The sequence below is a fragment of the Candidatus Omnitrophota bacterium genome (assembly GCA_041649175.1).
Lineage (GTDB): Bacteria > Omnitrophota > Gorgyraeia > Zapsychrales > JBAZNR01 > JBAZNR01.
In genome coordinates this window covers 111,581-169,251 of record JBAZNR010000003.1, presented here as the reverse complement: position 1 = coordinate 169,251, position 57,671 = coordinate 111,581, and the positions used below count along the sequence as shown (strand labels likewise).

Sequence of the window (57,671 nt, the reverse complement as noted above, 5' to 3'; positions counted from 1 at the left end):
GCTATTTCTTTAACAATGGCCGTCATGCCGTCCGTGCTTGCATCATCAATAACATAGATCTTATCAATTAACGGCGGAATATGTTCCAAGGTAGGCTTGATCAGCTTTTCTTCATTGTAGGCCGGGATCACAATGGAAATCTTTTTATTTCGGTACATATTTTATCCTCTTGGTAGGTTTATATTTTATGCTCCGAACGATTTCGCACAGGCTGTTTTTAATGCCCGCACAATGATCTGCATTTCGTTCTCGGTTAATTCCGGAAAAATAGGAAGAGACAAGATTTCGCTGGCAGCCTTTTCCACAATTGGAAAATCACCTTTTTTATAGCCCAAATAGCGATACGCCTTTTGCAAATGAAGCGCAATGGGGTAATGAATTCCCGTTGATATTCCCTGCTCGATTAAATAACCCTGAACTTTATCTCTGTTTTTTATGCGGACAACATACTGGTGATAAACAGGCTTGGCGCGAAGATCAATGTAAGGAGTTTTTATATCGGTTCCTGCAAATAATTCACTGTATCGTTGAGCAATTTTTCTGCGTTTTTCTGTCCAGCGCGGTAAATATTTTAATTTGATATTTAAAATAGCCGCCTGAATATTATCCATGCGGTAATTATAACCTTCTTTGAGATGCTCATATTTGGCAATGCGCCCATGATCAGAGAGCATTTTCATCTCTTTTGCCAGTTTTTTATCATTAGTAACAATGGCTCCGGCATCACCGTAAGCTCCCAGATTTTTACCCGGGAAAAAGCTAAAACAACCCGCCGCGCCAAAGCTTCCGGCTCTTTTTCCTTTAAACTCGCTTAGATGAGCCTGAGCCGCATCCTCAATGACTAATAAATGATGGCGCCTTGCGATGTTCATGATCGCATCCATATCACACATTTGTCCGTACAGATGGACCGGAATGACGGCTTTTGTCCGCCGTGTGATCATTTTTTTAAGTTTTTCTGGATCAATGTTCAGCGTTCGGTCATCCACATCAGCAAAAACAACTTTAGCGCCGGTTTGCGAAATAGCCTCCGTTGTCGCGATAAAAGTATTCGGCGCCGTAATAACCTCATCACCCTTTCCAATTTTTAACGCCATCAACGCTAAATAAATAGCCGTTGTGCCCGAGCTTACGGCAACCGCACAATCCGCGCCGCACATCTTTGCAAAAGATCGTTCAAAAGTATTTATTTCCGGACCTGATATAAAAGACGAACGCTCAACAATATCTAAAAGTGCTCGGTCAATCTCTTTTTTGATCGTTTGATATTGTCTTTTTAAATCAACTAAAGGGATTTTTATCATAAGAAATTTATTTCACATTGATTAATTGTCCGTTGCGCTTCATGGATTCTTGCGCCGCTTCTAAAACGCGTACAACACGCAAGCCATTTAATCCATCTGTAAGAGGAGTTTTATCATTCAAAATGCAATCAATAAAATGAGCACATTCTGTTTTCAAAGGTTCGATAAAATCAATTTTCGGGATGGTTTTATCTCCGGCAACTTTTGCCGTTTGAAATTTTGCAAAGTCATCATACTCTCCCAGAGAATCTTTGATATTCTTTTTCTTAATTCCCTTATCATAGATCTGGATCTTGGCATCACTGACATCATCGTAAACGATCATTTTCTCACTGCCCACCACCGTTAGTTTCCTGGTTTTGTTCGGGTCAAGCCAGCTGACATGGATATGAGCCATGATATCACCGGGAAAATATAAAACGACAAAAACAACATCTTCAATTCCCTTTTGGATAAAATCATCGCCCCTGGCCGAGACTGCTAAAGGCATTTTTTCTAAAAGATAGAGTAGAATCGAAATATCATGCGGCGCTAAGTTCCATAGAGCATTAATGTCGCTACGTACGATGCCAAAATTAAGCCGCTGAGCGTAAAGATAATACGGCTGGCCAATCGTCCCGTTTTGAATATATTTTTTTAAACTTCTTACTGCCGCATTGTATTCAAAGGTATGACCCACCATGATTTTGCATCGGTTTTTTTGGGCAAGTGCCATTAACTCTTTAGCCTCTTTGACCGTCATGGCCATTGGCTTTTCGATCAAAACATGCTTTTTATTTTGAATAGCTTCTTTGGCAAATTGAAAATGAGTGCGCGCCGGCGTCGCGATCACTACGGCATCGATCTTGCTTCCTAATAAATCCTTGTAATTCTTTGTTATAGAAACAGTCGGATAATTCTGTTGAATATACGCAAGACGGGCAGCATCTAATTCCGCTACTTTTTGGACACGACAATCAGAAATACTATTAAAACTGCGAAGAAGATTGGGTCCCCAATAACCACAACCGATCAAACCGATATTAACCATTATTGTTTCTTCTTTCTGTTATACGATCCGCTCTTTCCGCCGTTTTTATGCAATAATATAATATCTTTAATAACCATCGTTCTATCAGACCACTTCATCATATCGTAAATCGTTAAAACAGCTACCGTCGCTGCCGTTAACGCTTCCATTTCAACACCGGTTCGCCCCAAACAAATTACTGTTGCTTTTGCTAAAACGGAACAATCTAATCGGCTTAATTCAAATTCCACATTTACTTTCTGAATTTCTAAAGGATGGCACAGAGGAATAATGTCCGGTGTTTTCTTCGCCGCCATAATGCCGGCTATTTTTGCGGCTTCCAAAACATTACCCTTAGGAGAACGATTCTTCATAAGAGCCATAAAAGTAACTTTGCTCATTGCAATGGTTGCTGAAGCAATCGCTATCCTTTTTGTGATCGGCTTATGGCTTACATCAACCATTCCCAATTTTTGATGATTTATTTTCTTTTTCGTCATCGCTTTAATTCTTTTAACCGTGATCAAGGTAAGTAAAAAATCCTCAGCCTTGTCCCTTTCTTTAAGAATGAAACGTCTTCCGGAACTTCAAAGATCGCAGTTGCTTTTGCTAAAGACACAACGTTACCGGAGCCCTGATGGCTCGCCAATCGCACAAAAAGATCATTGTTCTTCCAAAAACTTTCTGCCCTAAAAATCTTCGAACGTCGTGCCTGCATTTTAACATCTTCCGCTAATATTGCCATGCTGCTTTTCAATAAAATATTATCTTGCCCGCCTATTTTAAGGAGCAACGGCCGAACAAATTTATAAAAAGTCATTGCGGTAGAAACCGGATTACCCGGAAGGCCAAAAACATACGTTTTGCCTTTTTGCCCAAATAAAAGAGGCTTCCCCGGCTGTACAGATACTCCGTGAAAATGTATCTTCACGCTTAGTTTTTTCAGAATCCGCGGAACAAAATCAAAATCTCCCACCGATACTCCACCGGAAATAATAAAACAATCGTACTTAAATCCCTGCAAAATCTTCTTGCGTAAAACACTTAAGCGATCCGCCGCCACGCCTAGCAATACAGGCTTGCCTCCCGCTTCTTTAATTTGCCCAAAAAGCCCAAACTCATTAGCGCTATAGATCTTTCCTGGGGTTAGCCGCCTGCCAATACTTAACAGTTCATTGCCTGTCACAAGAACAGCTACTTTTGGCTTCCGATAAATCGCAATCTTTTTGGTCCCCAATGCGGCTAAAAGCGAAACAACACCCGAAGTGACGAGGTTTCCCTTTTTCAAAACAGTTGCGCCCTTCTTTGTGTCTTCTCCCTTAAATCGAATATTTTCACCGCTCCGCACAACCCTTAAGAATTTAACTTGCCCATCCAATTCTTGAGCATATTCTTTCATAATAACCGCATCCGCTCCAGCGGGGATCATAGCCCCGGTCATAATTTTCATTGTCTCAAATTTTCTTAAACATTTTAACGGATGGCTCCCCGCTTGAATTCTGCCGACGATCTTAAACTCAGCACTTTTCTCTGCCAGAACTTTTTTCACATCAATGCTGCGAACGGCAAAACCATCCACGGAGGAACGGCTAAACGGAGGAAGATTGATCGTCGCTTTAATATCTTTAGCCAAAACACGGCCTAAAGATTCTTGAAAAGATACTCGCTCGCGAGAAACAAGCCTCAGTCTTTTCAAAATAATATTCAATGCCTTATCGACGGAAATCATATTAATTTAGATCTTGATAAGAAATAAGGTGGATGTTTTGTTCATTAAGAAATCCTTTGAACGACGTACTTGTGAGAATTTGAAATTCTTTTTGACGTTCCATTAGCTTTGAGAAATTAACCGCATCGCTTTGCGGCTTTCCCCCGGGATGACACATTAATTCACAAACATTTCCACGCAATTCGGTTACAGCCTTTTTAAAACCTTCCAGAGTCGGATAAGGCGTTAGAAGCGTTCCAGAAAAATCATCAATATAGCGAAAACGGTCTTTCCAAATCCCAAAAGCTTCCTGTGATAAAAAGTTCGCCGCCGGAACTAAGAATTCGGCATTATTATACACAGAATAAGCGTCTTCCTTAAGAGGATTTCGCGAATCCTTGCTGTGCTCAAATGGAAGCCTAACCCAACTACGCGCCGGAGCAGCCTTTAAGAATCCATCCCGAACACAAGGTAAAAGATGAACATGGTTATGCCCGTCCACATGCGAAAGCTTAAGCCCGGCCTTTTTAAAAGCATCAAGCTGTGCGTAAAATTCCCTGGCAACTTCATCCGAGTCGATCACTCCATCGACAGACCGTTGCCACAGTTCAAACTTATTAAAGAAACAGCCGTCAGGCTTAACAATAGTTTTTAATCCTTGGGCAATTGGTTTTCCGGCTGTAAGATTGAAATGCAAGCCGACGCCCACATTCGAATTTTTTCGGATTTGACTTAAAGCATCTTGCCAGCCAGCCTGCCCTACGATCAGCGAAATACTAGTAACGACTCCTTTTTGGACAGCTTCAAATATCCCCTGGTTTCTTCCAATATCGATACCGGCATCATCCGCATTAATGATCAATTGCATTTTATTCTTTAAATCGATGAAGGCTTAACGGTTGACGGTCTTTCTTCTTTTGCCCGTGAATATGTTTTCGCTTCAAGATCTCTTCTTTAGAATTTTTTGAGCGCTTGCGCTTTTGACGCCGTATTTTCTCTCGCTGATTCATTTCTTTTAAAATAAGATCAGCTTGCCGGCGTTCAATTTCATTTAAAAGCAAGCGGCGCGCTAAAAACCGGTTCAAGGCTTGCTGACGCTCTTGCTGGCACTTGACAACAATGCCTGTCGGTTGATGGCGCAAGACGACACAGGTAGCGACTTTGTTGACATTTTGACCGCCTGGCCCGGATGAACGAATAAAGGATTCTTCGAGATCACGCTCAAGGACTTTTAAGCGGGCCATTTTCTTTAATTGAGTTAAATATTTTTCTTCAGAAACGCCAAAAGGATTCATTTGTTTTTCCCTTTTCTTTGATAAAGAAGCGCGGCCCAGGCGCGGCCTTTTTTAATTTTTAAACAGCGTAATGGCAAGCCACAAAATGTCTTTTTAAGACGCGGCAGATTCTCAAGTGAGATGCCGGAAACCGCCAAAAATTTTCCGGGCTTAACTTTGGAAACGATCTTTCTTTTCATGACGATAAGGTCATCCGTCAGCAAATTTGCCGCGATAAGGTCGAATTGTTTTAAGGTTTTCATTTTTCCAAAATCAACCGCTTGGACTTTGTCGGGCAAACGCCGATTCAAACGGAAATTTCCTTTTGCAGTCTCAATGCAGTTTGCATCAATATCAATGGCTTGAACATTTTGAGCTCCGGATAAAAACGCCACTAAAGAAAGGATCCCGGTTCCGGTACCGATATCAAGAAAGCTTTCAAAACGGCCGCGGCAAGATTCAATTAAATGCGCCATGAACCTTGTTGTCTCATGCAACCCTGTCCCAAAGGACGTCGCGGTATTTATAAAAATTGGGCGGCGAGTGCTTGGTTTATAGATCTTTTTTTGCCAAGTTGGGACAATGTCAATGCGCGGCGTAAGCGCAAAAATATGAAAATCTTTCTTCCATCGGTCGCGCCACTGCACAACTTTAAGACATCGCAACCGGATTTTGATACTGTTCAGCTGAAAATTTGAAATTATTCTTCTAAGTTTTTTGGCTTCTTGATGTGATCCGGGGTAAACCCGTATTTGCCGAGATAAATTCGTGTTATATTCAATCACCTTAAAGGGGTCAACGCCGCAACGGTTAATAAGGAGATTTTTCAAGATCTTTTGAGCGGAAAGATCGTAATGACTGCAATCGATGCTGATTTCCCATGTGGTTTTCCTGGAAGGGATATTTTTTGTAACCATAATAATGGCTATAGCTTATCGCTAAATATGATTTTCGTCAAACAAAAAACCCGCCAGGAAGCGGGAGGAAAACTAAAATGAAAGGGGCTGTTTCGTTCGCTAGTAATCCGATAGCGAACAAAACAGCCCCTCAATTTTTCGTATTATAATTTTACAACATTAGTAGCCTGTTCGCCTTTGTCTCCTTTGGTAATTTCAAATTCGACATCCTGGCCTTCCGCAAGCGTTTTATACCCATCGCCTTGTATGGCGGTGTAATGAACAAAAACGTCGCTGCCGCTTTCCGGGGTAATAAAACCATAACCTTTTTGGTTGTTAAACCACTTGACCTTACCCTTTGCCATCTGTAGCTCCTCCTTTTTGTTAACTTTGACCTTGAACTACTACTAAACAATCCTATTTTGCGCTGTTAATTGCCAGGTTGGCTTGGAAAAAACGCAGCCTTAAATAAAGGACTTTCCCTGTTTAATTTAATGGCTTCCACGTTGATCCCTAGCCTTCGGCCGAGATCAATAAAATCAAAAATACTCTGGCCACCGGCAGTCGCCGCATAGGTTTTATCATGCTCTAGCCTTTCCGCGATCGCTAAATAATGTTCTTGAGACATACGGAAATCAACCTCAATGCCTAAGCGCTGAGCCACTTTAACCATACTTAAACAATCTTTGATCTTCCCATCATTCCACTTAATGCGCAAACCAGCGATCGTTTCGTTAAGCTGCTTTGTTAAAAACTGTTCTGCGTGGCTACGATTAAGTTTTAACCCCAATTCTTTAGCTAAAACGCGTATCGCATGCGCTCGATCAAAGACCTCAGAATCAGATAGGATCGATTTATTAATCAGGTCATTAAAATCCCCGGAAAGCTTTTGCTCGACGACAAAACGGCATTCATCCGGTAATGGGATTTTGGTCATCCGATAGACATCGATCATGCGGCGGTGCTTTTGCAAAAGTTCATCCGCCAAATGTTTAAACCGCTCAATGGCATCCCGAGACAGCAAGGCCAGAATTTCCTTGCGCTCCTCTTTAAAGAGATCCTTCAGAGAAAAATATTCCGTGCCAAAACGCTCATAAATGATCTTTCCCATGGAATTACGATGCCCTAAAAGAAATTCTCCAAAAAGTTCATGGCCGAATTTTAAATAATCGGAAATTTCCGAAAAAGGCCGCACGTAACAATAAAAATCATAAATTTCAGATTGCAAAAGAACATAAACAACATCGATTTCTTCAAACGTTACAATGGAACGAACTTTAACCCGCCCCAAGCACAGTGTCAAATCCCCCAAGTTCTCCTTGCGATAATCCAAATTCTCAAACTCATAACCATAGATCGTAAATTGATCATTGTAATTCTTGAATAAGGAACTGATCGCAAAATGGCTGACCACCCGCTCTAGGGTAGCAATGGAAGGCTTAACCAAATGCTCATAAACGCCTTCTCCGTCGCCAAAATATTCCATGTTGCTTTTGATTTTTCTTAAACGGCTGCTGAATTCTGTCGTTAAGTCTGCCTTGATAACACTTTCGGCGAGCTGAACAGCGCGCGCGGCATATTTGATCACCTGTACCGTTTCTTCCCCAGAAACTTCCGTAAAGAACCATCCGCAGCTTGTATACATCAGCATTGCGCTGCGCTGCATTTCCAAAAGCTTGTAGCAAATCACCACATCATCTTTGGATAAAATATATTTCGCGTGCTTACGAAAGAAATCTTCCCTGGATTTATGGCTGCGGTCCAAAACCACGTTAATATAATCATTGCGCGCTTCCCAGGCATCGTGAAAATACTTATTTCCCTCTTTCGTGAAAATAAGAGCGAGCTCGTCTCGAAGCCAATCGAACGTTTCGCGTAAGGGCCTGCGCCAATCCTGCCGCCAATGCCCCGGGCCGTCTCCCCGGCAACCGCAATGATCACTCCAGCGCTTCACGCCATGCGCACAGCTCCAGGAAGTTCCTAGGCCATTTTCGCCGGATTTAATTTTAACCTCATATTCCGGTGGAAACTTTTCCAAGAACTCACCGTAATTGGTGATCACAAATCCGTGTTTTGCGGCTTCCGTCTTCAACAAATACGCCAAGGCACGATCTCCGAAGATCTTATGATGCCCGTATGTTTCTCCGTCGGTGGCAACGTGGATGAGCTCGGTATGGCGCCGGTCCGGACGCCGGGCATTTTCCAAGCGATGCGCAAAGATCCTGGCATCATTCACGAGATCATCAAAGGCAACTGATTTTGAAACAGGGCCATCATAAAAAAAGATGTCAATATAACGACCGGAACTATCATTTAAAAAACATCGATAAGGATGCGTTGGGTCTACGTTACCACCGGAAACATCGCTCCAATGGGCATCCGAAAAACGCTTAATTTTCTCGGCTTGATGCGGCGCCAAAATAAGAAATTTCATTCCCTCTTCGATCAAGACCTGCAAAGATTCTTCGTTGCAAGCTGTTTCCGCAAGCCACATTGATTCGGGGGTCCGACCAAAACGTTTCTTAAAATCAGCAATACCCCATTTCACTTGCGTTATTTTATCCCGCCGATTCGCCAGCGGCATAATAATATGATTGTAAACCTGCGCTAAGGCATTGCCATGGCCGCCGCGTTCTTTGATGCTTTTACGGTCTGCTTCGATAATGCGCTCGTAAGTCCGCGGATCATACTTTTCCATCCAGCTTAAAAGCGTTGGGCCAAAGTTAAAGCTCAAAGACTCATAATTATTAACGATATTTTCGATTTGCTGTTCACCGTCTAAAACACGCGCGAACGCATTAGGATGGTAGCATTCAGAAGAAATACGCTCATTCCAGTCGTGATAAATTCCGCCGACATTTTCTTGAGCTTCAATTTCCTCGATCCAAGGATTTTCTCTGGGAGGTTGATAGAAATGTCCGTGAATACAAAGATGTGTCTTTTTGGATGTCATAACTTGCCTTTAATAAGCTGTTCCTGCTTTTAGAGCCTTACACACGCGTAAAGATATTTTACCTCTTAATTGCTTCAACGTAAACGGTCTCAAGTTCTCTTTTGTCCGGTTCAATAATGCTTAAATTCGGCGTTGTCCCCGTTAAACGGTCTCGTCGGACAACATCCTGGAATCCGGCCGTCTCTAGAATGTGCTTGAGCGACGCAAAATCATAAAACCACTTATGACTACCGCCGCTGTCATAGGCTTTGGCGATAAAAACCTCTCCGGGTGTTGCCGCCGCTTTGAAACAACACCATTCTCGAATAAGCTCATGATCAAAGAATTTCTGATTGTTGGCAACATAATTACGCGCGTAAATTTCCAGGTCGGGGCAACTCAAGCGGATAACTCCGCCTTTTTTAAGGACACGAAAACATTCTTTTGTAAAATTCATTCCCTGGTTTAAGTCGAAGTGCTCAATAAAATGACTTGCGGCAATATGCACAACCGAATCCTCTTCTACCGGCCAACTTTTAAGCAAATTATAGTTCAAAAAGAAAGCGCCATTATCCATTCTAATAAGGCGCCCGTATTCCCTGTCTTTTTCGAGGCTTATATTAAGCCACCCGGGAACAAGAATATGCCCGCATCCAATATGCAGTTTATCAATCGAAAAGGACTTTATCCGCGCTTTGAGGTGATTGGTCGTAAATGACGCATAGCGCAACAAAAAGAAAGAATAAACTTTCCAAAATAATGCCCTGATCTTAAATAATCGTTTTTTGATTTTCTGGCTTCCCATTATCAATCCTCGAATATGATTATCGCATATGAGTGAACATCATAGGTTTTATTTATGTTTATAAATATAGGTGCCGGATTCAGGCATCTCCTTAACTAAAACATAATCATTTTCTATAATACGCACAACGTCATTATATTTCTTAACGTTTTCTTCTTGCCCTAAATAAACAGCCTGCCAATTTGGATCGTATTTTTTTCCAAAGATAACCCAGCGTGGCTTGATAGTTTCAAGGTCAGAGATCAGTTCCCGATGCCAACGCTCATTAAACCAAGAAAACGTTGCGATAGGAAACCTGCCTAAAAACGGGCGGTCAAAAAGAAAATTATACGTCCCCAATTCCGGATACGTAAAAACGATATCTTCTCGGCTCGATTTCTCGTCGATAAAATTAACGATCGACTCCATCTCATGTGCCTGCTCGACCGGAACAACCATTCCCCTGGCCCTTTCAATCTGGATGGGCCGCAGTGCAACATCTTTCAAAGGAACCAACGATTTTGTGTCTTTTCCCGAAATAAGATTTCTAACATACTGAAACGCAAAAAAACGATGATTATATCTCGCGATCGAATAACCGAGGGATGAAAAAACAATCAGAGTTAGAAATGCTACGCTTACCTGAATTCTAGAAATTCTAATTTCCTTGTCCTTCAAGTAAAAATATGCCCGCTCTAAAAGAAAGAAAAACAATATCTTTTCCGGCTGCAGCGCCATTTCAAACTGTTGCGCCCAAATACCGCGAAAGGCCGTATTGTACATAACAAAACCATAAATCCCGATACAAACGAGCATCGCTGATTCTCGCGAAAGCTTTTTATTTCGCATTTCAACGATCAAATACCCGGCAAGCAAAAGATAAAGATAGGCCGGCGTCATATGCCGGAAATTCTTTGCTGACGGATTGGTCATGGCCGCTAATGCTTCAAAAAGATTACTGGGAATATTAGAGATTGCATGCTGGTTAATGATGGTTTCTTTCCTGATCACAACCGCATAAATCGTATCCACAAAAGGAATGAAAGAATTAGTAAAGACAAGATATAGAACATACGGCACAATGATGACCGCTGCGCCGGCAATATAAAATAAACCGGCGCGCCAAATAATATTTTTGTCTTGAAGGCGAAAGGCATAAGAAACCGAGATCGCCGCAAGAACTCCCGCAACAGAATATACGCCGATCTCAACACTCGTCAACAATCCGCAAATAGACGCGATGCCTGCAAAAAACATCCAAATCGGTTTTTCTCGCTTGAAAAATTTCACAACACAAAAAACCGCTAATAAACCAAGCGCATAACGCATTCCTCCCCAATAGGTAAAAACCACCCTGGGAAACGTCCGCGCGACTAAAACCGCGGCAAATAAATAAAGAACACATCTTGTCTTAAAGATTTCTTTGGCGATCAAAACGGCAATAATAAGAGTTAAGACCGTTCCCACATAAAAGTAAACTGACAAGACAGGTATATTCACGCCAAGAACGGACATCATTGCCGCCGGAACATACAATTCCAAAGGACCCCGCAATTGAAAGAAATCCCTATAAGGGACCAGCCCGTGCAAAACGGCATTAATTCCCGGCAAATATAGTCCAATTTCAAAAATATTAATTTTTCCGTGCAAATAATACGGATAATACGTAATGACCACAATAAATAAAGAAAGCAAAAGAACGTCAAGAAATCCTAGTCTTTTTTCGGTGTTCACATTACTCCTTTATTCAGCCAACCGATACGAATGCTTTAGGCGATAAATCGAAACGGACGGCAACGATTTTACGACATCATAACGACCCAAAACCAGCTGGGTCAGTTCTTCATATCGCTCAATATTACGCGGATTACGAAAATACCATTCCGAGGGGAAACTTACATCATCAACATTGGTCATCACAGCATATTCCGGATTGACTTCCTTAAAATCGTTAATAAGTTCTTGCCACCAATCTTCTTTTAGCCAAGATGCCGTTACAACCGCAAAGCGCCCAACAAAAGGGCGATCAAAAAGAAAATTATATGTACCAAGCTCCGGAGGCGTAAAAACAACATCTGTTGATTTGGTATTTCTGGATATAAAATCAACTACGGTTGTTATTTCATCCGCTTGCTCCTTGGGGACAACCATCCCCTTGGCTCGATCAATCGCCAGCATCTTTGATCTTCCAGCTAGCGGAGAAAGGTCAGAGATGGGCTTACCCGCAAGCAGCCTGCCGAATACCTTGGACATGACAAATCGCTTATTGTAACGTTCGATTGAATAAATCACCGATGACAGAATAAGACACGCAATAAAACAATACATTGCTACGATTTTCCAAGATCTGGATTTCTGCCCTTGTTGCGCACTGGCCGCTTTAATCAAAGAAATTCTCTCCTTAAAGAATAGAAATACTTCCTCTAGCATGAAAAACAACAAAAGTTTTTCTGGCTGCAACGCCATTTCAAAATGGTGTCCTTCAATTTTACGAAACGCAGAAATATACAAGATACTTCCATAAACCATCAAGCTAAAAAGAGCAATGATTCGTTCCTGGCTTATTTTTTTGAAACGCAACACATAGACAAAAAACACAAGAAAAACAAGATAGCAATAAATCGGCGTCATAAACTTGAAGAATCGACTGCCAGGCCACAACGCTGACAAGAATTCCACAAAGCTTTCAGGATGATTACCAGGAGCATCAGGAAAAGCAATGTAGAGATTCCTGATGACAGCATGGGTTGAGTCAAAGAAAGGAACAAGCGAGTTTGTCCATATCAAATAAATTGCAGATGGAAACAGCAGGCACAAAACGCCAAATCCATAAATTGCCATCCCTTTCAGAAGAAAACGCCGATCTTCTATTTTAAAAACTAGAGCAAAAACAAAAGCGAAGCTGACGGATACAGTGGCACAAAAACCAGCTTCAATGGTTGTCAGGAGAGCCGCAGCGGAAATAACGCCGCTGAAAAACACCCATCGAAATCTTCTTCGCTTTAGGAAAATAATAAAGAGTAAGAGCGGCAAAAGGCTCATGGCATACCGCATTCCGCCCCAATAGTTGAATGATACTCGAGGGAATGTCCTGGCAATAAGGACAGGAATTGCCAGATACAAAATAAGTCTTGTTCGGAAGATCTGCGCTGCCATAAAAACCCAAAGCAAAAGTGTTGCAATTGTCCCAAGATAATAAAATGTAGGTAAAATTGCTGCGTTTTTTCCAAACAACAGCATTCCTAGCGCCGGCACATACAGCTCTAAAGGACCTCTCAAAAAGAAAACATCCCGATAAGGAACCAAACCATGAAAAACAGCGTTGATAACCGGAAGATGTATCCCTGATTCCATCATGATAATATCATCGTGAAGATAAAAAGGCTGGAATGTAATGAGAATAGTAAAGAATCCTAGGAGAAGGACATCAATTAGCCGTGGTTTTTGTTGAAGAATCATGCAGAGTAGAAATAATTTCTTTTTTAAAACCTTTGAAGTAAAAAATAATTTCCTTTATTATTTCAAGTTCTCTTCCTATAATAACCCTATGAAAAAGTTCTACTTGCCCTTTATGTTCATTTTGATCCTTGGCTGGGGCATTGGCATGTTTTCTTCGTATTTAGGAAGTATTCACAAGGCCTTTCAATCAACCTCCGCCACGACCAGTAACGACCCGGCGCTTGAATTTGAGCAACTGCAAAAAGCAGAAGATGCGATCATCCAAAATAGCGAAATTGCCCAAAGAAAATTTACCGAAGACTCCCAGCACCAAATTCAACGCTATCACAATACCTTCAACGATCAGCCGCGTACCACAAAATTCTAATTTTATTATTTCATTGTTCTTACTGATGAGACGATATTTGATTTCGGGATTCTAATCGTCTGTATCAACGCTGTAAAATTTTTCCGCATCGGATTAAGGTTGAGTTCCGGTTTCGTTAAGCTAATAACGAGAGACCCCCCGCTTTCTTCAATGATCCAGCCTTCTATCTTTTTCCCATCGGTTAATTCCAGTAAACAATAATTGCGGTTCTTTGTTTTTACATAAGTAAAATAGGCCGTATAGTTTTTAATATCCTGGCAATAGGCCGCAACTCCCTTAAGAGAATCCGTTCCGGCATACGAGAAAAAGACAACAGCCCCAAAAAAGACAAGAACAAGAAATCCGATAAATTTGAAAATAGTGTCCTTAGTAGAGCGCGAGCGAAGGCTTTTTGACATGATGACCTTATTGCGGCCATGCCGCTTGGCATAATAGAGCGCCTCATCCGCCATAGAAAGCAAGTCTTTGGCTGTTTTCGCGTCAGTCGGATAAGTCGCAATGCCAATGGAAGAGTTCATCCTGATGTGATCACGGATTGTATAAAACTGCTCTTTGCTGAGCATCGACTTAATACGCGCGGCAATTTCCAAGCTCTCTTTGCACTCTGCATTGTCCGGCATCACAATAACAAACTCATCGCCGCCATAACGCGCCACAAAATGCTGGCCTCTTAAGGCTTTATTAATGATCGCGGAAAAATGTCGCAAGGCATCATCTCCGACGGGATGGCCATAGGTATCATTGATGTGTTTAAATTTATCTATGTCGAGAATAATAACAGACAGGCGTCCGGCTTTTTCATAAACAGAGACGATCTTAGAGTTAAGATATTCGAAAAGCCCGTCTTTGGTGTGAAATCCGGTTAAGGGGTCTTTGCGATTTATGATTTCAGAGTTAGACATATTTAAAAAGAATTATGTGTGTTCCCGTGACTGCAAAATACGCGCCGTCATTTCTTGTTCGTAAAGCGCGGCGATGACTTTCAGTTCTTTTTTCCCTAAGAAAAATGCGATCGCTTTTTCAATAGCCGCAAAACGATTTTTTAGAAATAAATATTCGCATCGAACAGCCTTACTCCCATTGCCAGAAAACTTATCAGCCTGCGCTTCCCCATGTTTTTTGGCAATATACAAACGAAAATCATTAAGAAGCTTCTTGTATTGCGACTGCGCTGATTTATCCGTCAGCTGACGCAAAATAAAATCATCTACTTTGAGCTGAGTAAACTTCCTATCAACCCGGTCAAGCTCTTCTTTAGTCGTTTTATAACACCATACTAAATAGCGTTTGACCAGCTTCTTATCATTTTTATCTAAAAGAGCCATAGAAATGTATTATTCTTCAAAATGGATATTGCGCGCCATTGAATTAACTTGATCGGGGATCGTATTGAGAATTCTTTCCACTTTCCCCCTAAATATCCCGCTAGGATTTAGAAAAACAATAAAAACAGCGACAACTGCCGCCAATAGCAGAATATATTCAAACGTATTTTGTCCAGCTTTGTCTTTCATACGGCACCTCTTAAGAGATCTTATAGGCCTTGCTTCCGGGACGTGTTTTCTTATTAACCTTTAGGCCGACCAACTGGCCTTTGTTTGCTATTTTAACATCTTTATTCTCAATTTGAAGCGAAATTACTTTTTGAATAAAATGGCCGGAACCGCCCTCAATGCGCAACTTATCTCCGACGATAATTGAGCCGTTATCGATCCTCACAACACAAACTTTTATTTTGGAGAAGAAATGCGTTATTTCGCCTACATAAAAGCCCTCAGTTTGCGCTAAGCTCTTTTCTTTGGGCTTCAATGAACGACCTTTTAAAAGCTTCTTCGAAGGCTTCTTTTTAGTAAAACGAACCTTGGCCTTAAAAGTTTTTACCTTTTTGGGCCCGACAGGTCTTCGTATGCGTTTTTTAGACTTGGATGATTTTAAAACCCGTTTTAAAGAACTCTTTGGGGGGCGAGCCGATCGTTTTTTTGTTTTTTTGGCGGGAGAGCGGCGCTTTAAACGTCGTCGTGAGGGTAAAAGACGGAATTTTTTCTTGAGTGACTCCAGGATCCGACGAAATAGCGCCATAAGATATTCTGAAAGACATTACGCCAAGAATTTCTGGCTATAATGTGATTTTATCCGCAATATCCGATACGAGCGGCAATCTTACATAATGCCCTCGCAAAGCCTCAATAATGCCCCAGAATGCCAAGGAGAAGAGCAAAAACATCGCGGGACGGAGAACCCAGGGAAAAACAATACTCAAGATAAGAACCGCAACTTGTCCGACGAATATGATCAAGCCTTGTTTTCCGTGTGATAACGCAAATGCATTTTCTCTTTTAAATATGATCGGGCTAATGCACAAAATCGAGATATAGGATAAAACGGCGTATATTTTTCCATCTAAGATCTCTTTTTCGTTGATCGGAGCATTTTCTGTCATTGTCCAACCTCAACTAAAGAGTCGATCTCACCAAAAGGATTTTTTTCGTTTTGCGGATTTTCGGGATCTTCCTGCCATTTCCCATCGACGATAAAACGATAGCGATAACGGCCCGGTTTCAATGAGGCCTTTAAGATCCACTTGTCGTTTTCTTTTTGCATGCGAAACGATTCATCAATACCCCACTCATTAAAACTGCCTACAACATAAACTGAGCGGGCAAACGGCGCATCCAGCGAGAAGACCGCTTCGGGTGCTGAAATATTTTCTATAGCAGCTTCTGTTGCGCTTTCTGCCGCGCTTTCTTCCATAAACTGCTGTATCCGTGACGAGTTTTGCATGGGCGCATCTGTTTCAATAGCTACCCGTCGAGCAATGGAGGAGGCGATCACTTCCTCCTCATTGTTGGCGCGCAAAAGCTCTCTGGCCAAGCTTGAATAATCTTTAGCCCCGCGGCAATATTTGTCATAACTTGCCACGGTTTGGCCCATAACAATGGATTCCTTCAGCTTAACGTTCACGTGAATGATCGTATCAAAGATCATCGCGTTAAACCGTTCTTTGATCTTAGCGAGCATGAGAAACGAATGCCGTAAACGCGAATCGAACATGGTCACTAAAACTTTAGCAACAACCGTGTGATTTAGCCTATCTTTGATAAGATGGACGATGTCCATGAGCCGCTCAACGCCTTGCATTGAAAACCGGCTTGTTTCAACCGGAATAATGATCTCTTGGCTGGCACGAATAGCATTGACCGTTAAAAACCCAAGGCTGGGAGGGCAATCAATAAGAACATAGTCATACTGCCCTTCTAAGCGTGAAAGGGCTTCCACCAACTTTAATTCACGGCCGATCTCATCCGCCAATTCTTGTTCCAGGGTCCCGACTAAAACATTGGACGGCAGAATATCAAAGCTGTCAGGCAAACTGATAATAATGTCTTGAATGCCCAATTTATGCGGCGTTAAGCGCGAGATGACATTGTAAATGCTATTTTGCGACTCAACATTTAATCCCAATGACGCGTGCGACTGAGGATCTAGATCTAAAAGGAGAACCTTCTTTCCTTGAGCAGCTAAAGCCGCCGCCAGATTAATGGACGTTGTCGTCTTCCCGCAACCACCTTTTTGGTTCGCTATGGATATGACGCGCATATTCTTGATCCTCCTTTTAGTAAGTCTTTCGCTTTTAATTTATCTTATAAACGGTCTTAGGGTCAGACCGTTAATTCGTAAAACAAATCTCATCGATCAGTACGGCCCCTCGTTTACGCTCAACATTCCAAGATTCTAAAACAAAGGAGATATCGCGTAAATTTGTCCAGTCCGTAATAGCGCTAAATTCTTCCAAGGGAATACTAAGCTTCTGCCATTTGAGGCCGACATTCTGGACAAAATAAAAAGAATTTTCATTTTTGCGGTTGCGCAAAACGACTTTAACGATCCCCGGAAAACCATCATCGGTACCGCGAATAGAAAAGTTTATTTTTTTATACTTGGTGGCGTCAATCTTTGGAATAGGAAGCGCAAAGTCTTCTCGCTGCGGATACGGCTGATTAAAATTATACTTAACGCGGATGGGGCTATTGTTAAGCGCGAAGATGATGCTCGTCGGTGTGTAAGTATTTTTTTTGGAAAAGAATGCGGTAAGACCGTAAAAGGATGAGCCCAAAAGAATAACTAAAACAATTCCCTGAATTAATACCTTCGGCTTTAACGAGCGCTTTCTTTTCTTGTCAATTTTCTTTTGCTTGCCGAGATACACTTGAGCTAAATGCTCATAAATCTCATCTTTGGTCATCTGCGTCGGAAATCCTTATTTCTTTAAAAATACGAATAGTTTTACTTAAGCCTTAATCTGTTCAAATACCACAAGATGTAGTATTTTTCTCTTAATTTTTATCATAGCAGAAAAATACTAAATGCAAATATTATTTGTGATTATTTTACGAGCTTTACCAGGATTTTTATTGGGAAAAAGCGAGTAAGCCCCATGTTTTATTTTGTTCCGAGAAATTGTTGAAAATAATTTCGAGGAATAAAATGATGGGGCAATTTTTACCTCGCTTTTATTAGAGGAAAATGAATAACCCCCGTGCTCTGTTTCATTGCGCAAAATTATTTTTAATAATTTTGCGCAATGAAATAACGGGGGTGATTAAAAACATTGTGGGAACAGGAAACAAGGCCAAGATACCCCGATTCGTCAGCTACAGCGAAATTCTTTTCAATAATTTCGCTGCACTCATCGGGGTTGGCTGCCTTTTAAACAAGATGGCAGATGCGGATAAAAGGCAGCCAAAAACAAAGGCGCCCCGACAAAATATCGGGGCGCCTTTAAAACAACTCCTAATTTTAAATCAATTAGAAGTTTACATTCACGTTGGCAATCAACTGTGAAGCCATTTGATGATTGTCATCAAGACCATTGTGGCCGTACGCGTTTACAAACACAGCACCAGGGAAAAACCAGCCGGCATTTAAACCAAGTTGGACATCTTCGGTGTAATCATACATCAAGGCAACATCAAACTCATTACCGAGATGACGATTGCTGGTAACGTTCAATGTTGAGAACGTTCCGTCCGGTTGACGTAATACGCTTGCCGCAGATCCATTGCCATCTCCCGTACTTATCTGATCGAGATCTTTATCTAACCAGAGGCCGGTAACCGTACCCTTGAGGGTTACGTCTTGCATAGGATTGACCTGCAAAGACCCACCCACGAGACGAACGTTTGAATAGTCAAATAAGGTGTTGTAAATTGTACCACCCGCTTGACCTTCGAACATAGGATCCCATGCGGTATATGTTTCTTTTGTTGATGGGTTGAGACTCGCTGTCATGCCATCGTTATCGCCTGATAGATAGGTAAACCATGAGCTAAGAACCGGGTTCCATTTTGCCACTGAATCATGGCTAACGGCGTAGCTAGCGATAACTTGAGCGGCCATAGCCTCTCTTTGTTGATTATCACGAACACCACCAGCAACTGTTTCAGCTTTATTACCTCTTTGCCAAGCAACTTCGCCCTGAACATTCAATCCCTTGATAGGATTGGTGCTGGCGCGAAGACCTGGGTTGTAAACGGTATCAGCCTTAGAACCAGCAGCAGCTGCTGCAGTTGAATTATCAACTCTGGTCCAAAAATACGCTTCCACTTCGGTATTCTTGCTGTCGCCAAGTTTATAATTGGCATTGGTACCGAAAAGATTAACATCATCTTTAATCTCACCGGCACCTAATGAAACATTGCTATCAACTTTGGAAGCAACAACATCGATGGTCAGAGGATCATAGTTAAGGATCAACTTAACGGCATCGAATGCGGTATTCATGGCGAGATCTTCAGCAACGCCATTAAGACCACCTTGGCCTGTAACGTTGTTAGTACCGTTACCGATAACTAAGCCATTACCATAAAAGAGCTCCTGGCGACCGATAACAACAGTCAAGGGAGAATAAAGCATTTCTCTCATGGTGGCATAGGCTAAATTGATATCGATGTCGTTGGCATCATCGGGAGAAGAAACATCCGATTCGCCCCAAACTCTTTCGTTGAGCAATTTAACGGTCGTTGAAACATTGTCGGTTAAATCGGCATCAACACGCAACGTTGATTGGGTAAGTAAAAGTGACTGTTCCCAACCAACTTGACCGGCAGTACTGCCGAAATCAAACTGATCACGATTAAGGTAGGTGGAGTTAATGGAACCACTGACCTTAACGTTTTGCACGCTGGCAAATGCCGGCATGGCCACTAAAGCGACCACTAACACGGCTAATAATAATTTCTTCATTTGTGTTTCCTCCTTAAGAGTTAACTTTCGTTATGATACTTTGTGTACTGCTTTACTGCTGTTGTGCTATATAGGTTGATCTAGTTTTATTATAATGGTCTAGTATTTATCGATTCAATTCCAGATATCTGATGACCTCCGACGGCTTTTGTCCATCCCCTCCTTTCGTGTCAGATTGAAATCATCTCTGGGTTAAGTAAGTATTGTCATTTTTCCATAGTTGCTGTGCAGAGTCAACATTTTTTTAAAGAATTTTTGTAACCATAGTGTTTTGCAGCCATTAGGCACAATTCAGGAAAAATGGTAAAATTTTGATACAGGTCTCCTGTGCTGCTAAAAAAATAAATGCGCCCAGGTGGAGTCGAACCACCAACAACGGCCTTAGGAGAGCCGCGCTCTATCCAAATTGAGCTATGGGCGCATAACGCTATCTACTTATTCACTTTTCAAATATCGATCCAAAATCTTGATTCTTCCTTCCAAAACCATCCTGCTTATGTAATCTTTTCTCTTTAGGCTTTTAATTTTCTTTTCTACCGCCCGAGCAATGAGCATATTAGAACACTTTTGCGCCAGAACCAACTTAACGGGTAAATTACGCTTCGTAAATGAAACTTCCCCTCGCTGATGCTTCCGGACTCTTGATTCAATGTCTCCGGCCGTACAGCCAATATAATATTTTCCGCTACTTTGACTCACTAAAATGTAAATGTAGGCCATACTGTTTTTCAATTGCTCTATTCCCGACGTTCCCTGTTAAAACATTTTAGGAAGTCGGGATTCCGGCCTCCGACGCTTCCTATTTATAAATCGCTTAAAAGTCGGAGCGTCGGAACCAAATTGAGCTACAGGCGCATAAAGCTATTACTAATTCCCGGTTTTTTCCTTCAAAATCCTTAAGAATTCTGCTTCCGGCTCATAGCCTAAAGCCATGGCCCGTTTACAATACTCAAGTGATCTTGCAAATTCCCCCTCTTGCGAATAAACAATAGAGAGATTGATCAAGGCGTTCAAATGCTCCGGGCTGACCTCAATGGCTTTTTCATAGTTTTTAACGGCAGTTTCGGTCATCCCTAAGTGAACATACAAGTTCCCTAAATTATAATAGGCTTCCGCATGGGCAGGATCGATCTCTGTTGTTTTCTTGTAATTTTCAATCGCATCCCGGATTTGCCCTGTTGTCTCATAGCTAAATGCCAAGTTGAAATAGGCGTTTGAATTACTCGGGTTGACCTCAATAGCTTTTTTGTAACAAGAAACGGCCTCCTGATGATTGCCGAGCGCTGTATAGGCAACTCCCAGACCCAAATAAACATCACTATTCTTGGGATCAATTTTAATGGCTCTTCGGTAAAGATTAACCGCCTCATTATACAACTCCATATCCGTATACGCATTGGCTAAATTATAAAGCGCTTTTGCATACTGAGGGTTGATCTCCAAGGCTTTTTTGTAGAAATCAATGGCTGTCTTCAAGTCTCCCTGTTCTCCATAAATATAGCCTAGATTAAAATAGGACGCCGCGGCCGGAGATTTTTTTTGGATAAGATAAATGTAAGCATTAGCCACTTTCGCTTGCGCCTCTTTGTATCGCGCATCATTTTGCCCTTTTTTAATGACTTTAAAATAAGCCCCCAGGACATCCATATAGGATTGTTCGTTCAGGGGATCTTGCGCAATAACTCTCTCAAAAGCCAAAATGGCATCAGAAACCTGCCCGATTTCCAAATAAATCCATCCTAAGTTAAAATTAGTGTCTTTGTAGCTTGAATCAAGTGCTAAAACCTTTCGATAAACCGTCACCGCCCTGGTATACTCGTGAATATCCTTGTACAAATTGCCCAAACAATAATAGGCTTGCGTATACGTTGGCGAAACAACGATAGCTTTTTCATACAGGGCAATTACTTCGCCAACATCAAACTTTGACCGGCTGCTTTTTAAACTCGCAAGATTGACTAAGGCAGCCGGCGTGTTAGGAAAATGGCGCAGCTGATAGCTCCAGAGCGTTTCGCTGTTTTTCCAGATCCGTGTTTGAAAAAATGTTTTAGCGGATAGCACGAGGAAGAAAGAGATGAGCAAAAACCAAGCCGCGCGTTTAATAATACCCCCCTTATTTCTCGCGCGCCCCATAACCTGCTCAAAATAAACACCGATCAAAATACAAAATCCCAAACTCGCCAAATACATAAAACGGTTAGAAATAATAATGTCATCCGGCGCGTATTTAATTTTTAGAGAAAACAATACCGATAAAGCATAAAATCCAAAAGAAAAAACGACCCACTTATTTTTTCGGAAAATAAAAATAACTAGAGCGAACAACAAAAAAGCCGCTATCGAAAAAGCATAGCTTAGATTAAACAGTGAAATTGGTTGCGGTGCGGGATAAACCGGAACAAAAAGATACGAAAAAAAGAAATGGCGAAGATGAGATACCAGAGCCCAAACCCAAACGAGAACGATCTCAGTTAAGTTCCCCGCTTCTGATAGGACAAAGAATTTAAAGGAACGCGTTATCCCAAAAACAAAAATAGCAAAAAGAAAATACGGAATTTTCTCAAATAGAACATCTCGCGTCATCTTTCGCCCGAACAGCCAATCGCATAAAAGCAAAATAAACGGAAAACTGAACGCCATTGGGCTCGAGAACATGCCTAAAACACAAAAAACGATCGTCCACGCGTAAAGCGATCGTTTTCTTGTTTCCAAATACCGCCAGTACGAATACAGTCCGGCTAAATAAAATAAGGAATACAAAATATCTTTGCGGCCGGTAGCCCAAGCTACCGGTTCTACATGAATAGGGTGAAGCCCAAATAGCAAAGCCGCTATCGTCGCCGCGCCGATCGGAAGCTTCAGACAACGCAAAAGAAAAAAGAATATCAAAAGAACAATCGCGCTGTGCAAAGCAAGGCTGCCCGCGTGCTGCAAGAACAGATCGTTTCCCAGGATCTTATTCTCGATGGTAGAAGTGAACGTCGTCAAATGCGCCTCATCGCCTAAGTGGACAGGTCCATTTTTTAAAACGGAGCTGTACGGCAAAAAAACAACCGCTATCAGAAAAGCGGCTGTTAATAGGACAAATAATTTTTTGTGAAACGAAAAATTAGACAACATAATAAATGGGGGAAGCCTTGATTTTTGATACTAGGGAAATTGAGCCGCAGGCATATATGCCTGCGGCTCAATTTCTATTAAAACCTTATTAGAGAATAGATGGGAAATTCTTTTAGCTTCTCTTTGCCTTTTAAAAAACCCAATTCAACAAGAAAAGCGATGCCGACAATTTGAGCGCCCTGCTCTTTTAAAAGATCCGTGACCGCTTTAACCGTTCCTCCGGTCGCCAAAAGATCATCCACAACCAAAACCTTTGATTGCGGCGTAACGGCATCTTCATGGATCTCCAAAGAATCTGTGCCGTATTCTAATTGATACGTCATGCTTTTTGTTTTAAAGGGAAGTTTTCCTTTTTTGCGCACCGGGACAAAACCAGTTTTTAGCTTATACGCTAAAGCCGCTCCAAAAATAAATCCTCTGGATTCAACCGCCACCACGCAATCAATGCTTTCATTCTTAAACTGTTTAGCCATCAGATCGATGGATTTTTTGAAGGCGTCTTTGTTTTGAAGAAGCGTGGTGATGTCTTTAAAAATAATTCCGGGCTTGGGAAAATCAGGAATATCGCGAATGCATTTTTTAAGTTCAGATTTACGCATTGGCCTCCCCTTTTTATTTTTCGCTATTTATTAAAATCTGCGTTTGGCAAAACAGCGGTCGAATCGCGCTCCATGAATTTAGTTCCCAAAGTTGTCTTTAAGGGAATTTTAACGGTCCGGGCGATGATCTGGCCTAATTGTTCAACACCCAAACGGCCCATCTCGACTAGAGGCTGTGCCACCGTTGACAGCTTGATAGGGCTATAGACGTTTAGCGGATTGTCATCAAAACCGACCACAGAAAGCTCTTCGGGGACCTTGATCTTTTGCGCCCTGGCTTCATCGATAACTTCCAGCGCCATAACATCGGAGGCGGCAAAAATAGCGGTGGGACGGTTTTTAAGCTTAAGGAGTTTTTCGGCAGATTTGCGCGCGGGAGTCCTTAAAAAATCTCCGGTGGTTAAATATTCTTCCATCAACTTTATGCCGTGAAGCGTCAAGGCTTCCTTATATCCTTCCAAACGCTGTTTTCCGGCTTGCGTCGAAAGGTCTCCGGCAATGGTCGCGATATTTTTATGTCCCATGCGGATCAAATATTCCACAACCTGAATAGCGGCTTTTTTATTATCAATGGAAATACAGTTGATCGGCTCAACGAAAGTATTATTAAGGACAACATACGGCATACCCTTGTTGATCACCCGCCGCAACATCGTGACATCATTATTGATATCCGCGAAAATAATCCCGTCCACATAATCTTCATCCATCATGGCTGAATCCATCCACTCGTGATGATCAAAACGATCGGTGATATGCATCAAGATGTCGACCTTAAGACGGCTGGCGGCCAGGCCAACGCCTTTAATGATCTCTCCGGCGTAAAATGAATGAAAGATATCTTCAAATCGGGGCACCACCAAGGCAAAGGTTTGATTTCTTTTTTTATTCTTCAATTTTCTTTACCCTTTCTTGTTGTTTAAGGATTTTGCGTAATTTTTTTAAGGCAGCGGCTTCCACCTGCCGAATGCGTTCGCGCGAAACACCCATTTTTTTGGCGATTTCGGCTAAGGTACGGCTTGTCCCGTCGGTAATGCCGAATCTCATCTCCAGGATCTCTCGCTCGCGTTCGCTCATCATCTTCAGTAAATCCGCGGCGCGCTCTTTGTTAAAAAATTCGTCCAGCTCTTCATCGGGCGCGGCCAGGCTGTCATCTTCGATCATATCTTTGACTTGGCCTTCACCGTCTTCGCCGATGGGCGCCTCCAAGCTTGACATCTTGGTGATCCAGTTATTAAGTTCGCGCACTTTATCAACGCTCACTTTAAGTTTTTTAGCGATCTCCCCGGCGCGCGGCTTGCGTTTTAATTTGTGCGTCAACGCCTCGGTCACTTTTTTGCATTTGAATATTTCTTCATTCATATAAACCGGAATGCGGATCATCTTTCCCTGATCAATAATGGAGCGGGAAATCCCCTGCTTGATCCACCAGGCCGCGTACGTGGAAAATCGAAACCCTTTTCTGGGATCAAATTTATCCACCGCGCGCATCAATCCGATATTTCCTTCTTCAATAAGATCGTTAAAAGGGATACCTAAATTCATATACCTTTTGGCAATACTAATGACGAGGCGAAGGTTCGAACGGATCATCTCGTTTCGAGCCTCCACCTCGCCTTTCTTGATCCGTTTGGCGAGTTCGATCTCACTTTTCGCCGTCAAAAGCGGAATATGCCTGATGTCTTTAAGATATGCCTTTACGGAATCGGTCATTTTTTCTTTCTATTGTTAACCACCGCTTGCGCAGATGCTAAGCGAGCGATCGGAACGCGGTAAGGCGAACAGCTGACATACGTCATGCCAACCTTATGACAGAAATCAATGGAAGCAGGATCTCCGCCGTGTTCACCGCAGATACCGACTTTGAGGTCTTTTTTCACCGAACGCCCTCTTTGGACGCCGTACTCTATGAGTTGCCCAACGCCAGCCAAATCAATGGACTGGAATGGATCTTCGGGTAAAATACGTTTTTCAAGATACTCGCCAAGAAAACCGCCTATATCATCACGCGAAAAACCAAAAGTCATCTGCGTGAGATCATTGGTCCCGAACGAAAAGAACTCGGCCGCTTCCGCCATTTTGTCGGCTAAAAGCGCCGCGCGCGGAATTTCGATCATCGTTCCGAACATATAGGAGATCTTCTTAATGTTATATTTCGCCAATGTTTCTTTGTAAACAGTTTTCACGATTTCTTGTTGATGCTTCACTTCGCTGACATCACAAGTGACGGGAATCATGATCTCCGGAATGATATTTTTACCTTCCTTGATCAATTCTGCCGCCGCCTCTAAAATCGCGCGAACTTGCATTTCGGTAACTTCCGGATAAGTAATGCCTAAACGGACACCGCGATGGCCCATCATGGGATTTGTTTCATGCAAGGCATTAGCGCGTTTTGCCAGCTCATCTAAAGAAATATTCAAGCTGGTGGCCAAACCCTGCAGTTGGTCAGGATTATGCGGAACGAATTCATGCAATGGCGGATCCAATAAACGAATGGTGACCGGAAATCCGTCCATAGCTGCCAAGGTTCCCTTAATATCCTTTTTCACATGCGGAAATAATTCATCCAGAGCCCGACGACGTTCATCAAGGCTTTTAGAAACGATCATCTTGCGAAGTTTAAAAAGAGCCTCTTCGGAACCTTTGCCGTAAAACATATGTTCGGTACGGAAAAGTCCAATGCCTTCTGCGCCAAACGCGCGCGCCTTAGCCGCATCTTCCGGGGTATCGGCATTGGTGCGAATTTTTAATGTGCGCACCGTATCGCAGATCTTAAGAAAATCGTTGAATTCCTTATTGTCTTCCGCCGCATTGATCATAGGAAGCTGGCCTTTATAGAAACGGCCTTTTGTTCCGTTAAGCGTAATGACATCGCCTTCGTTAAGAACTTCATTGCCGATTTTCATTGTCTTCGTGTGAGCATCGATGTCAAGATCAGAGCATCCGACGATACAGCATTTTCCCCAACCGCGGGCAACCAAAGCCGCGTGAGAGGTCATGCCGCCGCGGGCGGTCAGAATAGCTTCGGCCGCGCGCATACCTTCAACGTCTTCCGGATTTGTTTCAGCACGCACTAAAATAACTTTCTTTCCGTTTTTCACCCAATTGACCGCGTCATTGGCGGTAAACACAATGTGCCCTGCCGCAGCGCCCGGGCCGGCCGGAAGGCCTTTAGCTAAAGCCTTGGCTGTTTTTTCAATATTCGGATCAATGATAGGATGAAGCAATTCGTCTAACTGCGACGGAGTCACGCGCATAACGGCTTCTTCTTTGGTGATCAATTTTTCTTTCACCATGTCGATGGCCATCTTAACGGCCGCCGGGCCGTTACGTTTTCCGGAACGGCATTGCAACATGAAAAGTTCATCATTTTCGATGGTGAACTCAATATCCTGCATATCGTGATAATGCTTTTCTAGCCGTTTGCGGATATCATCCAATTGTTTATAGGCCTTGGGTTTTGTTTCTTCCAAAGTTTTGAGATTTTTATTGTGATCGCTTTTGGAATATCCGTTAATAGGCGCGGGTGTACGAATACCTGCCACAACGTCTTCGCCTTGGGCATTGACCAAATATTCTCCGTAGAAATGATTATCGCCATTTCCGGGATTACGGGTAAAAGCAACTCCGGTCGATGAACTATCGCCCATATTACCGAACACCATCGCCTGAACATTGACGGCCGTTCCCCATTCATCCGGGATGCCTTCAATACGCCGATATGAAATAGCGCGCTTGCCGTTCCATGACGCGAATACGGCGCCGATACCGCCCCAGAGTTGTTCAAAGGGGTCTTCGGGGAATTCTTTCTTTAAAACTTCCTTGATCTTCGCTTTGTACTGAACGCATAATTTCTTCAAATCATCAGCGGTCAGATCAGAATCCGTCTTAGCGCCGCGTTGTTTTTTTGTTGCTTCTAAAATATGCTCTAATTGCTGACGCACACCTTTGCCTTCGGCAGGCTCGATACCGGCGGCTTTTTCCATAACAACGTCGGAATACATGGTAATTAAGCGTCGATAGGCATCATAAACGAAACGTTCGTTTTTCGTCTTCTTCACTAAACCGACAATGGTTTTTTCGGTTAGACCTACGTTTAAAACGGTTTCCATCATACCCGGCATGGATTTGCGAGCACCAGAACGAACAGAAACTAACAGCGGATCATTGACATCGCCGAATTTCTTCTTTAAAACCTGCTCGACGCGTTTCAAGGCTGCTAAAACTTCCGCGTTAAGCGTGGTAGGGTATTTCCTTTTATTCGCGTAATAATGAGTACAGACATCCGTAGAAAGCGTAAATCCCGGCGGAACGGGTAATTTAAGATCTTTATGCCCTGCCATTTCAGCCAGGTTAGCGCCTTTACCGCCTAATAAATTCTTCATATCCGCTTTGCCCTCGGCTTTTCCGCCGCCAAAAAAATACACGTATTTCTTAGCCATTGCTTTCAAAACCATCCTTTCTACTGATTATTAAGTGAGAAACTGTTTTGCTAAATATTCTCGTAGACGATCTACGGAAATTCTTTCTTGCTTCATTGTATCTCTATCGCGAACGGTGACCTGCTTGTCTTCTAAAGATTGGACATCAACCGTAATACAATAAAAAGTGCCTACTTCGTCTTGACGGCGGTAAAGCTTTCCTATGGCCGCGCTGTCATCATACACTGTCACAAAATCTTTTTGCAAATCTTGCTTGATCTTTTTAGCCAAGGTAACAATATCGGCATTTTTCTTAAGAAGCGGTAAAACCGCAATTTTAACCGGCGCTAATTCTTTACTGAGCCTTAAAACAACGCGCGTGTTTTCTTCTTTATTGGCGCCTTGAATTTGCTCTTCATGATACGCATCAACTAAAAATGCCAATGTCGCCCGGTCTACCCCGCCGGAAGGCTCGATCACAAAGGGAAAGAATTTCTCATTAGTGATGTTGTCTTGAAAACGCAGATCTCTTCCGGAAACCTGCGAATGTTGCTTCAGATCAAAATCGGTGCGATTGGCAATGCCTTCCAATTCAGACCATCCAAAAGGAAATTCATATTCAATATCGGTGCAAGCGGTTGAATAATGCGCCAATTCATCTTTGTCGTGCGCGCGTAAACGCAGTTTATCTTTCTTAAGCCCTAATTTCAAATACCAATTAAAACGTTCTTCGATCCATTTTTTATGACAATCTTCAGCGTCTTTAGGATGAGTGAAATATTCAATTTCCATTTGTTCGAATTCACGCGTGCGGAATGTGAAATTTCCGGGAGTAATTTCATTGCGGAATGATTTTCCGGTCTGCGCCACGCCAAAAGGTAATTTGCGATGGGTCGTATCTAAAATATTCAGAAAGTTAACAAAAATACCTTGGGCTGTTTCGGGTCGAAGATAGGTTAGCCCTTCTTCATTTTCGATGGGACCTAAATAAGTTTTGAGCATCAGATTAAACGCGCGAGGCTCGGTAAAATCTGTTCCGCCGCAAGAGGGGCATTTACCCTTTAAATGATCCGGGCGAAATCTTTTTTTACATTTCTTACAATCAACAACCAGGTCATTGAAGGTATCAATATGCCCTGAGGCTTTCCAGGTCGAAGGATGCATTAAGATTCCGGTGTCAAGCCCGACCACATCATCGCGTTCGTGAATAACCGTCTTCCACCAGGCATTTTTAACGTTACGCTTAAGCTCCGCGCCAAAAGGGCCGTAATCCCAAACGCTAGACAACCCTCCGTAAATCTCTGAAGACTGAAAAATGAATCCCCGTCGTTTACAAAGAGCGACAATCTTTTCCATATCTACTATTGAGTTCGGTTTCAAGAAATATCCTTCACGTCGTGATACTGCCATTAGCCATTTTCATACACGGCAAATCAATTGGGGCTTATTCTATCTGAAAGTTTTTTAAAAAGCAAGGATTTTGCTTTGCCTTTTTTGCAAGAATTACAAAATTCCCTTAAAGGTGCTATCGAGATCCTGAATATGTTTTAGCATCGCGTCAATGGTTACCGCGGACAACTGGATCAACAGCCCCGTAACGCCCAACGCAAGCACCGTAATGACAATTTTCGTCGTCCGGCTGAATTTGGGATTGGTCCAGACAACCGGCAAAATGAGCGGCCCGGCAATGAAAAACCCAAAGATCAAAAAAGGCGTGCGGTAATACCATTTGAGCTTTTGCTCTTTCGCTTCTTGCGTTAAGAATTCCCCGCAAAAACGACATTTGGTCGCTTCGTCCTGAATTTCTTCCGCGCAAAACGGGCATTTTTTCATCTTGGATAAATTTCCTTTTTAACCGATCTTCTGTTGATAAAACCGCCCAAAAATCCCTAATAGCCGTGCCACGATCAAAAGAAAATAAACAAAAACAAAGCTGCTCAGCACGGAAACAATTTGTTCATAGCCGGTAAGATAATCCAAAGAAAAATCCATCGTCAAGTAAAACCAGCCGAATGTCAACCCAAAGATCAATACGCATAAGATCAAGTAAGCAAAAAATGTTCGCGCGATCGATGTCACTGTTTTTATGGGATTTATCGTCGCCGGTTTCTTAAAGGCCATCACTCGCACAAAAAACATAGGCAGAAAGAATACGCCGCCTCCCAAAAGTGGAAAGAAGATCACGTCAAATTTTTGTTTTAGTAGAAAATACGCAGCGGCCGGTAAAAAGCACAAGAGCGAAGCAAGAATCACATACACCATCGGCCAAATAATATTCAACCAAAACTTTAGATCGATCCAGGCGCTTAAACGCGGCTCTCCTTTAATGGCGTCATCCAAAACTTTAAGGCCATAGACAAAAGAATAAGTAAAAAATATAACCCATAGAATTTGTAAAAACGGATTTGTATGAACGATTTCGGCAAAATATTCCGAGGCAAATACGATAGCGCTCAAAATAAGAACAACGAAAACCCCTTTCCCTCTTAAAGGAAAGATAAGCGTTCCCGGCAAGCTCTTCCAAAAATTCGGCTGGCCAGCTTTCTTTGGGATTTGCGCGGCCGGCGCTTGAGCTTTTTCTTTCTTCACGCTTTTCTCGTCGATCTTTGTTTCTTCCAGAAAGATGACCTTGCGCGGCTTAACGGGTGGTTTTGCCTTTTCGTCGCCAAAGGGATTGCATTTTCCTCCGCATTCTTTACAAATATACGCCGTAAATCCGGGCGTGATCTGACGCGCGGTGATGCAAGGCGTGCAAAAATTGGCCTTACAGCTTTCGCAGGTGTAATTCGCTTTTTCTGCGGGATGATTTTTACAATTCATAATAGTTTTTAGTCTGATCCCTTAAGGCTGCGTAGTTCTTCTTTGGAAATTTCAAAGCTGTGCTTTTTTCCCGGAAAACTTCCGCGCAAAACATCTTTACGGTATTTTGTCAGTGCTTTTAGAATTATTTTATCGAGATGGGCGTAACGCTTCACAAAACGAGGTTGAAAACCGGTTAGTAACCCTAAAAGATCATAGGTTACCAGAACTTGTCCATCGCAATATTTTCCGGCGCCAATTCCAATAGTCGGGATCGTCAATCGTTCGCTAATGATCTTGGCAACTTGAGCGGGAACGCATTCTAAAACAATACTAAAACAACCCGCTTTTTCAAAATCGATCGCTTGGCGGATGATCTGCCGGGCTGATCCAGCTTCTTTTCCCTGGACCTTAAGCCCGCCTAACTTGTCGGCCGTCTGTGGCGTTAAACCCACGTGGCCCATCACCGGAATTCCTTCACCAACGATCGCTTTGGTCGCCTCTAAGCACTGATCGAACCATTCTAATTTCACCGCGTCGCAGCCGGCCTCTTCCACGAAACGCCGGGCATTACCCACCGCCAGCCCTGCGTCAATTTGATACGATTCAAAGGGCATATCGCCGATCAAAAAAGCTTTTTTAATCGCGCGGCGAACGGCCTTCGCGTGATAGATCATCTCGCTCATGCCAACTTCGCGCGTTGATGCTAAACCTAAAACCACGTTCGCCAAAGAATCACCCACTAAAACAATATCAATGCCGGCTTGATCCACCAAAGACGCTAAGGGGTGATCATAGGCCGTCAGCACCGTGATCTTCTGGCGGCGTTTTTTGCAATTTTTAATATATGCGAGAGTGATCTTCTTTTTGTCGCTCATTATTTTGCGGATAATTTTTCTTTTAGGTACGAGTCAATTTCCTGGGTGGCTCTTTTGGCTAAAACCATAGACATAATAAGATTGCCCGGCTGTGCTACGGCACCGGTGGCGAAAACTTTCTCTACGGATGTCGCAAAACTATTTTTCTTGGTCCAAATACTTCCGTCTTTGTTGACTTTTAAGTCTTCTGTGGATCTTGCCGCCAAACAATTCGGCTTATGCCCCGCCGCGATAATAACAATGTCGGCATCCAAAACAAATTCCGAACCCTGCACAGGCGTCAGCTTCCATTCTCCGGAAGAGCCAGGATCGGCAAAATCCAATTTAATAAAACGCACACCTCGGGTACAATGATTTTCGTGTGACAGAATTTCTAAAGGCTTGGTCAAGACTTCCAGCTTAACGCCTTCTTCTTTTGCAAATTCGATCTCTGCTTTTGCCATCATCAGATCATCTTCGGTTCCCTCGCAGACAAGCGTTGTATCGCAGCCTAAACGAACGCTGGTACGCGCGCAATCAAAAGCAACATTGCCAACGCCGATCACCACCGCCTTTTTCCCTTTGAATGATAGGGATGCGGATCTTGAGTTGCTGCGCATCAGATATTCTTCGGCTAAGTAAACGCCTTTAAAATGTTCTCCGCGAAGGCCGGATATTTTAGGCGACCCGCTGCCGGACGCTAAAAGAACAGCTTCGTAACCTTCCGATAAAAGCTGCTCAACAGAATAATTTTGATTGATGACTGCATTGAGTTTAATTTCAACGCCAAGAGATTTCACATAATCAATTTCACTGTTAAGAACTTTTTTAGGCAAACGGAATTCCGGAATTCCATACCACAAAGCCCCGCCGGCTTTATGCATTGCTTCAAAAATGACAACTCCGTAGCCCAGCTGCGCCAGATCCGCGGCAGCGGTCAATCCCGCCGGGCCGGAACCGATAATCGCGATCTTTTGTTCCGTCTGTTTTGGGCTTTGAGCTTTATGTTCTTTTTTATCACCAAAATCAAACGCGAAACGTTCTAAAGCGCGGATATCCGTTACCCATGTTTCGCCTTCATAAATATTTTTCTGGCATGGCGCCGAACAAACACGCCCGCAAACACCCGGAAAATGATTTCGCTCTCTGATTTTAAGCAAAGCCTCCCGCATTTTTCCTTCCCGGATAAAGCGGATAAATCCTAGAACATCCACGCCCAAAGGGCAACGATGAACATGCGCCGGATCAGAAGGTTGCGGACAATGCATCGCTTCATCTAAAGCTTGTTTCTTGTTAAATCCTAAAGAAACTTCCGCAAAGCTCTTGATCCTTTTTTGCGCCGGCAAAGCCGGAATATTATTTTTTTGCATAAGAATTTACGCCATTCGCGCTTTTAAATAATCAAAATCAACGTCGTGCCCGTTAAAGATCGGCCCATCGGTGCAAGCAAAAACTTCCCTATCACCGACGCGCACGCGGCAAGAACCGCATAAACCCAAACCATCGACCATCACCGGGCTAAGCCCGACAAGAGTTTTGATCTTTTCTTTTTTCGTTATCGCCGTGACTGATCGCAATAATTCAACAGATCCAAAAACATAGACCAGATCAACGTCTTCTTCTTTTAAAACTTTTCCCAAAATGTTGATCGGCATTCCCCGTTTTTCATAGGAACCGTCTTCAGTCAGAACCAAAAGTTTATACGAGGCCGAACGCAAATGGCTTTCTAAGGTAAGTTTCTTTTTTGTTTTAACGCCGACAATGCTGATCACTTTATTGCCGGCCTTTTTTAAGGAACGGCAGATAGGAAGGATCTGCGCCGTGTTGGCGCCTTCGGCGATACAAACAACGGTACCAACCTTTTTAACTTCGATCGGCATCCCTAAGGGGCCGGTCAAAGCAAATAAAAAGCTACCGATCTGTTTTTCGCCTAAACTTTTCGTGACCGGCCCAACCTCTTCAAAAACCAAGGTGATCACGCCTCTGCGCTCGTCAGATTCCACGACCGCTAAAGGAATTCGGTCGCTGTCCTCATCGACCATCACCATCACAAATTGGCCTGGCTTGGCCGTGCGCGCGATATTCGGCGCTTGCACTTCCAGGCGCTTGAAGTTTTCCCCGATCATCTGTTTATTGGTAATTTTATGCATGATAATATCTAAGTTGTCCTGCGGGCACATCAAGAAACTTTTGAAAGCTTATGATAATTGCCGTTCGGCATTTAAGGCTTCTAAGAAAGCATCGACGATTTTTTGATCGATCTTATCATTCATTTCGCGAAGTTTCTTCGCCCCTTCGGCGAAAGAAAATGCTTTACGATAAGGCCGGTCAGTAGTCAGCGCGTCAAAAATATCCGCCACCGTTAAGATCCTCACCAAAGGTTTGATCTGATCACCTTTAAGCCCATCGGGATAGCCGCTGCCGTCCAACATTTCATGATGATGACGGACAATATCGCAAAGATTGCGCAGTGAACTGATCGGCTTGATAATGCCCTCTCCGATCTCGGTATGGCGGCGCATAATAGACCAGCCGTCGGTATCCAACGGCCCCGGTTTATTGAGGACATCATCGGAAATTCCAATTTTACCAATATCGTGCAGGCGAGCCGCGTCGCGTAAAATACGAATTTCTTCCTGGCTTAATTTAAGCTTCTCGGCAATTTGAACGACATATTTCGCCACGCGGTCTAAATGCCCGCGCGAATAATGATCTTTGGCGTCCACCGCCAAAGCCAAAGCGGAAATCGTTTCAAAATATGTTTTTTCGGCGTCGCGGTTGAGGTTGGCATTTTCTACCGCCACGGCTGTTTGCATGGCTAAATTATTCAACAAATTCAACTCTTCTTCGTTAAAATTGCTATCGTCTTTTTTGCCGCTGACCGAAATAACCCCCACAACTTTATCGCGCAAAATAAGCGGCGCGCATAAAAGCGGTTCTTGGAATAAAATATTTTGCGCGCCGCTTTCATGGTCCGATGACAAGCGAGGAATAATAATAGCCCGTTTTGTTTTAAAAGCGAGCCCGGCTGTTCCCTCATCAAACTTAATACGAATTTGTTCTCCCGCCGCTAGCGTATGCCCGTAAATAGATTTTGCAAAAAGCTCTTTTTGGGATTCATCCACCAGCATCAAAACACCAACGCGCCCTTGCAGAGCATCGGTCACGGTTTCAATAATAAGCGTAAGGAAATTATCAATGTTTTGCATCGACGAGATCCCCTCGCCCACTTTGGCCAAAACCGAATGAAGGGTTTTTTTGGCGACTTCTAAGCTTCGGATATTCGCTTCCAAACGTGAGGTAATTTCATTGAAAGATTTTGCTAAAATGGCAATTTCATTTTGATTGCCGGAGGTTATTTCCTGGAATTTTTCGGAACCCAGCATTTCTTTAAGCTGGCCTTTTTTGGAGTGAGCGATCTCAACAACGCTGGCCAATAATGAACGCAGCGCCAGATATCCGACGGCAACGCCCAGAACAACAAAGATCAGCGTCATGTTCAAATTGCTGGCCGTCATATCCAGCTTTCCGTTATCTTTAAGCTGAACGTAGAGATAATACAAGATGCTCACCGGAATAACCGAGATCAGAAGAAAGAGAATGGTGAATTTTCTTAAAATCGACGCATTCTCTATAGAGGCTTGGATTTTTTTTGCCATACTTTATTCGCTCTCGTTTTCTAATTTACTGACAAGCTTCGAATAAACCAAAGATACCGCCACCAAAACAACACCGAACAAAATAAAGGTCAGGATCTTATAGATCGCGTTAAGCCCGGCCATGTCGATCAAAACCAGCCTCACGCAAGCAAGGCTGATGGCGCTAAGCGCGCAAAACCGGTAAATCCGATTCCGTAAAAGAAATCCCGCCGTTAAAATGCTAATTCCCTCTAAAGTCCAGCTTAAGGTCAGCCACTTCCTGGCCACCTCTTTTTCTAAGAGGAAAATAAGCAAAACTGTTCCAATGACAGCAAAGGCATTATAGAAGTCCTTCTCTATTCTTGCAAGACTTTGCGCAATTGCTTTTCTTCTCACAAAAGCGCCCAAAATAAAAAAGCAAAGGGCCGCGAAACTGAAAATGAGAATGCGATGTTTGATATCAAAGCCAAAAAGTGCGTATGTCTTATAAGAAAAATAATCCACGCAAAATAAACGGATAAACACAAGAAATCCTAAAATACTTCCCAAAATGCGATAAACCATTTCTTTGTAATAAAAACCTAAAGCGAAGATGATCAGCATTTCCAAAAGCCAGAAAAACCCGATATTTAGACTGGGAATTTTGATCAAAATAGACATTGCCACAAAAGACAAAGCCAAGCCGGCATTGAGAACAACGCCCCTGCTTTTTCCCAAATGCCTTGAATAATACGCGAAGCCAAAATAGACAAGCGCTAAAGTAAAAATGAACCAAAAACGCGCGTCCCAGCTAAGGACAAGATGAGGAAGCGCGCGGTAAATCTCATTTAATCCCAAAAAGGCGAAAAAGACGCCGTTGAGCAAGTTCGCTCCCAAAATATATTTTGACCTTTCCTTTTCCTTAAGATCGAAAAAGAATAAAACCGCCGAAAAAATGATCCAGCTAACCGCAAGGATGGAAATTCCGAGATGAAATTGATACAAAGGAACGCTTGCTTTTGAGGGAACCATAAAATCCAAAAGCATTTGCGGATGGATCCAGAAAATATAGGTCAAATAACTGCCGCAAATACCCAACAATAAAAATTTATGCCACTGAAACCGATACGCCAGATACGCAACACTTGCCGTTAAAAACGTCCAATAAAGAATAGTGGAATATTCCATCGCGCCCAAGCCCGCGGTGATAAACGCCAATAAATAACTGACGGATGAGACGACCCAAGAACGATATTTTAAATTGTAAATAACGACAATGGCGCTGGCCACAGCCAAGATCCAAATGCCGACAACAGAACTTGTAATAATTTTTGTCGCGTCGATATAATGCATGGCATAAGCGGATAAATATAAAAGCCCCCAGCCGCCACCTAAAACCGCCCAACCGATCTTGACGTATTTTTCTTTTTGTTCTAATTTATTGCCGAAATATAAAAGGCAGGCGGATAATAAAAATCCTGTGGCGATCTTCGCGGAGGCGGTTAAATATTGGAACGTGTAGCTGATAAAAAATGCGATGCCTAAAACAAAAACAATAATGCCGATACGGCTAAGCCAATACTGCCCAAAGACAAGTTCGAACCGTTCCTGTTTTTTCTCCTGTACAACGCTTTGAGGTTCATCCTGCACCGGCGCCGGAGGCTGGGCATTGCCCGCTTCGGATGAAAAACCTGATAGGCGGGCAATGCCCGCTTCTAACTCACCTATTCTTCCCTGCAAACGGTTCATTACCCGCTTGAGCGTTTCCAATTCATTTTTGGCATCACCTAAAGAATGAATTCCAGAAACTGCTTGCGGCGTTTTATTGACCGGAACTAAAAGAGCGATAATTAAAGCCAGCGGCCCAAAGAAAATCGCCAGCGCGATAAAACTTCCCATGCCATATTTTTTTTCTTTGGCAATGACAGCGCAAATAATGACCGAAAGAACCCAGATCAAGAAAACAATCATTCAAGCCTCGCTTTCTAAAACTGCCTCTATTAGCCGCTAATCAAAAATAACCGTTTTATTATTATAAACCAGGATCTTATGTTCTAAATGCCAGCGCAGTGCCCGGCTTAAAACGCCTCGCTCCAGATCCTGGCCTTTTAAAACCAAGTCGTTTAAGGCGTCGCGGTGGCTGACACGAACCGTATCCTGTTCAATGATCGGGCCTTCGTCTAATTTCTCGGTCACATAATGGCTGGTGGCGCCAATAATTTTTACACCCTTTTGATAAGCTTGCGCGTAAGGGCTTTTTCCCGCGAACGCCGGCAAAAAGGAATGATGGATGTTGATAATCCTATTGCGGTACTGATTCACAAAATATTTGGTGAAGATCTGCCCGTAGCGCGCCAGAACAATGCAATCAATGCGTTCTTTTTTCAAAAGCTCAGCCTCAAGCCTTTCTTGCGCAAGCTTGTTTTGCTTGGCAATAGGAAAATGATGGAATTGGATGCTGAAACTTTTAGTAATTCCCTTAGCGTTGGTATGATTGCTAATGACCAGCGGAATTTCGCATTTAAATTGTCCCGATTTATACCGCCACAAAAGGTCTTCAAAACAATGCAGCTGAGCCGATGTAAAAATGGCCACGCGCGGAATATCGTCGCTAAAATAAATACTCCACTCCATGGCAAATTGATGAGCGATCGGCCCAAAGGCGGTTTTTATCTTTGATTTCTGGACTTTAAAGTTTTCTAGCGCCCATTCGAGGCGCATAAAAAACGTATTGGTTTCTTTATCAATATGTTGGTCGGCATGTTCAATATTGCCGCCATTTTCAAAAACAAAATTGGTGACGGTGGCGGTAATTCCTTTTTGGTCTTTGCAGGAAATCAGTAAAATAGCGTTGGACATTTTGTTCCTTTCTAAAGTGAACGATCATTAAGAGGCATTTTGTGAGCCTTGAAGCGAATTTGGGCCTGCCCATGAGCAAAAGGCTCGCAAAATGCCTATTCCGGCAATTGTTGCGCTTGCTGTTGAAGCATTTTATTAATATCTCTTATTCTTTCCTTTGTATGTTGAAAAGTTCCTGCTTGCGTTGCGATGCTATGGTCCTGCCCTGACGATCTTTGGCCGGATGAAGGTTTCCCCAAATAAACTCCGTAAGCCTTATAACCGACAAAAGCGATAATGATGATCGCTAAAAAAAGCCCGATCAAAGAAACAAAAGCTTTTCTATTGCTAAGAATATTTCTCATCATTCACCTATATCGCAAAAAACCTTTTTGAGTTTTGATAAAAGATTTCCGCCGCTTTGTCCGGTGCCATACTCGTCAGCGCGCAATAATGCTTTAAGGTGCGCGCGACATCTTTAGGCCCGGCACGAAAACCATTTTCGCCTTCTCTGTAGAATACGGGCGAATCCGTTTCAATGAGCAGCTGTTCAATGGGAACATGCAAAACTGCTTTTTGATGCTGAGGACTGCCGGCAACCGCGGGAGACGCGGAGATAAAATACCCACACTTTATAATTTCATCCAAAATATCCTCCGGGCCGCTATACCAATGAAAGTTGGCTTTCTTGATGCCGGCGGCCTGAGCCATATCTAAACATTCTTTCCACGTACCGCGGCTGTGAATAATAGCGGGCAAATTAAATTCTGCGGCAATTTCAAGTTGGCGTTTAAAAATAGCGCGTTGCTGTTCTTTTTTTATTTCGTCTTTCTTGGCCCACTTATACCAAAAATCTAAACCAATTTCGCCAATAGCGATCGCGTCTTTAATATGTTCGCGGATAAACCGAATGCCTTTTTCAATTTCCTCTTCATCAAAAACTTCCAAACTTTGCGGATGAATGCCCAGCGCGGTAAATATTTTCGGCGTTTGTGCTTTGCCTTTAAGCTCCAAATTTTTCTGATTGGATTTTAAGTCAACGCCAACCGCCACCACTGCCTCAACCCCCGCCTGCACGGCAAGCTTTAGTTCTTCGGTAATGTTTTCAATCTGATCCAAGTGGGCGTGAGTGTCGATGAGTTTTAACATAAGTTAGGTATACATTCCCAAAATTCAAAATCTGTTACTCTCATTTTTCCAGCTCTTTTGCTTTTATAGTTCTTTCGCGTTCTGTTTTAAATATCTCTAGTACTTTCGGTCGTACCCCACCTCCGGATCTTCCTCTGGCCGCAAAATGATCATCAATCTCATTAACCATTGAACCATAAATTAACTTCTCCGCTTCCTTCCAATCCGCCAAAGAAAAATATGAAGGAATTTTACTTACTTCATTATAATATGCAGTAATCCATTCCCAAGTATTCTTCCCATCTCGAAATTTTAAAGTTTGATCAATGCTTTCTAAATACCTTGCTATGTATAACAAATAATCATCGCCGCTTAACAGCCCCTTCTTTTCCTTGTCTTTAAGTTGCCTGATATCGTCCGAAATTAATGCTTGACCCCGCAAGGATTCATCTTGGTACCATGCATCTTTAAGATCTTTAACGTGAGATGCTTTTTTGTCGTTCCATCCATACCAAGCTTGGAATATTAGGCATAGGATTATTACGACAAAAAGTGTAATTTTAATACCTTTTAGCATCTTCTTTGATGGGATAAAACTAATTACGGTAGTTATAACGCCCACAATAACAATTGAAATAAAGAATATTAATTCCATTTTAAGCTACCCCTGTATTATTTCTCGTCATTCCTTGAATTTAAAATAACGCTCTACGTGAGGCAACCTCACGGACACTTTGCTTAATTGCTAACTCTTACTCTCCACAATAAACCCTTCGACGCGGCTAAGCCAAGTTTTTCCTTCGGTAATGCTTTCGACTTGATCAAGATGAACGTGAGTGTCGATAAACTTAGCCATGAATTAAGCGCGCATCCTAGAAATTACTAGCAGATTATTAGTTTTTTAGCTCGTCCGCTAATTTTTCAACAATTTCATCAAGATGTAGAATTTTAGTTCGCAAGCCAACAAGCGCTGCTAACATAGGGCTAAACGCTTCAACATCAGCTTGCTCAATATTATACCAGATAGGAAGTATCCTCTTCCTGCCATCAGTATTTTGCAAGGTGACTAACGCATCAAGCTCCGCTTGTGGCCATTTCTTTTCAAAGAAAGATTTAGATAAAATAACAATTCCATATTTCGATTTCCTCAATCCACCATCAATCTTTGCCCTCAAACTATCTCCCACTCGAAGCTGACTCTCATCAAACCAGACATCAAAACCCTTGCCGATAAGTCGCTTCTCGAGTGGTTTTGCAATGGCCTTTTTATCCTCGCTAGCATGACAGATAAAAGCAGAAAACTCATGACTCATTATTTTCTCTCTTTCTCCTGGAAAATCTCTGGCAATTAGCTTGCGAAATTGATATTTCAGCAATCGATAAACTTTGCTTTCCCTGCCCCTCACAAAGCCAACGAATTCAATTTTCCCCCCTACGACCCAGCGAAATGAGGGAAGAGCCTTAAATACAGCTCGATATTTATCAAATTTATCTTGAAAAACTTTTTCGGCTTCGTTAAATCCAAATTTATCCCAAGCATGAATCATTGCCCTAATTTGATTTAAATAATTCCGCTTCACATTAACAATTTTGTTAGTAACTAACCCTGTAACAATTTGCCGGCGATTTGCAGTCTGAAGCCGAACTTTATTCAAGTTAATTTTAAAGAAATTCCCAGTAATTACGTTTACCAACTCTTCTCCCGGAAAAACTTCGCCTGACTTCACCACAGCTATATCCACTGGAAAATTTCTGAGAGAAGTGGAGAAAACTAAGTCATCAGCGTATCGCGTATAGTCGCATCGGTTTTCTCTAGCCAAACCTATAAGTTCAGAATCCATTTTTCGGCAAATCATATTTGAAATAATCGGTGAGGTAGGAGCCCCCTGAGGGAGTTCATCCTTGAGACAGCATAGCTTAGCTAATGCGGTAGAGATTTCATCATTTTTACTATACGGATTGGCCTTGAACATACCGCGAACTCGCCAAAAATTAATTGAAGGAAAGAAATTTTCTAAATCTATCTTAAAAACATATTTTCGACCAGAATGTTTTCGAGCGTTTTTAACAATATCTCCGCCTTTGATGTAGCTAAACACACAAAATCGCGGAACATACACGGCTTGAAAAATTTGATTCAACTTCCCCTGTATTATTTTTAAGCCATCAGAAGGAATAGAAATTGTTCTACTGCCGCTCCTTCGTTTTGGTATTTGAATTTGTGTATATTTTCTTTCCTCCTTAATGCCGTATAAATAATATGTTAGATGTGCATATGGAATTTCCAGCAAATTCGCTAGGTCGTAATTTGACTGTAAAGCATTGAATTTTTCTTTAAGAACATTGGCTGACTTATTTAATTTAATGTTCATTATAAATCCTAAGGCGACGTCGAGAACTATTTTTGCTTACTGCCCTTGATGCAAGAATCAAAGATGCAAGAAATTGCAAACATCAATGATCCATACGGCTTAAGTGAGCCTCTGAGTACTTTGCTGCTGGATCAGCAGCACATGAATAATCTCTCGACATCGCCTCATATCAATTTTGAATTTCCGGGGACACGTACTTTTTTAACTTCTACTCTCTAAAATGAAGGTGACGGGGCCATCATTCACCAAAGAAACGTCCATCATCGCCTGGAATTTTCCGGTTTCCACTTTCACGCCAAAGCTACGGAGTTTTTCCACGAACTGGTTATAGAGCGATTCGGCTAAATGAGGGGCCGCCGCTCCGTCGAAAGACGGGCGGCGGCCTTTATCACAATCTCCCAAAAGTGTGAACTGCGAAACGACTAAAAATTCCCCGCCCGCTTCCTGAATAGAGCGGTTCATTTTACCTTGCGCGTCATCAAAAATACGTAATTGAAGGATCTTTTCGGTAAGATAATCAACTTCCCTGTCGCCGTCGCCTTTGGCAATGCCTAAAAATACAAGCATTCCTGCCTTGATCTTCCCGACAATTTGTTTGTCAACGGCAACTTCGGCGCTTTTAACTCTTTGAATAACTAATTTCACAAAACTCTCCGGCGGGATGACAAGAATATTTCTAAATATATTTAAATTCAATACTTTAAGATTATAATAGCTTTAAATTTTCCGGTCAATAAAATAAACGACGAAGAGATAACGCTGGCTTCATTGACATCGCTTCCCTTTTATGTTAGAAGTAATGCCTATTATTCCTATGAACGCCGAAGAACTTTTACAAAAGCATAATTTCCCCGCTTCCGCGACCAAAATCATCACTGATTCGGGCATCAAAAACTTTTATCCTCCTCAAGAAGCCGCCATTGAAAAAGGCGTCTTGGAAGGCAAAAATCTGCTCTTGGCTATTCCCACCGCCGCCGGAAAAACACTCATTGCCGAGCTGTGTATGATCAAAGCCATTCTGCAAGATGATGCCCGTTGCCTTTACATCGCTCCTTTAAAAGCCTTAGCCAGTGAAAAATTCGACGAATTTAAAGAAAAATATGAGCCCCTGGGAATTAAAGTCGGCATCGCCACCGGAGATTTTGACAGCCCCACAAATTTCCTTAACCGCTATCAGATCCTCATCGCCACCGCCGAAAAAGTTGATTCGCTTTTACGTTTCCGGGCTAAATGGCTTATCCATAATTTAAAGGTTGTTGTCTTAGACGAAATTCATTTTATCAATGACGGTTCCCGCGGGCCCACTTTAGAGATATTAACCGCCCGCATCAAGCAGCTTAACGCAAACGTTCAGATATTAGCTTTAAGCGCTACGGTCAGCAATGCCCAGGAAATGGCCGATTGGCTGGGAGCAGAGCTTGTCACCAGCGATTGGCGTCCGGTTCCCTTAAAAGAAGGTGTTTATTTTAACGAGCAGATCGTTTTTAACAAACACGGCGTGCGCCTTGTTAAAGAAGAACCCGAAGATGATGTCAGCAAACTTACCCTTGATACTTTGCGCGGTAAAGGACAGGTTTTGGTTTTTGTGAATAGCCGGCGTTCCGCGCAAGCCGCCAGCCGCTTGGTCAGTGAAGTTTCCGCTATGGTGTTAACACCGGAAGAAAAAGCAGAACTCGCCCGCATTGCCAAAGAAATTCTTGGTTCGCGCGATGAATCCACAAAAATTTGCCGGAAATTAGCCGATGTTATTGTTTGCGGCGCCGCTTTTCATCACGCCGGATTAAAACCAGGTCAAAGAAAACTTATTGAAAATAGTTTTAAGAAAAATCTTATCAAAGTAATTTGCTCAACGCCGACTTTGGCGGCGGGCGTTAACCTCCCCGCCCGAAGAGCCATTATCCGCGATTGCAAACGTTATGAAGCAGGTATTGGTGCCGCTTACATTCCGGCCTTTGAATATAAACAATGCGCCGGACGCGCCGGACGGCCCAAATATGACGAATACGGCGAAGCCGTTATTATTGCCAAAACATTTTCGGAATCAAGTGCCTTGTTTGACCGTTACATCAACGCCAAAACTGAGCCCGTCATTTCAAAGCTAGATAATGAATCAGCGCTTCGTATGCACATTTTATCGTCCATTGCCGCCGGATATGTTCATGATATCAATGAAATGTTCGAATTTATTTCACACACCTTTCTGGCGCATCAAAAACGCACCGGAAATTTGATCGAAATGATCAGCCAGATCTTTGATTTTCTTCACAAGGAAGATTTTGTGGAGAAAAACGGATTTAAATATTTTGCCACACCGTTCGGCCAATGTGTAAGCCGCCTTTATATTGATCCTTTGACCGGAATTATTTTGCGCGACGGATTAAAGAAAGCGGAAGAGAAAAGATCATTTTCCGCGATAGGGCTTTTGCACTTAAGCTGCTGCTGTCCTGATTCAGAACTTCTCCATATCGGAAAAGATGATTATGAAAAGTTGGAACAGTTCGCCGATGGCAATCACGACAGCCTGATCGTAACGCAAAACGATGTGGCGGCCTTAGAAGACCTTTATTTTTATTTAGCTTCTCTTAAAACAACACAACTTCTCTACCGTTGGATCAATGAAGAAAAGGAAGAAACGCTTTGCGATGATTTTGGCGTCGGGCCCGGTGACATTCACCGTCACGTGGAATCCACCGGATGGATCCTTTACGCGGCCGGTGTGATCGCGGACCTTTTTAAATTCCGCAATTTAACGTTTACCTTAGAAGACCTGCGCCGTCAGGTTCATTACGGAATTCGCGAAGAACTTTTGGAATTAGTAAGCCTGAAAGGTGTGGGACGCGTTCGCGCTCGAAATCTTTTCTCCAAAGGTTTTAAACGGCTTTCTGACCTTAAGCTTACCGGCCTCGATGAACTCGCCCAAATCCCTCAAATCGGAAAAACTCTCGCCAAAGATATTCAGGCGCAAGCGGAAAAATTATCTAAAGCTTAAAATTCTTAAGATATATCAGTCTATGGGGAGAACTGGACTTCTTTCGCTCAGTGAAGATAATTCTTCTATATAGCCACTAGAGAAATTATCTTCAGATTCGCGCCATCAGTCCAGTTCTCCCTTTTAGGAAACCTATTCAGGCAAGCTTATTGATCCCTATCCCGAATTTTGCCCAAAACAAAATTCGGGATAACCCCGATATGCAAATTTAAATTCCGGAGGAATTTAAATTTATCGGCCCTCCGGGTAATTTTTGCCTTTCAGACAAAAATTAGGTTAAAATTTCTCGTGCAGATAACGCGTGGATTTAAGCGGGCGTTCTAAATGATAAACGAGAAAGTTATTTAAGACGTACTTTAATTCTTTTTTTATTGGAGCGGATAATCCTAAACGAAGCCCGTTAGTCCAGCTATTTCGTTCAATATGAAGAATGGTGGCAACGGTTCCTTTTGAGATAACGGTGGCGGATGTATCATTAGGGCGGCAATCTTTACACATCAATCCGCCTAATTGCATGCTAAAGCGCGCCATATTTAAGATCTTCTTTCCGCAGATAAGACAGGAATCTAAATGCGGACGAAACCCCGATGTGAATAAAACTTTCACCTGAAAAATATGGACCATCCGATCCACATCATCCGCCGCCTGTAAACTGCTTAAATAATCCGTCAAAAGCTTATAAATATCTTCGTTGGGCTGCTCCAAAGGCATCATGGCGTCAATGAGTTCCAACGCGTAGCTGGCAGCTAAAGAGCGCCTGAGATCGCCGCGGATAGGAAAGAAATAATTTTTAAGATCGCACTGCCCGACCAGATGAATTTCGGAATTGGCGTGATGATAAAACACAATATCGTTAACGGTAAATTTATCCACGCTACTGCCGAATTTTTTTGGATCTTTTCTAATACCTTTTAAGATCCCCTTCACTTTTCCGTAATCTTTGGTGAAAAAAGTAACAATGCGGCTGGTTTCGCGGAAATCAAAACTTTTTAAAACGATGGCTTCGGCTTTGCGGATCATGCGGAAATGAGTTTAAGAAGTTTTTGTTCTTCGCGGCGCATACGCTTAATGTCTTTAGGCTCGTGATCATCAAATCCTAAAATATGTAAAATGCCGTGCGCCACGTAAAGCAAGAGTTCATCCGCCAGGCGAGTGCGAAAGATCTTAGAATTTCTCTGCGCGGTTTGAGCGCAGATAATAATTTCACCGTGAAAATTTTTCGCGGAACTTTTTTTATCTCCGAGATCAAACGCTAAAACATCCGTCGCGTAACTTCGGTTAAGGTATTTTTTGTTCAGTTGCTTGATGGTGCTTGTGGAAGTAAAAACGAGGGAAAGCTGCGCATCTTCAACACGCTTAGCGCGCAAAAACTCCTTTGCGGCCTTTAAGATCTGATTATGGCGTATCGGAATTGCTGTCTGAAGATTTTTTATCGTGATGTCCGTTGCCATTCTTTTTTTCCGGATATTTAACACGGGAGTGATGCATGGCGCTTAACACGCGGCTAAACGTAGCGCTGATGCGTTCAAGGTCTTTAAGCGTTAGATCGCATTCATCCAATTGCCCGTCAATAAATTTATTGTTAATGACCTTACGCACCAATTCATCGATGCGGCTGGGTGTTGGCTCATCCAAAGAACGACTGGCCCCTTCGACAGAATCGGCTAAAAGCGTAATGGCTGTTTCTTTGTTTTGCGGCTTAGGGCCGGGATAACGAAACGCCTCTTCTTTAACTTCGCCCTGGCCGTCCTGATCCTCAAGGGCCCTTTGATAAAAATAAAAGATCAAACTTGTTCCGTGATGCTGAGGGATAAAATCAATGATCTGTTGATTGAGTTTATATTGTTTGGCCAATTCAACGCCTTCTTTGACATGATTTAAAATAACCAGCCGGCTCATGTTCGGCTCAAGGTTATCATGCTTATTACCGTCGCCGTCTTGAATTTGATTTTCGTTGAAATATTCGGGCTTAACTAATTTTCCGATATCGTGATAGTAAGCGCCAACGCGCGTTAATAAGGCATTCGCTCCGATGGCGTTAGCCGCCGCTTCCGATAAGTTGCTCACCACTAAACTGTGGTGATAAGTTCCCGGGGCTTCTAAGATCATTCTCTTTAATAGCGGCTGATTGAAATCTGCTAATTCTAAAAGACGGAAATTCGTTAAAACGCCAAAAATAGATTCAAAGATGATCGATACGGCAATAGCTAAACCCGCGCAAATAAAACCGTTAAAAAATAAAGGCTTTAGATAATTCCAAATATCCGATAACCATAATAAGTGATTTAATGATACCCGGCTGGGAAAAGCAATATCCGGCGGAAGGCTTATGATGGAAGGATTGAGCAAAATGGCTCCTAAAAATTGCACGCCGCCAATAAAAAGCCCCGCGGTGATCAAATGACCGCGCGTCCTGGCTTCCCGCACGGAAAAGATAGCCATAAAACTTCCCACCAGAAAAACTAAAGAAAGCTGAAAGTCTCCCCCGATCATAAGCCCCGTGACCAAGCTTGAAATAAGCGCCATGATAAACGCGATCTGGATATCGTTGTATAAAAGAATAGCCAGCATAGCAATGCCGGCCACCGGAATATAAAAGTATGAGAATGTGGTGTATTGATTGAACGAATGGACGATAAAAATCAGCAGCGCCAAAAGAAGCCCAAGATTTAGAAAAAGCCTGAGGCTTGCTTTTTTAAAATAAGCTAAGTAAACCCCCAGAAAAAGCAAGATAAGCGGAATGATCAGGGAAAGATTTGCTAGAAAACAAAAAGCGCTCAACAAAAGGCCGATGGCGGCCACTAGCCACAAGGGATTAATTTGATCGCTATTTTTTACTCGAGGTTTCATAGGCTTCAATGATACGTTGAACAAGTTCGTGGCGGACAACATCTTCGCCGGTCAGATAAATGAATTTTATTCCTTCGATATTCTTTAAGATCTCTTGAGCGCCGAGAAGTCCGGCAGGTTTTCCATCGGGAAGATCACTTTGAGTGAGATCGCCGGTAATAACCGTCTTTGAATCAAAACCTAAACGCGTTAAAAACATCTTTAATTGTTCGGAGGTACAATTTTGCGCTTCATCTAAAATGATGAACGCGTCATTAAGCGTTCTTCCGCGCATATACGCAAGAGGTGCGACTTCAATAATTCCTTTAAGCGTGAACTCCTCAACCTTTTCAACTTCGATCATGTCGTAAAGCGCGTCATAAACAGGGCGCAAATACGGCAAAACTTTTTCTACCATGGTGCCGGGTAAAAACCCTAAGTTCTCGCCTGCCTCAATGGCCGGACGGGTCAATATAATACGGCGGACAAGGCCTTTTTTTAACGCGTTGACAGCCATGGCCATGGCTAGATAAGTTTTTCCTGTTCCGGCGGGGCCAAGTCCAAAAACAATATCAAAATGTTTAATGGCGTCAATATAGGCGACTTGGCCTTTGGTTTTTGGGGTGACCATCGCACCGTGCGCGGGAACATCTATTTTTTCTTTGGCGAGTTCTCTGAAATCAATTTCTTGTTCTGATCCGGAAAGTTTGAGCGCGTAAACAATATCGCTTTTTTTGAGATCTTTTCCGCCGCTGATAATATCCAAAAGATAATCAAAAAGATCAACAGCTTTTTTTATCTGGATATCGGAGCCGCTTAAGCGAAGCCCGTCTCCTTGGCGTATAACACGAACGCCAATCTCGTTTTCGATCATTTTGAGATTGGCATCGTGTTTGCCGAACAACATCTGTAAATCCCGGTTATTGCCGAGTTTGATGACTTTTTCCATAAAGGCTATCTAAAAGCTATTCCTTCGGGATCATTAAAACCGTACCGGGTTTAATACGGTTAGGATTGCTGATCTTTTCTTTATTGAGATCATAGATCTTCTGCCATTTGCTATAGCTATCAAAAAACTTCTTCGAGATCTTCTGCAAAGTATCTCCCTCTTGAACGGTATATTCAACAACGCCGGAAGAAACTTCTTCTTGGATTCTCACCACAGGCGCGGGTGGCGGCATTGACCTGCTCGATTCCAAAGCCTGGGCTTGACGAGCGCGCTGGGCGATCTCTTCGGCTTCTTTGATCATTTTGTCCATTTCAGCATTTTGTTTTTTGGCGGACGGTGTTTGAAGTTCCAAGACATACGTCGTGCGCGTTGTCTTTAAATTGCTTGTATCTTGCGCGGGAGCATTGCCGCTTAAATAACCGGCATTACCAACAGCACGGTCTTGATCAACCCGGTCTTTCACTTGCGTATACGTACGGGCCGCACAACCGGCAAAAAAGACAACGATCAAAATTCCTGTCAAAAGTTTCCATGAATTCTTAAACATCATTTTCCTCCTTTGTTAATAGTAATTAATCCTAATTCTTTTAATTGTTTTTGATCAACCGCTGATGGCGCATCGGTCATCATACAGCTACCCTTTTGAGTTTTTGGAAATGCCATTGTATCACGAATAGAATCAAGTCCGGATAAAATTCCTACTAATCGGTCAATGCCATAGGCAACGCCCGCGTGCGGCGGAGCGCCGTATTCAAAGGCGCGCAGTAAGAATCCAAAACGCTTCTCGGCTTCTTCCTGTTTAAATCCGATCAGATCAAAGATCTTTTGTTGAATTTCCCGGCGATGGATACGCACCGAACCGCTGCCGACTTCATGGCCGTTGATGACCAGATCATAAGAATGCGCTCTGATCTTATCAAATTCCTTAGAATCAATATATTTCATGTCCTCTTCGTTGATGGACGTGAAAGGATGATGCTCACTTTCCCAACGTTTCTCTTCGTTATTATATTTGAGCAAAGGAAAATCCACAATCCAAGAAAGAGAAAACTCTTCGCCGGGCTTACGCAGGTCGGGTTTATCGCTTTTATATTTTTCCATCGCCTCGCGATGCGTAAGCCGAGGAAAAGGCGTTTGAATATCAATGCCTTTGACTTCCTTGAAGATCTCTTTAAAGAGCGCTTCGGTTAAAGTAAAAACGTCTTCTTTGGTGACAAAAGACATTTCCATATCCAGCTGAGTGAATTCCGGTTGACGGTCGGCGCGCAGGTCTTCGTCGCGGAAACATTTAACGATCTGAAAATATTTATCAATGCCCGAAACCATCAAAATTTGTTTGAATAATTGCGGCGATTGCGGAAGCGCGAAAAATTCTCCCGGATTTAAGCGCGACGGAACTAAAAAGTCGCGCGCCCCTTCGGGAGTGGATTTCGTTAAAACGGGAGTTTCAATTTCTAAAAATCCCTGCTTGTCTAAGAATTTTCTGATAACCGAACACAATTTATGGCGCGTAATAAGCGCCTGCAAAACTTTTTGGCGGCGGATATCTAAATAGCGATAGGTTAACCGTAATTCTTCGGCCACTTCTATGCTGTCATCGATCTCAAAAACCGGAACTTGCGCGCGGTTTAAGATCTCCAATTCGGTCGCGGCGATCTCGATCTCTCCGGTGGGAAGTTTCGGATTATCTGTTCCCTTCGGACGCGGCCCCACTTTTCCGGTTATTTTAATAACAAATTCCGGACCCAACTCTTGCGCTATTTTATGAGCGTCTTTGGATACGGAAGGAATGAAAACAACCTGGGTTAAACCGTAACGATCACGGATATCAATAAAGATGAGTTTTCCGTGGTCGCGACGGCGATGAACCCATCCGCATAGTGTCGCTGTTTGGTCAATATTACTTTTATTAAGTTCTCCGCATGTATGCGTACGCATCATATCTTCTTGACTCCCGCCTTTTCTAATAGGGGAAATAATTTTTCCCAATCACCGATATTTAAAGATTCTTGTTCGCGTGTTTCTAAATTTTTAAAACTTAAAACCCGCTTATTGACCTCATCTTCGCCCAGTATAATAACAGCTTTGGCATTGATTTTATTCAAAAGACTTAAAACATTTTTTAGCGCTGTGATCTTATAAACCATATCGCTAGGATAACCCGACGCGCGGAGTTGATGGACAATTTGAAATCCTGTTTTAAAACCGCGTTCATCTAAGCCGACTACAAAAACTTGGGAAGTCGTTTTTTGCGCCGTTTCTTTTCCGGCGAGCGCCAGTAGGATCCGTTCTATGCCTAAGGCAAAACCCGTCGCGTGAACTTGCGGACCACCTAAAACAGTGATCAAATTATTGTAACGTCCACCTGCCCCGAGCGCGTCTTGACTTCCTAAAGCGGCGCTGGAAATCTCAAAAACCGTATGCGTATAATAATCTAAACCGCGGACTAAATTGGGCTCAACGCTAAAAGCAATATTTTGTTCTTTTAAGGCTTCTTTGACACTTTCAAAATAGGCCTGACTTTCTTTGGAAAGATACGAATGGCCGATATCTATTTTGCCGACAATGTCTTTGCACGTTTTATTTTTGCAGTCCAAAACGCGTAAAACGTTTTTCTGAAATCTATTCTGGCAATCTTCGCAAAGAGTTGAAAGATGGTTTTTAAGTTTTTCACGAAGAATACCCGAGAAATTTTCTTTATCTTCTTTTGAGCCTAGAGTATTGATCTTGACCGTAAACTCGTCTTCCTTGAGACCGAAACTTTTCAAGAGATTGGCGCTCAAGATAATGACTTCCGCGTCAAGATAGGGCAAATTCTGAGCATCCGCGCCAATGGCTTCCACACCGATCTGATGGAATTGGCGAAGCCGTCCTTTTTGAGGACGTTCACCGCGAAACATAGCACCGATATAGTAAAGCTTATTTAAATTTTGTTTTTTATCTAAAGAGTTTTCAATGTAAGAGCGGACAACCGATGCTGTTCCCTCTGGGCGAAGAGAAAGGCCTTCTTTTTCCAAATTGAGCATTTGTTTTTGGACCACGTCGCTCGTTTCACCTAGAGAACGGGTAAAAAGAGCCGTCTCTTCAAAGGCGGGCGTGCGGATCTCTTGATAGCCGTAGATAGAAAAGATTTTGCGGGCTTTTTGTTCAATGTCCTGCCACAAAAGGGATTCTTCGGGAAGAATATCGCCGGTACCGCGGGGACGGGAAAATTGTTGTGCCATAAAAACGAATAACCTTTTAGTATTAGTCTTAAGGGCGTCCGCCCCGCCATATTTCACGGCGGGGCGGACGCCCTTTTTCATTTTCTATTTTTCAATTCCGCATGCAAAGTTGAAATGGTCAAAAGAACTACTTGATCTTTTTCTTCATTTCAAGGCCGGGTTTAAAGACAACGACCTTACGAGGCGGCACCGGAACACTCTCTCCCGTTCTTGGATTTCTGCCAAAGCGAGCGCGGCGTTCTTTGATCTTAAAAACACCAAAATTGCGCAGCTCAACTTTTTCTGACCGCATGAGGCTTTCCACAATGGAATCAAAAGTCTTTTGTACAACCTTTTTGACGTCCACCTGCTTAATGCCCGTCATGTCGGTAATCCGAAGAACAATGTCTTTCTTAGTCATCTTTTGTTCCTCCTAATCATAAGTAAAGTATCAGCAATATGTTACAGTGTCAAGGAAAAATTTCCGGCTCCCACCAAGTCTTTAAGATCGCTTAATAAAACTTCACTAGGCGCAACAAAAAAATCTTCCCCGACCAAAATTTGCACGCTTTTATAAGAATTGGTGTCTAATCGCAAATAAACCGGGACCTTTCCGGGAAAAAGCGCCAATTTTTCTTTTAAGGACTTTAAAGCCTCTTCGTTAACCCCTGATAATTCAATACTTATCGCCGTAATAGACTTATAAACTTCATCCATTTGCTTAATATCGCTGACCATGATCTTAGGCGTATTATCTCGGAAGCTCACCCGGCCTTTAACCACCACAACCGTACCTTCCTTAAGTTGGGCCGCTACGGTCGGATAAGCGGACGGAAAAACAACCGCTTCGGCTTCTCCTTCCATATCTTCGACTTTCAAAATAGCCATACGTTCATTGGTTCGCTTGGTCGTTGTCAGCTTCACCGATCCGATAAGCCCAACAAACTTGATCTCCTGCCCTTCGGTTGCCCGATAAAATTCCTTGGTGGTGTAATCTGTAAATGCTTTAATTTCAATATCATAACGCGTTAAAGGATGCCCGCTGACGTAAAAACCTAAAAGCTCCCGTTCAAAAGCTAAAATTTGCGCTTGCGGCCATTCTTTGATCTGAGGAAGATCTTCATTTTTCTGAAATCCATCATTACCCATTCCGAAAAATGAAAACTGCCCCGATAATTTTTCCTTCTGAGACCTTGCGCCCGATTCTAACGCTTGATCAACCATGCTCATCATTTGCGAACGATAAAATCCAAAGCTGTCGAATGCCCCGCATTTGATCAAGCTTTCCACAACCTTTCGGTTGGCCAGGCGCAGATCTACCCGTTCGCAAAAATCGAAAAGAGATTTATATTTCCCGAGTTTTCTTTGTTCAACAATGGATTCAATGGCTAAGCTTCCGATATTTTTGACCGCGATCAATCCGTAGCGGATAGTTTTCTCGTCAATAACGTTAAACGCCGCCAAACTTTCATTGACATCCGGCGGAAGCACCTTGATCCCCATGGCTTCCGATTCTTTAACATATTCCACGACCTTATCGGTATTATCTTTTTCTGAAGTCAAAAGCGCACACATAAATTCAACCGGATAATTCGCTTTTAAATAAGCCGTCTGGTATGAAATAAGCGCGTATGCCGCCGAATGGCTTCGGTTAAACCCATAACCGGCGAAATAGTCAATAAGGTCAAAGATTTTATTTGCCAGCCCTTCGGCGATATTATTCGCTTTATGGCATCCTAAAATAAAATCTTTTCGCATCTGATCCATAACTAAGGGGTCTTTTTTACTCATCGCCTGGCGCAAGTGATCGGCTTGCGTCATGCTAAAACCTGCCAAGACACTCGCAATTTGCATAACCTGCTCCTGGAAAACGATAATGCCGTAGGTTTCTTTTAAGATCGATTCCAACTTCGGATGATCATAACGAAATTGTATTTCCCCTTTTTTACGTTTAATAAAATCATCCAACATGCCGCTGCCGATAGGACCCGGACGATACAAAGCTAAAATAGAGATCAGGTCTTCGAATTGTGTCGGCTTGATGCGTTTTAATAATTCGCGCATCCCCGAACTTTCCAGCTGAAAAATGCCAAAACTATTGGCATGGCTTAATAATTCAAAAGTTTTAAGATCATCGATGGGGATCTTATCGATCTCTATAGTTACGTCGTGTATCCTTTTGATGAGCTTCACGCCTTCACTGATAACCGTTAGCGTGCGCAAACCCAAAAAGTCCATTTTAAGCAGGCCGATCTTTGAAATGCCATCCATAGAATAACCGGTGGTGATCTGGCCGTCACTTGTCTTAAAAAGCGGGACATATTCGGTTAGAGGCTTATCAGAGATCACAACGCCCGCCGCGTGAATAGAGGCATGGCGGCTTAAGCCTTCTAAAACTTTCGCCGTTTCAATGATCCGTGCGGATTTTTCATCGGTTTTACAAAGCTGGCTTAATTGCGGTTCTATTTTTACGGCATCTTCAAGGGTGATATTGGGATCTCCGGGAATCATTTTGGCGATCTTATCTACGTCGCTATAGGCAACGCCCATAACTCTTCCGACGTCGCGGATGGCGGCGCGCGCTTGCATTGTTCCAAAGGTAATGATTTGCGCGACATTATCTTTTCCGTATTTATTCGTCACATAGGCGATGACCTCGGGACGGCGCTCGTAACAGAAATCAATATCAATATCAGGCATCTTTAAACGTTCGGGATTTAAAAACCGTTCAAAAAGTAATCCGTATTTTAGCGGATCTAAATTCGTAATTTCCAAAAGATAACTGACCAAGCTCCCGGCCGCCGAACCGCGCCCTGGCCCGACGGGAATTCCGCTTTGCTTGGCATAATGAATAAAATCCCAAACGATCAAAAAATAACTAATAAAACCCATTTTTTTAATGACCGTCAGTTCATGCTCTAAGCGCGCCAAAATTTCTTTATTAGCGGTGCCAAAACGTTTTTTAATTCCTTCCATACAAAGTTCGCGGATAAAATCTTCTTTGGATTTTCCACCCGGCGGATCGTAGTGCGGAATGTGGATCTTGTTGAATTCTAATTCGAGATTACATTTTTCGGCAATGGCCAAGGTATTACTGATGGCATCCGGGACATGAGAAAACATCTGCTTCATAACTTCCGGGTCTTTAAAATAAAATTCTTCTGTCTTAAGCCTCATGCGATTAGGATCATCTAAAGTCGTTTGTGTTTGAATACACAAAAGCGCTTCATGGGCGGAGGCTTGATTTTGCTCGATGTAATGAACATCATTGGTGGCAACCAACGGCAAGCTTAAGTCTTTGGCGATCTTAAGCAATCCTTCGTTGACGATCTTTTGATCGGGAATTTGATTTTCCATCAGCTCCAAATAAAAATTCCCTTTTCCGAAAATATGAGAAAGTTCATCCGCAGCCTTAACGGCCGCCGCATAATTTCCTTGACGGATATTCCAGGCTACTTCCCCGCGCATACATGCCGATGTCGATAAAAGCCCGTCGGAATATTTGCTAAGGATCTCTTTATCTAAACGCGGACGATAATAAAATCCTTCCAAATATCCTAAAGAAATGAGTTTCATCAAATTGCGGTAGCCTTGTTCGTTTCGCGCGAACAAAACTAAATGCGATGCCCCGCCTTGCCCCGTTCCTTTTTCCAAACGGCTGCCCGGCGCGACGTAAGATTCGCATCCAATAATAGGCTTTACACCATTTTTAACGGCCGCTTGATAAAACTCGACCGCGCCGAACATATTGCCATGATCGGTCATTCCCAAAGCGGGCATTTTACAATCCGCGGCTTTTTTGACGAGTTCTTTGATGCGGCAGGCACCGTCTAGAAGACTGTACTGCGTGTGAACGTGCAGATGAACAAAATCAGAATGATACATCATAACGTATCAGCTTCGCGAGGATACAGATTGGAGGAAAATTTTTACGTAACTACACTTTAAAACATCAATATCGTAAGCGGCTCAAACCTATTCCCACTCAATGGTCGCCGGCGGTTTAGAACTAATATCATAAACCACGCGATTAACACCCTGAACTTCATTGATAATGCGATTGGAGATCTTTTCTAATAGTTCATGCGGAAGCTTAACCCAATCGGCTGTCATGCCGTCGGCACTGCTGACGCAACGAAGCGCGATCGCGTTTTCATACGTTCTTTGATCACCCATGACGCCAACCGTTTTAATGGGAAGCAAGACCGCAAACGATTGCCAAATATCATTATAAAGCCCGGCCTTTTTGACTTCCTCTAAAACTCTTTCATCAGCTTCGCGTAAAATGTTGAGACGCTCTTCGGTCACTTCACCAACAATACGAATTGCCAAGCCCGGGCCTGGAAAAGGCTGGCGCTTGATCATATTCTCGGGAAGGTTTATGTATTTGCCGATCATGCGAACCTCATCTTTGAATAGGTCGCGCAAAGGCTCGATGAGCTTTAATTTCATATCCTTAGGCAATCCGCCGACATTATGATGCGTTTTTATCGTCGCTGACGGGCCGCCTAAAGGCGAAAAGGATTCAATAACATCCGGATACAAAGTTCCCTGGCCTAAGAATTCAACACCTTTGATCTTCTTAGCGGCTTCTTGAAAAACCTTAACAAATTCATCGCCAATGATCTTTCGTTTTTGTTCGGGATCCGTAACGTTTTTAAGACGTTGTAAAAATCTTTTTTGCGCGTCAACGCAGGCTAAGTTCATCTTAAAAGCGCCCTTAAAAGTTTTCTCGACAGTCGACGCTTCGTTTTTTCGCAAAAGTCCGTTATCGACAAAAATGCAGTATAGCTGTTTGCCGATCGCCTGCTGGAGCAACATCGCCGTTATAGACGAGTCAACCCCGCCGCTTAAACCTAAAACAACTCTTTTTTTACCGACAACTTCTCTGATGTTTTTCACCGTTTCATGGACAAACCGATCCATGGTCCAGCGAGGAAAACAACCGCAGATCTGAAATAAGAAATTAGAGATGATCTGCTGGCCGCGCTGTGTATGAACAACTTCAGGATGGAACTGAACGCCATAAACCTTTTTTGGTTTATTGGCAATGGCCGCGATCGGATTATTTAAGGTGTGCGCAATGGCGGTAAATCCTTGCGGGAGCTTTTTGATCTCATCGCCATGGCTCATCCAGCATGTTAGATTGCTCGGAAGGCTTTCAAAAAGCCCTTTACTGCTATCGATGAATAATTCCGCCCTGCCAAATTCCCTCTTGGGAGTTTCTTTCACTTTTCCGCCTAGCATATGCGTGATCGCCTGCATGCCATAGCAAATCCCTAGAATAGGTTTGCCCAGCTTGAAGATCTCTTTGTGCGGCAACGGAGCGTTTTTATCATAAACGCTCATCGGCCCGCCGGATAAAACCAATCCTTTGGGATTATATTTCTCGATCTCTTCCATCGAAATATTATACGGAACGATCTTGCTAAAAACCTTGCTTTCACGGATACGGCGTGCGATCAACTGTGTATATTGTGAACCGAAATCTAAAATTAGAATAACATCTTTTGTTTTCATATTATTTTCCCATTCCTACCCGTTGGCCAACCTGGAAGATCTTTCCTTCTGTTTGAATTGAGGGAGCGATGATCATCTCCACATCATGCATTTCTTTAATATTGGAAGCACCCAATGACCCCATGGATGTTTTAAGAGCACCCATGAGATTTTGTGAACCGTCATCAACCTGCGCCGGCCCAAAAAGGATCTCTTTTAATGCCCCGGTCGTTCCGACATTAATGCGTGTTCCGCGGGGTAAATTCGCATGCGATGTCGCCATGCCCCAATGATACCCTCGGCCGGGAGCTTCTTTGGCTTTGGCAAATGCTGAGCCTACCATAACCGCATCACCGCCGGACGCGATGGCTTTGCAGATCTCCCCGCCAATGCGCATACCGCCGTCTGTGATGATAGGGATATATTTTCCCCTTCTTTTGAAGAAATATTCACGGGCCGCGGCCGTATCAAC

At 42.8% G+C, this 57,671-nt stretch carries 54 protein-coding genes and 1 tRNA gene (2 of these 55 running past the window's edge); 2 read left to right on the top strand and 53 right to left on the bottom strand.

Features of this window, described 5'->3' with window-relative positions; translation table 11 throughout:
* The 13 genes from WC676_07925 to WC676_07865 all read right to left on the bottom strand — a co-directional run.
* Window positions 1-158, bottom strand: partial view of a glycosyltransferase family 2 protein gene (locus tag WC676_07925; GenBank protein MFA5060537.1) — the 5' end (the start) only. 787 nt of this gene lie to the left of the window's left edge; only the first 158 of its 945 coding nucleotides appear in the window; it begins with the start codon at window positions 156-158; its stop codon lies beyond the left edge, outside the window.
* A 27-nt stretch (window positions 159-185) separates the two neighbouring features.
* Window positions 186-1,304: a DegT/DnrJ/EryC1/StrS family aminotransferase gene (locus tag WC676_07920; protein ID MFA5060536.1), complete on the bottom strand. Its 1,119-nt coding sequence runs from the start codon at window positions 1,302-1,304 to the stop codon at window positions 186-188.
* Between the two features lie 7 nt (window positions 1,305-1,311).
* A complete protein-coding gene (locus WC676_07915) occupies window positions 1,312-2,334 on the bottom strand; it encodes a Gfo/Idh/MocA family oxidoreductase (GenBank protein ID MFA5060535.1) in 1,023 nt (340 codons plus the stop codon).
* Window positions 2,334-2,813, bottom strand: coding sequence for a cyclic pyranopterin monophosphate synthase MoaC (gene moaC, locus WC676_07910; GenBank protein MFA5060534.1), 480 nt, complete (start codon window positions 2,811-2,813; stop codon window positions 2,334-2,336). The genes WC676_07915 and moaC overlap by 1 nt, the downstream gene beginning before the upstream one ends.
* A gap of 23 nt (window positions 2,814-2,836) precedes the next feature.
* Complete coding sequence (glp, locus tag WC676_07905) at window positions 2,837-4,042, bottom strand: gephyrin-like molybdotransferase Glp (protein ID MFA5060533.1); 1,206 nt, start codon at window positions 4,040-4,042, stop codon at window positions 2,837-2,839.
* Between the two features lies 1 nt (window position 4,043).
* Entirely contained in the window at window positions 4,044-4,889 is an 846-nt protein-coding gene (locus WC676_07900; protein MFA5060532.1) for a ChbG/HpnK family deacetylase, read from the bottom strand.
* A 1-nt stretch (window position 4,890) separates the two neighbouring features.
* Window positions 4,891-5,316: a peptide chain release factor-like protein gene (locus WC676_07895; protein ID MFA5060531.1), complete on the bottom strand. Its 426-nt coding sequence runs from the start codon at window positions 5,314-5,316 to the stop codon at window positions 4,891-4,893.
* The gene (locus WC676_07890; protein MFA5060530.1) at window positions 5,313-6,212 is read right to left on the bottom strand and encodes a 50S ribosomal protein L11 methyltransferase; all 900 of its coding nucleotides are present in this window, start codon (window positions 6,210-6,212) and stop codon (window positions 5,313-5,315) included. The genes WC676_07895 and WC676_07890 overlap by 4 nt, the downstream gene beginning before the upstream one ends.
* A 143-nt stretch (window positions 6,213-6,355) precedes the next feature.
* On the bottom strand, window positions 6,356-6,556 hold the full coding sequence (locus WC676_07885; protein ID MFA5060529.1) for a cold-shock protein: 201 nt from the start codon (window positions 6,554-6,556) through the stop codon (window positions 6,356-6,358).
* 65 nt (window positions 6,557-6,621) lie between these two features.
* The gene (locus WC676_07880) at window positions 6,622-9,144 is read right to left on the bottom strand and encodes a DUF3536 domain-containing protein (protein MFA5060528.1); all 2,523 of its coding nucleotides are present in this window, start codon (window positions 9,142-9,144) and stop codon (window positions 6,622-6,624) included.
* Window positions 9,145-9,202: 58 nt separating this feature from the next.
* Entirely contained in the window at window positions 9,203-9,928 is a 726-nt protein-coding gene (locus WC676_07875) for a hypothetical protein (protein MFA5060527.1), read from the bottom strand.
* 48 nt (window positions 9,929-9,976) lie between these two features.
* Window positions 9,977-11,641, bottom strand: coding sequence for a hypothetical protein (locus tag WC676_07870; GenBank protein MFA5060526.1), 1,665 nt, complete (start codon window positions 11,639-11,641; stop codon window positions 9,977-9,979).
* A gap of 9 nt (window positions 11,642-11,650) precedes the next feature.
* Entirely contained in the window at window positions 11,651-12,889 is a 1,239-nt protein-coding gene (locus WC676_07865) for a hypothetical protein (GenBank protein ID MFA5060525.1), read from the bottom strand.
* A gap of 565 nt (window positions 12,890-13,454) precedes the next feature.
* On the opposite strand from WC676_07865, the gene WC676_07860 reads away from it, so the two are divergent.
* Complete coding sequence (locus WC676_07860; GenBank protein ID MFA5060524.1) at window positions 13,455-13,733, top strand: hypothetical protein; 279 nt, start codon at window positions 13,455-13,457, stop codon at window positions 13,731-13,733.
* A 5-nt stretch (window positions 13,734-13,738) separates the two neighbouring features.
* Here WC676_07860 and WC676_07855 read toward each other — a convergent pair whose 3' ends face one another.
* The 29 genes from WC676_07855 to dtd form a co-directional block, all read right to left on the bottom strand.
* A complete protein-coding gene (locus WC676_07855) occupies window positions 13,739-14,635 on the bottom strand; it encodes a GGDEF domain-containing protein (protein MFA5060523.1) in 897 nt (298 codons plus the stop codon).
* A 12-nt stretch (window positions 14,636-14,647) separates the two neighbouring features.
* Entirely contained in the window at window positions 14,648-15,058 is a 411-nt protein-coding gene (locus tag WC676_07850) for a hypothetical protein (GenBank protein MFA5060522.1), read from the bottom strand.
* A gap of 9 nt (window positions 15,059-15,067) precedes the next feature.
* Window positions 15,068-15,247, bottom strand: a complete 180-nt coding sequence (locus WC676_07845; protein MFA5060521.1) for a hypothetical protein — start codon at window positions 15,245-15,247, stop codon at window positions 15,068-15,070.
* Window positions 15,248-15,257: 10 nt separating this feature from the next.
* Window positions 15,258-15,542 carry a hypothetical protein gene (locus WC676_07840; protein ID MFA5060520.1) on the bottom strand — a complete coding sequence of 95 codons (285 nt, stop codon included), beginning with the start codon at window positions 15,540-15,542 and terminating at the stop codon, window positions 15,258-15,260.
* A gap of 307 nt (window positions 15,543-15,849) precedes the next feature.
* Window positions 15,850-16,173 (bottom strand): hypothetical protein, encoded by a 324-nt coding sequence (locus tag WC676_07835; GenBank protein MFA5060519.1) that lies wholly within the window; start codon window positions 16,171-16,173, stop codon window positions 15,850-15,852.
* A complete protein-coding gene (locus WC676_07830) occupies window positions 16,170-17,330 on the bottom strand; it encodes an AAA family ATPase (GenBank protein ID MFA5060518.1) in 1,161 nt (386 codons plus the stop codon). Before WC676_07830 ends, WC676_07835 begins: the two co-directional genes overlap by 4 nt.
* 70 nt (window positions 17,331-17,400) lie before the next feature.
* Complete coding sequence (locus tag WC676_07825; GenBank protein MFA5060517.1) at window positions 17,401-17,976, bottom strand: hypothetical protein; 576 nt, start codon at window positions 17,974-17,976, stop codon at window positions 17,401-17,403.
* Between the two features lie 563 nt (window positions 17,977-18,539).
* Window positions 18,540-19,976, bottom strand: coding sequence for an alginate export family protein (locus WC676_07820; GenBank protein ID MFA5060516.1), 1,437 nt, complete (start codon window positions 19,974-19,976; stop codon window positions 18,540-18,542).
* A 346-nt stretch (window positions 19,977-20,322) separates the two neighbouring features.
* A tRNA-Arg gene (locus tag WC676_07815) sits at window positions 20,323-20,397 on the bottom strand.
* A gap of 14 nt (window positions 20,398-20,411) precedes the next feature.
* Window positions 20,412-20,696 carry a GIY-YIG nuclease family protein gene (locus WC676_07810; protein MFA5060515.1) on the bottom strand — a complete coding sequence of 95 codons (285 nt, stop codon included), beginning with the start codon at window positions 20,694-20,696 and terminating at the stop codon, window positions 20,412-20,414.
* Between the two features lie 147 nt (window positions 20,697-20,843).
* Entirely contained in the window at window positions 20,844-23,096 is a 2,253-nt protein-coding gene (locus WC676_07805; GenBank protein ID MFA5060514.1) for a tetratricopeptide repeat protein, read from the bottom strand.
* A gap of 77 nt (window positions 23,097-23,173) precedes the next feature.
* Complete coding sequence (locus WC676_07800; GenBank protein ID MFA5060513.1) at window positions 23,174-23,695, bottom strand: adenine phosphoribosyltransferase; 522 nt, start codon at window positions 23,693-23,695, stop codon at window positions 23,174-23,176.
* A gap of 23 nt (window positions 23,696-23,718) precedes the next feature.
* Window positions 23,719-24,591 carry a substrate-binding domain-containing protein gene (locus tag WC676_07795; GenBank protein ID MFA5060512.1) on the bottom strand — a complete coding sequence of 291 codons (873 nt, stop codon included), beginning with the start codon at window positions 24,589-24,591 and terminating at the stop codon, window positions 23,719-23,721.
* Window positions 24,581-25,408 carry an RNA polymerase sigma factor RpoD/SigA gene (locus WC676_07790; protein ID MFA5060511.1) on the bottom strand — a complete coding sequence of 276 codons (828 nt, stop codon included), beginning with the start codon at window positions 25,406-25,408 and terminating at the stop codon, window positions 24,581-24,583. Before WC676_07790 ends, WC676_07795 begins: the two co-directional genes overlap by 11 nt.
* Window positions 25,405-28,140, bottom strand: coding sequence for a pyruvate, phosphate dikinase (gene ppdK / locus WC676_07785; GenBank protein MFA5060510.1), 2,736 nt, complete (start codon window positions 28,138-28,140; stop codon window positions 25,405-25,407). The genes WC676_07790 and ppdK overlap by 4 nt, the downstream gene beginning before the upstream one ends.
* A gap of 30 nt (window positions 28,141-28,170) precedes the next feature.
* Window positions 28,171-29,475 carry a glycine--tRNA ligase gene (locus tag WC676_07780; GenBank protein ID MFA5060509.1) on the bottom strand — a complete coding sequence of 435 codons (1,305 nt, stop codon included), beginning with the start codon at window positions 29,473-29,475 and terminating at the stop codon, window positions 28,171-28,173.
* Between the two features lie 147 nt (window positions 29,476-29,622).
* Window positions 29,623-29,952, bottom strand: coding sequence for a zinc ribbon domain-containing protein (locus WC676_07775; GenBank protein MFA5060508.1), 330 nt, complete (start codon window positions 29,950-29,952; stop codon window positions 29,623-29,625).
* Window positions 29,953-29,970: 18 nt separating this feature from the next.
* Window positions 29,971-30,939 (bottom strand): hypothetical protein, encoded by a 969-nt coding sequence (locus tag WC676_07770; protein MFA5060507.1) that lies wholly within the window; start codon window positions 30,937-30,939, stop codon window positions 29,971-29,973.
* Between the two features lie 8 nt (window positions 30,940-30,947).
* The gene (gene panB, locus WC676_07765; protein MFA5060506.1) at window positions 30,948-31,796 is read right to left on the bottom strand and encodes a 3-methyl-2-oxobutanoate hydroxymethyltransferase; all 849 of its coding nucleotides are present in this window, start codon (window positions 31,794-31,796) and stop codon (window positions 30,948-30,950) included.
* Window positions 31,796-33,145 carry an FAD-dependent oxidoreductase gene (locus tag WC676_07760; protein ID MFA5060505.1) on the bottom strand — a complete coding sequence of 450 codons (1,350 nt, stop codon included), beginning with the start codon at window positions 33,143-33,145 and terminating at the stop codon, window positions 31,796-31,798. The genes panB and WC676_07760 overlap by 1 nt, the downstream gene beginning before the upstream one ends.
* Window positions 33,146-33,151: 6 nt before the next feature.
* Window positions 33,152-33,955 (bottom strand): sulfide/dihydroorotate dehydrogenase-like FAD/NAD-binding protein, encoded by an 804-nt coding sequence (locus WC676_07755; protein ID MFA5060504.1) that lies wholly within the window; start codon window positions 33,953-33,955, stop codon window positions 33,152-33,154.
* Window positions 33,956-33,973: 18 nt separating this feature from the next.
* Window positions 33,974-35,434: an HD domain-containing phosphohydrolase gene (locus WC676_07750; protein MFA5060503.1), complete on the bottom strand. Its 1,461-nt coding sequence runs from the start codon at window positions 35,432-35,434 to the stop codon at window positions 33,974-33,976.
* A gap of 3 nt (window positions 35,435-35,437) precedes the next feature.
* A complete protein-coding gene (locus WC676_07745) occupies window positions 35,438-37,363 on the bottom strand; it encodes a DUF2339 domain-containing protein (GenBank protein ID MFA5060502.1) in 1,926 nt (641 codons plus the stop codon).
* Window positions 37,364-37,399: 36 nt separating this feature from the next.
* Window positions 37,400-38,251, bottom strand: a complete 852-nt coding sequence (gene purU, locus WC676_07740) for a formyltetrahydrofolate deformylase (GenBank protein ID MFA5060501.1) — start codon at window positions 38,249-38,251, stop codon at window positions 37,400-37,402.
* A 95-nt stretch (window positions 38,252-38,346) separates the two neighbouring features.
* Window positions 38,347-38,598, bottom strand: coding sequence for a hypothetical protein (locus WC676_07735; GenBank protein ID MFA5060500.1), 252 nt, complete (start codon window positions 38,596-38,598; stop codon window positions 38,347-38,349).
* Between the two features lie 4 nt (window positions 38,599-38,602).
* On the bottom strand, window positions 38,603-39,379 hold the full coding sequence (locus WC676_07730) for a TatD family hydrolase (GenBank protein MFA5060499.1): 777 nt from the start codon (window positions 39,377-39,379) through the stop codon (window positions 38,603-38,605).
* Between the two features lie 40 nt (window positions 39,380-39,419).
* Window positions 39,420-40,013 (bottom strand): hypothetical protein, encoded by a 594-nt coding sequence (locus WC676_07725; GenBank protein ID MFA5060498.1) that lies wholly within the window; start codon window positions 40,011-40,013, stop codon window positions 39,420-39,422.
* Between the two features lie 238 nt (window positions 40,014-40,251).
* On the bottom strand, window positions 40,252-41,730 hold the full coding sequence (locus WC676_07720) for a TIR domain-containing protein (protein ID MFA5060497.1): 1,479 nt from the start codon (window positions 41,728-41,730) through the stop codon (window positions 40,252-40,254).
* A 201-nt stretch (window positions 41,731-41,931) separates the two neighbouring features.
* Entirely contained in the window at window positions 41,932-42,375 is a 444-nt protein-coding gene (gene dtd, locus WC676_07715; protein ID MFA5060496.1) for a D-aminoacyl-tRNA deacylase, read from the bottom strand.
* Window positions 42,376-42,529: 154 nt separating this feature from the next.
* Here dtd and WC676_07710 point away from each other — a divergent pair, with 154 nt between their 5' ends.
* Window positions 42,530-44,719 carry a DEAD/DEAH box helicase gene (locus WC676_07710; protein ID MFA5060495.1) on the top strand — a complete coding sequence of 730 codons (2,190 nt, stop codon included), beginning with the start codon at window positions 42,530-42,532 and terminating at the stop codon, window positions 44,717-44,719.
* A 276-nt stretch (window positions 44,720-44,995) separates the two neighbouring features.
* Here WC676_07710 and recO read toward each other — a convergent pair whose 3' ends face one another.
* The 11 genes from recO to WC676_07655 form a co-directional block, all read right to left on the bottom strand.
* On the bottom strand, window positions 44,996-45,739 hold the full coding sequence (gene recO / locus WC676_07705; GenBank protein MFA5060494.1) for a DNA repair protein RecO: 744 nt from the start codon (window positions 45,737-45,739) through the stop codon (window positions 44,996-44,998).
* Window positions 45,736-46,170 (bottom strand): rRNA maturation RNase YbeY, encoded by a 435-nt coding sequence (gene ybeY / locus WC676_07700; GenBank protein MFA5060493.1) that lies wholly within the window; start codon window positions 46,168-46,170, stop codon window positions 45,736-45,738. The genes recO and ybeY overlap by 4 nt, the downstream gene beginning before the upstream one ends.
* The gene (locus WC676_07695; protein MFA5060492.1) at window positions 46,115-47,569 is read right to left on the bottom strand and encodes an HDIG domain-containing metalloprotein; all 1,455 of its coding nucleotides are present in this window, start codon (window positions 47,567-47,569) and stop codon (window positions 46,115-46,117) included. The genes ybeY and WC676_07695 overlap by 56 nt, the downstream gene beginning before the upstream one ends.
* A complete protein-coding gene (locus WC676_07690) occupies window positions 47,547-48,497 on the bottom strand; it encodes a PhoH family protein (GenBank protein ID MFA5060491.1) in 951 nt (316 codons plus the stop codon). Before WC676_07690 ends, WC676_07695 begins: the two co-directional genes overlap by 23 nt.
* Window positions 48,498-48,513: 16 nt before the next feature.
* The gene (locus WC676_07685) at window positions 48,514-49,047 is read right to left on the bottom strand and encodes a LysM peptidoglycan-binding domain-containing protein (protein MFA5060490.1); all 534 of its coding nucleotides are present in this window, start codon (window positions 49,045-49,047) and stop codon (window positions 48,514-48,516) included.
* Window positions 49,044-50,438 (bottom strand): aspartate--tRNA ligase, encoded by a 1,395-nt coding sequence (aspS, locus tag WC676_07680; protein ID MFA5060489.1) that lies wholly within the window; start codon window positions 50,436-50,438, stop codon window positions 49,044-49,046. Before aspS ends, WC676_07685 begins: the two co-directional genes overlap by 4 nt.
* Window positions 50,435-51,721, bottom strand: coding sequence for a histidine--tRNA ligase (gene hisS, locus WC676_07675; protein MFA5060488.1), 1,287 nt, complete (start codon window positions 51,719-51,721; stop codon window positions 50,435-50,437). Before hisS ends, aspS begins: the two co-directional genes overlap by 4 nt.
* Before the next feature lie 127 nt (window positions 51,722-51,848).
* Window positions 51,849-52,121, bottom strand: a complete 273-nt coding sequence (locus WC676_07670) for an HU family DNA-binding protein (GenBank protein ID MFA5060487.1) — start codon at window positions 52,119-52,121, stop codon at window positions 51,849-51,851.
* A gap of 41 nt (window positions 52,122-52,162) precedes the next feature.
* A complete protein-coding gene (locus WC676_07665; protein ID MFA5060486.1) occupies window positions 52,163-55,588 on the bottom strand; it encodes a DNA polymerase III subunit alpha in 3,426 nt (1,141 codons plus the stop codon).
* An 87-nt stretch (window positions 55,589-55,675) separates the two neighbouring features.
* The gene (gene guaA / locus WC676_07660) at window positions 55,676-57,220 is read right to left on the bottom strand and encodes a glutamine-hydrolyzing GMP synthase (GenBank protein MFA5060485.1); all 1,545 of its coding nucleotides are present in this window, start codon (window positions 57,218-57,220) and stop codon (window positions 55,676-55,678) included.
* Between the two features lies 1 nt (window position 57,221).
* On the bottom strand, window positions 57,222-57,671 hold the end of the coding sequence (locus tag WC676_07655) for a GuaB3 family IMP dehydrogenase-related protein (GenBank protein MFA5060484.1). Its footprint extends 711 nt past the window's final position; only the last 450 of its 1,161 coding nucleotides appear in the window; its start codon lies beyond the right edge, outside the window — the gene reads right to left on this strand; it ends in the stop codon at window positions 57,222-57,224.

Excerpts from the sequence above, each read along its gene's own strand:
- WC676_07730 (MFA5060499.1), bottom strand. The coding sequence starts at position 39,379 with ATGTTAAAACTCATCGACACTCACGCCCACTTGGATCAGATTGAAAAC.
- glp (MFA5060533.1), bottom strand. The coding sequence starts at position 4,042 with ATGATTTCCGTCGATAAGGCATTGAATATTATTTTGAAAAGACTGAGG.
- WC676_07665 (MFA5060486.1), bottom strand. The coding sequence starts at position 55,588 with ATGATGTATCATTCTGATTTTGTTCATCTGCACGTTCACACGCAGTAC.
- WC676_07710 (MFA5060495.1), top strand. The coding sequence starts at position 42,530 with ATGCCTATTATTCCTATGAACGCCGAAGAACTTTTACAAAAGCATAAT.
- WC676_07860 (MFA5060524.1), top strand. The coding sequence starts at position 13,455 with ATGAAAAAGTTCTACTTGCCCTTTATGTTCATTTTGATCCTTGGCTGG.
- WC676_07805 (MFA5060514.1), bottom strand. The coding sequence starts at position 23,096 with ATGTTGTCTAATTTTTCGTTTCACAAAAAATTATTTGTCCTATTAACA.
- WC676_07915 (MFA5060535.1), bottom strand. The coding sequence starts at position 2,334 with ATGGTTAATATCGGTTTGATCGGTTGTGGTTATTGGGGACCCAATCTT.
- WC676_07760 (MFA5060505.1), bottom strand. The coding sequence starts at position 33,145 with ATGCAAAAAAATAATATTCCGGCTTTGCCGGCGCAAAAAAGGATCAAG.
- WC676_07850 (MFA5060522.1), bottom strand. The coding sequence starts at position 15,058 with ATGGCTCTTTTAGATAAAAATGATAAGAAGCTGGTCAAACGCTATTTA.
- WC676_07825 (MFA5060517.1), bottom strand. The coding sequence starts at position 17,976 with ATGACCAAAGATGAGATTTATGAGCATTTAGCTCAAGTGTATCTCGGC.
- ybeY (MFA5060493.1), bottom strand. The coding sequence starts at position 46,170 with ATGGCAACGGACATCACGATAAAAAATCTTCAGACAGCAATTCCGATA.
- ppdK (MFA5060510.1), bottom strand. The coding sequence starts at position 28,140 with ATGGCTAAGAAATACGTGTATTTTTTTGGCGGCGGAAAAGCCGAGGGC.
- WC676_07690 (MFA5060491.1), bottom strand. The coding sequence starts at position 48,497 with ATGGAAAAAGTCATCAAACTCGGCAATAACCGGGATTTACAGATGTTG.
- WC676_07770 (MFA5060507.1), bottom strand. The coding sequence starts at position 30,939 with ATGAATTGTAAAAATCATCCCGCAGAAAAAGCGAATTACACCTGCGAA.
- WC676_07720 (MFA5060497.1), bottom strand. The coding sequence starts at position 41,730 with ATGAACATTAAATTAAATAAGTCAGCCAATGTTCTTAAAGAAAAATTC.
- WC676_07810 (MFA5060515.1), bottom strand. The coding sequence starts at position 20,696 with ATGGCCTACATTTACATTTTAGTGAGTCAAAGTAGCGGAAAATATTAT.
- WC676_07880 (MFA5060528.1), bottom strand. The coding sequence starts at position 9,144 with ATGACATCCAAAAAGACACATCTTTGTATTCACGGACATTTCTATCAA.
- hisS (MFA5060488.1), bottom strand. The coding sequence starts at position 51,721 with ATGGCACAACAATTTTCCCGTCCCCGCGGTACCGGCGATATTCTTCCC.
- purU (MFA5060501.1), bottom strand. The coding sequence starts at position 38,251 with ATGTCCAACGCTATTTTACTGATTTCCTGCAAAGACCAAAAAGGAATT.
- WC676_07895 (MFA5060531.1), bottom strand. The coding sequence starts at position 5,316 with ATGAATCCTTTTGGCGTTTCTGAAGAAAAATATTTAACTCAATTAAAG.
- WC676_07695 (MFA5060492.1), bottom strand. The coding sequence starts at position 47,569 with ATGAAACCTCGAGTAAAAAATAGCGATCAAATTAATCCCTTGTGGCTA.
- WC676_07750 (MFA5060503.1), bottom strand. The coding sequence starts at position 35,434 with ATGGCAAAAAAAATCCAAGCCTCTATAGAGAATGCGTCGATTTTAAGA.
- moaC (MFA5060534.1), bottom strand. The coding sequence starts at position 2,813 with ATGACGAAAAAGAAAATAAATCATCAAAAATTGGGAATGGTTGATGTA.
- WC676_07755 (MFA5060504.1), bottom strand. The coding sequence starts at position 33,955 with ATGTGCCCGCAGGACAACTTAGATATTATCATGCATAAAATTACCAAT.
- WC676_07845 (MFA5060521.1), bottom strand. The coding sequence starts at position 15,247 with ATGAAAGACAAAGCTGGACAAAATACGTTTGAATATATTCTGCTATTG.
- WC676_07775 (MFA5060508.1), bottom strand. The coding sequence starts at position 29,952 with ATGAAAAAATGCCCGTTTTGCGCGGAAGAAATTCAGGACGAAGCGACC.
- WC676_07685 (MFA5060490.1), bottom strand. The coding sequence starts at position 49,047 with ATGATGTTTAAGAATTCATGGAAACTTTTGACAGGAATTTTGATCGTT.
- guaA (MFA5060485.1), bottom strand. The coding sequence starts at position 57,220 with ATGAAAACAAAAGATGTTATTCTAATTTTAGATTTCGGTTCACAATAT.
- recO (MFA5060494.1), bottom strand. The coding sequence starts at position 45,739 with ATGATCCGCAAAGCCGAAGCCATCGTTTTAAAAAGTTTTGATTTCCGC.
- WC676_07855 (MFA5060523.1), bottom strand. The coding sequence starts at position 14,635 with ATGTCTAACTCTGAAATCATAAATCGCAAAGACCCCTTAACCGGATTT.
- WC676_07830 (MFA5060518.1), bottom strand. The coding sequence starts at position 17,330 with ATGCGCGTCATATCCATAGCGAACCAAAAAGGTGGTTGCGGGAAGACG.
- WC676_07920 (MFA5060536.1), bottom strand. The coding sequence starts at position 1,304 with ATGATAAAAATCCCTTTAGTTGATTTAAAAAGACAATATCAAACGATC.
- WC676_07890 (MFA5060530.1), bottom strand. The coding sequence starts at position 6,212 with ATGGTTACAAAAAATATCCCTTCCAGGAAAACCACATGGGAAATCAGC.
- WC676_07875 (MFA5060527.1), bottom strand. The coding sequence starts at position 9,928 with ATGGGAAGCCAGAAAATCAAAAAACGATTATTTAAGATCAGGGCATTA.
- WC676_07790 (MFA5060511.1), bottom strand. The coding sequence starts at position 25,408 with ATGACCGATTCCGTAAAGGCATATCTTAAAGACATCAGGCATATTCCG.
- WC676_07800 (MFA5060513.1), bottom strand. The coding sequence starts at position 23,695 with ATGCGTAAATCTGAACTTAAAAAATGCATTCGCGATATTCCTGATTTT.
- WC676_07835 (MFA5060519.1), bottom strand. The coding sequence starts at position 16,173 with ATGACAGAAAATGCTCCGATCAACGAAAAAGAGATCTTAGATGGAAAA.
- WC676_07725 (MFA5060498.1), bottom strand. The coding sequence starts at position 40,013 with ATGGAATTAATATTCTTTATTTCAATTGTTATTGTGGGCGTTATAACT.
- WC676_07735 (MFA5060500.1), bottom strand. The coding sequence starts at position 38,598 with ATGATGAGAAATATTCTTAGCAATAGAAAAGCTTTTGTTTCTTTGATC.
- WC676_07780 (MFA5060509.1), bottom strand. The coding sequence starts at position 29,475 with ATGGAAAAGATTGTCGCTCTTTGTAAACGACGGGGATTCATTTTTCAG.
- aspS (MFA5060489.1), bottom strand. The coding sequence starts at position 50,438 with ATGATGCGTACGCATACATGCGGAGAACTTAATAAAAGTAATATTGAC.
- WC676_07820 (MFA5060516.1), bottom strand. The coding sequence starts at position 19,976 with ATGAAGAAATTATTATTAGCCGTGTTAGTGGTCGCTTTAGTGGCCATG.
- panB (MFA5060506.1), bottom strand. The coding sequence starts at position 31,796 with ATGAGCGACAAAAAGAAGATCACTCTCGCATATATTAAAAATTGCAAA.
- WC676_07885 (MFA5060529.1), bottom strand. The coding sequence starts at position 6,556 with ATGGCAAAGGGTAAGGTCAAGTGGTTTAACAACCAAAAAGGTTATGGT.
- WC676_07670 (MFA5060487.1), bottom strand. The coding sequence starts at position 52,121 with ATGACTAAGAAAGACATTGTTCTTCGGATTACCGACATGACGGGCATT.
- WC676_07900 (MFA5060532.1), bottom strand. The coding sequence starts at position 4,889 with ATGCAATTGATCATTAATGCGGATGATGCCGGTATCGATATTGGAAGA.
- WC676_07745 (MFA5060502.1), bottom strand. The coding sequence starts at position 37,363 with ATGATTGTTTTCTTGATCTGGGTTCTTTCGGTCATTATTTGCGCTGTC.